At 62.1% G+C, this 45403-nt stretch carries 45 protein-coding genes (1 of these 45 running past the window's edge); 23 read left to right on the plus strand and 22 right to left on the minus strand.

All coding sequences use genetic code 11. The annotated features are described in order from the left end of the window. Positions 1-544, plus strand: partial view of a DUF2231 domain-containing protein gene (locus QM609_RS22275; RefSeq protein ID WP_064114015.1) — the 3' portion only. 26 nt of this gene lie to the left of the window's left edge; only the last 544 of its 570 coding nucleotides appear in the window; its start codon lies off the left edge, out of view; its stop codon occupies positions 542-544. 22 nt (positions 545-566) lie between these two features. Here the strand turns inward: QM609_RS22275 and QM609_RS22280 are convergent, their stop codons facing one another. Next, on the minus strand, positions 567-980 hold the full coding sequence (locus QM609_RS22280; protein WP_003941464.1) for a DUF6292 family protein: 414 nt from the start codon (positions 978-980) through the stop codon (positions 567-569). 120 nt (positions 981-1100) lie between these two features. Here QM609_RS22280 and QM609_RS22285 point away from each other — a divergent pair, with 120 nt between their 5' ends. Then, positions 1101-2369, plus strand: a complete 1269-nt coding sequence (locus QM609_RS22285) for a glycosyltransferase (RefSeq protein WP_076949140.1) — start codon at positions 1101-1103, stop codon at positions 2367-2369. 68 nt (positions 2370-2437) lie between these two features. On the opposite strand, the gene QM609_RS22290 is transcribed toward QM609_RS22285, so the two are convergent. After that, entirely contained in the window at positions 2438-2881 is a 444-nt protein-coding gene (locus QM609_RS22290) for an STAS domain-containing protein (protein WP_007735372.1), read from the minus strand. 391 nt (positions 2882-3272) lie between these two features. On the opposite strand from QM609_RS22290, the gene QM609_RS22295 reads away from it, so the two are divergent. After that, on the plus strand, positions 3273-3704 hold the full coding sequence (locus QM609_RS22295) for an ATP-binding protein (protein WP_003941553.1): 432 nt from the start codon (positions 3273-3275) through the stop codon (positions 3702-3704). After that, complete coding sequence (locus tag QM609_RS22300) at positions 3701-4495, plus strand: RNA polymerase sigma factor SigF (protein WP_003941515.1); 795 nt, start codon at positions 3701-3703, stop codon at positions 4493-4495. Before QM609_RS22295 ends, QM609_RS22300 begins: the two co-directional genes overlap by 4 nt. Positions 4496-4532: 37 nt before the next feature. Here QM609_RS22300 and QM609_RS22305 read toward each other — a convergent pair whose 3' ends face one another. The 4 genes from QM609_RS22305 to aceA all read right to left on the minus strand — a co-directional run bounded on the left by QM609_RS22305 (position 4533) and on the right by aceA (position 10414). Then, a complete protein-coding gene (locus QM609_RS22305; RefSeq protein ID WP_042452947.1) occupies positions 4533-5573 on the minus strand; it encodes an NAD(P)-dependent alcohol dehydrogenase in 1041 nt (346 codons plus the stop codon). Between the two features lie 72 nt (positions 5574-5645). Then, positions 5646-7952 (minus strand): 5-methyltetrahydropteroyltriglutamate--homocysteine S-methyltransferase, encoded by a 2307-nt coding sequence (gene metE, locus QM609_RS22310; protein WP_003941510.1) that lies wholly within the window; start codon positions 7950-7952, stop codon positions 5646-5648. A gap of 91 nt (positions 7953-8043) precedes the next feature. Next, positions 8044-8940, minus strand: a complete 897-nt coding sequence (locus QM609_RS22315) for a 3-hydroxybutyryl-CoA dehydrogenase (RefSeq protein WP_003941541.1) — start codon at positions 8938-8940, stop codon at positions 8044-8046. A 184-nt stretch (positions 8941-9124) separates the two neighbouring features. Further along, positions 9125-10414 (minus strand): isocitrate lyase, encoded by a 1290-nt coding sequence (gene aceA / locus QM609_RS22320; protein WP_003941533.1) that lies wholly within the window; start codon positions 10412-10414, stop codon positions 9125-9127. Positions 10415-10918: 504 nt separating this feature from the next. Here aceA and QM609_RS22325 point away from each other — a divergent pair. The 4 genes from QM609_RS22325 to ramB all read left to right on the plus strand — a co-directional run bounded on the left by QM609_RS22325 (position 10919) and on the right by ramB (position 14801). Next, the gene (locus QM609_RS22325) at positions 10919-11542 is read left to right on the plus strand and encodes a serine/threonine protein kinase (protein ID WP_223304378.1); all 624 of its coding nucleotides are present in this window, start codon (positions 10919-10921) and stop codon (positions 11540-11542) included. A 79-nt stretch (positions 11543-11621) separates the two neighbouring features. After that, positions 11622-11909: an FmdB family zinc ribbon protein gene (locus QM609_RS22330; protein ID WP_037129638.1), complete on the plus strand. Its 288-nt coding sequence runs from the start codon at positions 11622-11624 to the stop codon at positions 11907-11909. Between the two features lie 94 nt (positions 11910-12003). Beyond that, positions 12004-13263 (plus strand): formamidase, encoded by a 1260-nt coding sequence (gene fmdA / locus QM609_RS22335; protein ID WP_042923284.1) that lies wholly within the window; start codon positions 12004-12006, stop codon positions 13261-13263. A gap of 125 nt (positions 13264-13388) precedes the next feature. Beyond that, on the plus strand, positions 13389-14801 hold the full coding sequence (ramB, locus tag QM609_RS22340; RefSeq protein ID WP_003941547.1) for an acetate metabolism transcriptional regulator RamB: 1413 nt from the start codon (positions 13389-13391) through the stop codon (positions 14799-14801). Between the two features lie 5 nt (positions 14802-14806). Here ramB and QM609_RS22345 read toward each other — a convergent pair whose 3' ends face one another. From QM609_RS22345 to QM609_RS22385, 9 genes are all read right to left on the minus strand, one after another. Next, the gene (locus QM609_RS22345; RefSeq protein WP_054186879.1) at positions 14807-15829 is read right to left on the minus strand and encodes an alpha/beta hydrolase; all 1023 of its coding nucleotides are present in this window, start codon (positions 15827-15829) and stop codon (positions 14807-14809) included. Positions 15830-15960: 131 nt separating this feature from the next. Then, on the minus strand, positions 15961-16980 hold the full coding sequence (locus tag QM609_RS22350; protein WP_042923295.1) for an alpha/beta hydrolase: 1020 nt from the start codon (positions 16978-16980) through the stop codon (positions 15961-15963). 68 nt (positions 16981-17048) lie between these two features. After that, positions 17049-18689 carry a class I adenylate-forming enzyme family protein gene (locus QM609_RS22355; protein WP_054186878.1) on the minus strand — a complete coding sequence of 547 codons (1641 nt, stop codon included), beginning with the start codon at positions 18687-18689 and terminating at the stop codon, positions 17049-17051. A gap of 9 nt (positions 18690-18698) precedes the next feature. Beyond that, on the minus strand, positions 18699-19403 hold the full coding sequence (locus tag QM609_RS22360; RefSeq protein ID WP_020906733.1) for an ABC transporter ATP-binding protein: 705 nt from the start codon (positions 19401-19403) through the stop codon (positions 18699-18701). Position 19404: 1 nt separating this feature from the next. Then, on the minus strand, positions 19405-20178 hold the full coding sequence (locus QM609_RS22365; RefSeq protein WP_007735383.1) for an ABC transporter ATP-binding protein: 774 nt from the start codon (positions 20176-20178) through the stop codon (positions 19405-19407). Then, positions 20175-21134 (minus strand): branched-chain amino acid ABC transporter permease, encoded by a 960-nt coding sequence (locus tag QM609_RS22370; protein WP_228232622.1) that lies wholly within the window; start codon positions 21132-21134, stop codon positions 20175-20177. Before QM609_RS22370 ends, QM609_RS22365 begins: the two co-directional genes overlap by 4 nt. A gap of 68 nt (positions 21135-21202) precedes the next feature. Continuing rightward, positions 21203-22078 carry a branched-chain amino acid ABC transporter permease gene (locus QM609_RS22375; RefSeq protein ID WP_054186876.1) on the minus strand — a complete coding sequence of 292 codons (876 nt, stop codon included), beginning with the start codon at positions 22076-22078 and terminating at the stop codon, positions 21203-21205. Between the two features lie 15 nt (positions 22079-22093). Then, a complete protein-coding gene (locus QM609_RS22380; protein WP_042452925.1) occupies positions 22094-23278 on the minus strand; it encodes an ABC transporter substrate-binding protein in 1185 nt (394 codons plus the stop codon). A 126-nt stretch (positions 23279-23404) separates the two neighbouring features. Further along, positions 23405-24145 (minus strand): TetR/AcrR family transcriptional regulator, encoded by a 741-nt coding sequence (locus QM609_RS22385; RefSeq protein ID WP_076949138.1) that lies wholly within the window; start codon positions 24143-24145, stop codon positions 23405-23407. Positions 24146-24412: 267 nt separating this feature from the next. Here QM609_RS22385 and urtA point away from each other — a divergent pair, with 267 nt between their 5' ends. The 7 genes from urtA (at position 24413) to QM609_RS22420 (ending at position 30652) form a co-directional block, all read left to right on the plus strand. Continuing rightward, positions 24413-25669: an urea ABC transporter substrate-binding protein gene (gene urtA / locus QM609_RS22390; protein WP_007735391.1), complete on the plus strand. Its 1257-nt coding sequence runs from the start codon at positions 24413-24415 to the stop codon at positions 25667-25669. Positions 25670-25723: 54 nt separating this feature from the next. Further along, positions 25724-26608 carry an urea ABC transporter permease subunit UrtB gene (gene urtB, locus QM609_RS22395; protein WP_003941514.1) on the plus strand — a complete coding sequence of 295 codons (885 nt, stop codon included), beginning with the start codon at positions 25724-25726 and terminating at the stop codon, positions 26606-26608. Beyond that, a complete protein-coding gene (gene urtC, locus QM609_RS22400) occupies positions 26605-27711 on the plus strand; it encodes an urea ABC transporter permease subunit UrtC (RefSeq protein ID WP_007735392.1) in 1107 nt (368 codons plus the stop codon). Before urtB ends, urtC begins: the two co-directional genes overlap by 4 nt. Further along, positions 27708-28544 (plus strand): urea ABC transporter ATP-binding protein UrtD, encoded by an 837-nt coding sequence (urtD, locus tag QM609_RS22405; protein WP_003941545.1) that lies wholly within the window; start codon positions 27708-27710, stop codon positions 28542-28544. Before urtC ends, urtD begins: the two co-directional genes overlap by 4 nt. A 3-nt stretch (positions 28545-28547) precedes the next feature. Next, a complete protein-coding gene (urtE, locus tag QM609_RS22410; RefSeq protein WP_003941544.1) occupies positions 28548-29240 on the plus strand; it encodes an urea ABC transporter ATP-binding subunit UrtE in 693 nt (230 codons plus the stop codon). Between the two features lies 1 nt (position 29241). Further along, positions 29242-29931, plus strand: coding sequence for a GntR family transcriptional regulator (locus tag QM609_RS22415; RefSeq protein WP_076949136.1), 690 nt, complete (start codon positions 29242-29244; stop codon positions 29929-29931). A 190-nt stretch (positions 29932-30121) separates the two neighbouring features. Further along, positions 30122-30652 (plus strand): hypothetical protein, encoded by a 531-nt coding sequence (locus QM609_RS22420; protein ID WP_076949135.1) that lies wholly within the window; start codon positions 30122-30124, stop codon positions 30650-30652. Between the two features lie 688 nt (positions 30653-31340). On the opposite strand, the gene QM609_RS22425 is transcribed toward QM609_RS22420, so the two are convergent. From QM609_RS22425 to QM609_RS22435, 3 genes are read right to left on the minus strand one after another with little or no spacing between them, the layout of a single operon-like run. Continuing rightward, positions 31341-31949, minus strand: coding sequence for a signal peptidase I (locus tag QM609_RS22425; protein WP_076949134.1), 609 nt, complete (start codon positions 31947-31949; stop codon positions 31341-31343). A gap of 10 nt (positions 31950-31959) precedes the next feature. Continuing rightward, positions 31960-32577: a hypothetical protein gene (locus QM609_RS22430; protein WP_228232510.1), complete on the minus strand. Its 618-nt coding sequence runs from the start codon at positions 32575-32577 to the stop codon at positions 31960-31962. 7 nt (positions 32578-32584) lie between these two features. Continuing rightward, positions 32585-33214 carry a SipW-dependent-type signal peptide-containing protein gene (locus tag QM609_RS22435; protein WP_007735401.1) on the minus strand — a complete coding sequence of 210 codons (630 nt, stop codon included), beginning with the start codon at positions 33212-33214 and terminating at the stop codon, positions 32585-32587. Between the two features lie 227 nt (positions 33215-33441). Here QM609_RS22435 and QM609_RS22440 point away from each other — a divergent pair, with 227 nt between their 5' ends. From QM609_RS22440 to atzF, 6 genes are all read left to right on the plus strand, one after another. Then, positions 33442-34431: an LLM class flavin-dependent oxidoreductase gene (locus tag QM609_RS22440; RefSeq protein ID WP_076949133.1), complete on the plus strand. Its 990-nt coding sequence runs from the start codon at positions 33442-33444 to the stop codon at positions 34429-34431. A 9-nt stretch (positions 34432-34440) separates the two neighbouring features. Further along, positions 34441-35661 carry an MFS transporter gene (locus QM609_RS22445; protein WP_065455940.1) on the plus strand — a complete coding sequence of 407 codons (1221 nt, stop codon included), beginning with the start codon at positions 34441-34443 and terminating at the stop codon, positions 35659-35661. 96 nt (positions 35662-35757) lie between these two features. After that, positions 35758-36564 (plus strand): SDR family NAD(P)-dependent oxidoreductase, encoded by an 807-nt coding sequence (locus QM609_RS22450; RefSeq protein WP_058038498.1) that lies wholly within the window; start codon positions 35758-35760, stop codon positions 36562-36564. Then, positions 36561-37094 (plus strand): carboxymuconolactone decarboxylase family protein, encoded by a 534-nt coding sequence (locus QM609_RS22455; RefSeq protein ID WP_003941526.1) that lies wholly within the window; start codon positions 36561-36563, stop codon positions 37092-37094. The genes QM609_RS22450 and QM609_RS22455 overlap by 4 nt, the downstream gene beginning before the upstream one ends. A 76-nt stretch (positions 37095-37170) precedes the next feature. Beyond that, complete coding sequence (locus QM609_RS22460; RefSeq protein ID WP_019744458.1) at positions 37171-37872, plus strand: GntR family transcriptional regulator; 702 nt, start codon at positions 37171-37173, stop codon at positions 37870-37872. 17 nt (positions 37873-37889) lie between these two features. After that, positions 37890-39599, plus strand: a complete 1710-nt coding sequence (gene atzF / locus QM609_RS22465; protein WP_076949132.1) for an allophanate hydrolase — start codon at positions 37890-37892, stop codon at positions 39597-39599. A gap of 3 nt (positions 39600-39602) precedes the next feature. Here the strand turns inward: atzF and QM609_RS22470 are convergent, their stop codons facing one another. Next, positions 39603-40178, minus strand: coding sequence for a TetR family transcriptional regulator (locus QM609_RS22470; RefSeq protein WP_003941498.1), 576 nt, complete (start codon positions 40176-40178; stop codon positions 39603-39605). Between the two features lie 68 nt (positions 40179-40246). Here QM609_RS22470 and QM609_RS22475 point away from each other — a divergent pair, with 68 nt between their 5' ends. Further along, complete coding sequence (locus tag QM609_RS22475) at positions 40247-41848, plus strand: MFS transporter (protein WP_054186869.1); 1602 nt, start codon at positions 40247-40249, stop codon at positions 41846-41848. A 52-nt stretch (positions 41849-41900) separates the two neighbouring features. Here QM609_RS22475 and QM609_RS22480 read toward each other — a convergent pair whose 3' ends face one another. After that, on the minus strand, positions 41901-42752 hold the full coding sequence (locus QM609_RS22480; RefSeq protein WP_054186868.1) for an SDR family oxidoreductase: 852 nt from the start codon (positions 42750-42752) through the stop codon (positions 41901-41903). Between the two features lie 118 nt (positions 42753-42870). Between QM609_RS22480 and QM609_RS22485 the strand changes: the two genes are divergently transcribed. Beyond that, on the plus strand, positions 42871-43320 hold the full coding sequence (locus QM609_RS22485) for a winged helix-turn-helix transcriptional regulator (RefSeq protein WP_007735410.1): 450 nt from the start codon (positions 42871-42873) through the stop codon (positions 43318-43320). Here the strand turns inward: QM609_RS22485 and QM609_RS22490 are convergent. Both QM609_RS22490 and QM609_RS22495 read right to left on the minus strand, forming a co-directional pair. Next, positions 43296-44288 (minus strand): iron-siderophore ABC transporter substrate-binding protein, encoded by a 993-nt coding sequence (locus tag QM609_RS22490; protein ID WP_007735411.1) that lies wholly within the window; start codon positions 44286-44288, stop codon positions 43296-43298. The genes QM609_RS22485 and QM609_RS22490 overlap by 25 nt on opposite strands. Before the next feature lie 183 nt (positions 44289-44471). Then, positions 44472-45403 (minus strand): FAD-dependent oxidoreductase (locus QM609_RS22495; RefSeq protein ID WP_283337456.1); only part of this gene is annotated, 932 nt, incomplete at its 5' end.

A 45403-nucleotide genomic window follows, 5' to 3' on the forward strand; every position in this document is an offset into this window, starting at 1 on the left:
AATCGAATCCGCTCGCGGACTGGACGGTCCGTCCACTGGCCTCAGGCGCAGAATCCTCGAGATCACGGAGCGATCCGACCGATCGCGCACTGTCGCCGCACTTCTGCGCGGCGCCGCCGTCGGGCATCCCATCCATCCTGCCCTCGTGACCATTCCCGCGGGCGCGTGGACGGCTTCGTTGGTCTTCGATGTTCTAGGCGATCCGCAGACTGCACGACGGCTGATCGGGCTCGGATTGGTTTCGACTCCGCCGGCTTTGCTGACGGGATGGCTGGACTGGTCCGAACGTGGCGACGTCGCGCGCCGAGTGGGGCTGGTGCACGCGGCGTCGAATGCAGTGGGGATCTGGTCTTTTGCGGCGTCGTACAGGCTACGCGGAAAGGACTCACTCGCGCTGGCGCGAGTGCTGTCGGTGCTGGCGCTCACCGCGGTCGGTGTCGGTGGCGCGCTCGGTGGTCACATCGTTTTCAAGCTCATGGACGATCCGGCCGTCGAGGCTGCAGCGACTCCGGTTCTCGATCCCATCCTGGATGTAGTCAACTGAGCCGATCGGACCTCGATACTGTTCAGGCGTAAGCACTTCCGGAGTAGCTCCGCAGTTCTCGCGCGGTCTCGTCCGAATCCGCCAATGGTCTGTTCATGACCCAGTGTGGGCTGCGCGTACCCAGTGTCGCGGCAAAATCGGCGACGGCGTCCGGGGTCGGCACTGCGTGTTCGCCCAGATATCCGAGAACGATGAGGTCCTCCCCTGATCTGGTCTCCACGGCCAGGGCCCAACCGCACGTCTCCTCCCACAGCAAAGCCACCTCGCGCCCGGGGAAACGCGGCACAGTTCGGTCCAATGCGATGTAAGCCTCCAGAGGGTGCTCGCGCCTGCAACACCACTGCTCGATGCCGGCCCCCACACCGACCGCCACCCGTTGTACGTACCGCTCGAACCCGAGTCCGACGGTTGCGTCGACCAGCATTTGTTCTGTCATCGAACCTCACTCCTCGCCATCGTGTTTGGAATGTGCCCAGCGCTGACCGCGTCGAAACCCGGTTCAGATCACGGACTCCGGGTATCCCCAGACGAACCGATCAAGTGGAGAGGGGACCCGATGAAGTACTCGCCCGCTATGGCTCCCGGACGAATGCTGAAGATCTCCATGGTGTCGGTGAACGCCGATCCACTCGCACCGGTGGGCTGCTCGGCTGCCGGTGCACAGAACCTGCACGTCGACGAACTGTCTGCCGCCTTGGTTCGTGCCGGACACGACGTCACCGTCTCCACCAGGCGTGCCCACGTCGGTGGGCCGGACCGCGTTCGCGCCCGCGCCGGGTACTCCGTCGACTATCTCGAGGCCGGCCCGACGCAGGCTCTCCCGGATGCCGACATCCTCCCTCACCTGGGAACCTTTGCCAGCATTCTGCGCGCTCAGTGGAGTACCGACCGACCCGATGTGGTGCACTCGCACTTCTGGATGTCCGGTGTGGCAACGGAACTCGCGACCCGATCGCTCGGCATCCCCGTACTTCAGACATTCCATTCCCTGGGATCTGCGGCGCACCGCCACCTCGGAGCAGCCGACGACAGCCCCTCGGAGCGGACTCACCTGGAACCGTTGATCGCCAGGGGCGCAACCCATGTCATCGCGACCAGTTCGGACGAAATCTTCGATCTGGTCCGGCAGGGATCACCACGATCACGGACCACGATGGTGCCCTCGGGCGTGGACACCGAAGCATTCACCCCGGAGGGACCCGCCGCGAAGAAAACCGCACCGCATCGATTGATCTGCGTCGGAAGACTGGTGGAGCAGAAGGGCTTCGATGTTGCCGTCGCCGCGCTGGCTTCGCTGCCGGATACGGAGTTGGTGGTGATCGGCGGGCCACCCGTCGCGCAACTGAGCACCGACGAAGTGGCGATCCGCTTGGTCAAGCTCGCCGAGCGCCTCGGCGTCGCAGATCGCGTCCAATTGTTGGGACGGGTTCCGCACCGCCAACTACCGAAACTGATGCGATCGGCCGACGCCCTCGTGTGCACCCCTCGATACGAACCGTTCGGAATCGCGGCACTGGAAGCAATGGCGTGCGGAGTTCCCGTAGTCGCGACTCCTGTTGGCGGACTGCGGGATACGGTGATCGACGGACTCACCGGGCGTCGGGTCCCGGTCAACAACCCGGTGGAAACCGCTCGCGCAGTCCGCCATCTTCTCGACGACGAGGACGAAGGCGCGGCGTTTGCACGGCAGAGCCGGGCCCGAGCGTGCGAATCGTATTCGTGGGATCACGTCGCCACCGAAGTGGTCCGCACCTACGGCCGCTGCGTCACAGCACCGCCGAGAGCCCGCCAACACAAGGGCACTCACCGAAGTGAAGTGCACTGACGCTGACGGGCTCTACGAAACTGAATTCACGAAGGTGATTTCACGAAGCTTGGACTGAAACTGCGTGATCAAGCGGGAAAACGTCGGGTCTCTTCGAGTCCGATTGCATGATCGAGCGACTCGTAGCAGGCAAACATCGACTCCTGACCAGCTGCTTTGAGCAACCTTTGCACCGGGCGGGCGCAGACGAGCGCGAGTGTGCCGCCCACGTCGCGTGATCGCGTCGACAGGACCGACAGCACGGACAAGCCGCACGTCCCCATGAATTCGAGTTCGGATAGATCGACGACCAGCGTCCGGTCCGCGGCCACGTGGTACGTCAAGAAGTCACGAAAAGCATTGGCGCTCATCAGATCGATCTCACCACGAACTTTGATCACAGCGGTGTGTGCACTGATGCGGTGCGCGTGAAACGATGCGGTCGCTGTCCCGGTCGCGGGAGGTCCGTAGTCTACCGATCCCTTCGCCGCGTTCGTAAAGCCTGAAATAGATGATCCTGGAACAACAGTCATGGTTCTCCCATCCCGCAACGGTTTACACTCTGCAAAAGAGAAGGGACCTCCGAAGGAGACGCACGATGAACGGGTCTCCAGAAATACGGATAAATCCCTCATCGGCTGTGTGCTCAACCTCGGTTTGAAACAGTACGCCAGCATGACGGACGTCACAAGTGCGTTGCGACCATTCGTTTCGGTGTTCCGAACAAAAATGTGGTTTGGTCTGCGGTTCCGCGAGGTAATCCGATGTTGCGATCGCCAACGGTCGTGAGCAGAATCGTGTCGTTTACCCCGGCACCACCATCGACCAAATTTCGTGTTCGGGGGTCACTGTGAAGGTCGGGATGGGTATCGTTCTCGGCACCAGACTTCACCGCGACCCCTGGTACGACGATCCGGAGAACTTATGGCACACCTCAGCGCACTCGAGCCCGATCAGGATCAGACTCAGCCAGTTGTGGAGTTGAGGATTCAAGCGACTCTCGATCAGCTGTCGATTTTGCGTGCACTGGCCGCCACCGTTGCCATTCAGGAAAACTTCGACCTCGACGCCATCGCCGACATCAAACTGGCCATGGACGAAATCTGTACGCATCTGATCGTTCGCGCTGCGCCTGATTCGGTTCTGGTGTGTCGGTTCGTCTTCACGCCCCCGCAATTGCACGTGTCCGTGTCCACGACGACCACGGAGTACGAGGACAGCAGTCAGCGTTCGTTCGGGTGGCACATCCTCACCGAACTCACCGATTCGATTTCGCTCGACCAGGAAGAGAACCTCGGCGGCGTCGGCTACATCACCACCATGAAGTTCACCAAGGCCCTCAGCGGGCGCCTGTGACCGCTTCCGCAGACGGCCCGTCACGCCCGCGTCGGCGGTCCACCGACGAATATCGGGACGTAATACCAGTTTTCGAGGAACTGCGGACCCTCGAGCCCCACAGCCCGGAGTACGAACGAGTGCGCACTGCACTCATCACCAGATGCCTACCGTTGGCCGAGCACATCGCCAGACGATTCGACGGTCGTGGCGAGGCACACGACGATCTGGTTCAGGTGGCGCGTCTCGGTCTGGTCAACGCCGTCGACCGTTTCGATTCCACGCGCGGATCCGATTTCGTCTCGTTCGCAGTTCCCACCGTCATGGGCGAGGTTCGACGACACTTCCGCGACACCGGTTGGGCATTGCGGGTTCCCCGCCGGATGAAGGAGTTGCACTTCCAACTCGGGCAGGCCATCAGCGAGCTGTCACAACAGCTCGGACACGCGCCGACCGTCGACGAGTTGGCCGAGACGTTGGGGATCGAACGCGAAGAAGTTGCCCAGGCCTTGATCGCCGGCAACGCGTATCAGACGGTCTCGGTCGACGGTGCCGCGTCCAATCACACCGACGATCTCCCGCTCGTGGAAACACTCGGTGACTACGACGCAGCACTCGAGAACGTCGAGAATCACGAGGCGTTGCGTCCGCTTCTCGACAAGCTGCCCGAGCGAGAGCGGACGGTGTTGATGCTCAGATTCTTCGGAAATCTGACGCAGACACAGATCGCCGAGAAAGTCGGTGTGTCCCAGATGCACGTGTCGAGGTTGCTCGCGAAGACATTGAGTAATCTTCGCGAGCAACTCGACTGAGCTCCGCGAACAATTCGACTGAGCAGGACCGGGCGGGTCAGATCGTTGCGGTGTCGATCACGAATCGGTATCGGACGTCGCTCTTGATCACGCGCTCGTAAGCGTCGTTGATGTCGCTCGCCGGGATCAGTTCGATTTCTGCGCCGATGCCGTGCTCGGCGCAGAAGTCGAGCATCTCCTGTGTCTGCGGGATACCGCCGACCATGGAGCCGGCGAGGCTACGACGGTTTGCGGCGAGCGAGAATGCTCGAACTTCGATCGGCTTCTCGGGCAGGCCGAGTTCGACGAGAGTGCCGTTGATGGCGAGCAAGGACATGTAGGCGTCGATGTCGAGGTTGACCGAGACCGTGTTGAGGATCAGGTCGAACTCGCCGCGAAGAGCCTTGAACGTCTCACGGTCGTTGGTCGCGTAGTAGTGATCGGCACCGAGACGAAGGCCGTCTTCCTTCTTGCCGAGCGTCTGGCTCAGGACGGTGACTTCCGCGCCGAGCGCCTTGGCGATCTTCACACCGACGTGACCGAGGCCGCCGAACCCGATGATGGCGACCTTCTTGCCGGGGCCGGCATTCCAGTGCCGCAGCGGTGAGTACAAGGTGATGCCCGCGCACAGGAGCGGCGCTGCAACGTCGAGTTCGATGCCCTCCGGGATCGAGAGCACGAAGTGCTCGGTGACGACGATGTGCGTCGAGTAGCCACCCTGAGTGCGCTCGCCGTCGCGGCCGGTGGCGTTGTACGTACCCGTCACACCCTTGCGGCAGTACTGCTCTTCACCGGCGGTGCAGGCGTCGCACTCCCCGCACGAGTCGACGAAGCAGCCGACGCCCACGCGGTCGCCGACCTTGTGCTTGGTGACATCGGACCCCACGGCGGCGACGACGCCGGCGATTTCGTGTCCGGGGACGATCGGGTACTTGGCTCCGCCCCACTCGTTGCGAGCGGTGTGGATGTCGGAATGGCAGATGCCGGCAAATTTGATGTCGATGAGAATGTCCAGTGGACCGAGCTCGCGGCGTTCGACAGTGGTCTTCTCGAGGGGACCGTCAGCGGACGTCGCGGCATAAGCAGCAGCAGTAACCATGCACACATGCCTACCCGTGCATGGAGGGACCTGCAACTCGCAGGCCCCTCCATGACTTGTTCTTTACGTGACTTACCCGGCGTCGCGCTCGGCTTGCTCCGCCCGACGACGCAGGCGCCTCGCGGCCGCAACCATATTGCGCAGCGAAGGCTCGAGTTGCCACGGATGGCGGGTCTTGAGGCCGCCGTCCGGATTTGCCCACAAGCGATCGAGAGAGATCGATTCGCTTGCCTCGGTGAGCAATTCGTCGAGTTCGTCGATGTCGGGAATCCGAGCCGAGCGAGATTCGTAGACACCGGGGCCGACGCCGTGCGTGAGCGCGCCTTCCTTGAGTGCTTCGAGAACCCACGTGATGGAGCGGGTCGCGACGATAGCCGTCACATCGGCGTCCAACCGTTCGATGGCGTCGACCACCGACGACCGAGCGGAGTACGTCAAATGTGTGTGGATCTGTGTTTCCGGCTTCGCTCCACCCGTTGCCAGACGGAACGCGTCGACGGCCCACTCCAGGTAGGCCTCCCGGCCGTCCTCACGCAGTGGCAGCAGTTCACGAATTGCCGGTTCGTCCACCTGGATGATGGCGATTCCGGCAGCTTCGAGATCCGCGATTTCGTCTCGAATGACAAGTGCCAGTTGCTCTGCCGTTTCGTAGAGCGGCTGATCCTGGCGAACGAACGAACGGGCGATCATGGTGACCGGACCCGTCAGCATGCCCTTGACCGGCTTGTCGGTCAGCGACTGCGCGTACGCAATCCACTCGACCGTCATCGGCTTCGGACGTGCGATGTCGCCGTAGAGGATCGGCGGACGCGTGCAACGAGATCCGTAGGCCTGAACCCAACCGTTGTGCGTGAAGGCATAGCCCTCGAGCAGTTCGGCGAAGTACTGGACCATGTCGTTGCGCTCGTGCTCGCCGTGCACGAAAACATCGAGACCGATGTCCTCTTGCAGACGGATTGTGCGCTCGATCTCTTCCTGGATGCGCTTGTAGTAGTCGTCCCACTCCAAACGCCCCTGGCCGAGTTCGTAACGAGCCTGGCGAATCGCGTCGGTCTGCGGGAACGAACCCAGTGTCTGGGCCGGCACCAAGGGCAGATTCAACCGTTCCTGCTGAGCCTTACGACGCTCCTCGTACGGTGCACGCACACGATCTTCGGGCTTGATCGCGTTCACCCGAGCACGGACAGCGTGCTTGAGCTTGAAGTGCACCTTCGTCGGACGCTTACGCCACTTGTCCGAAGGACCTTCGGTGAGCGCCTTCGCCAGTGAGACGACTTCGCCGACCTTCTGCTTCGCAAAAGCCAGACGGTCTGCGACGTCTCCCGGAATGTCGTACTCGGAGAGCACGTCGTACGGCACGTGCAGCAGCGACGACGACGTGGAGACGACGAGGTCAGGCACAACGTCTTTGAGTTCGTTCAGGTACGTCAAGGTGTTGAACCTGTCGACGCGCCAGACGTTGCGACCGTCGACGACGCCCGCGTAGATGCGCTTGCGCTTGATGTTCGGCACCGCGGCCAGTTCCTCGGCCGTGATCTTGCCGTGCACCAGGTCCAGACCGAAGGCTTCGATCTTGGTGGGCGCCAAGATGTTGAGGGCTTCGCCGAACTTGCCGTACGGACCCGTCACCAACAGGCGCGGGCGCAGCGGGGCCGTCGAAAGCTTCTCGTACGCACGTCCCAGAGCGGCTAGCTCCTCGGGGGTGCGGTCCTCGGTGACCGAAGGCTCGTCCAACTGAACACAGGTCGCACCGGCCTTGGCGAGCTGCTCGAAGAGCTTCTCGTACTCGGGCAGGAGCGCGTCCAACAGGTCGAGCGGGGTGAAGTTCGGATCGGACTTCTCGGTGGCAGGTCCGACCTTCGAAAGCAGAAGCAGCGAGACGGGCCCCATGATGACGGGGCGCAATTCGATGCCGCGCGCCTTCGCACGTTCGAACTCGTCGAGAAGTGCATCCGAGTTGAGCGAGAACACTGTGTTCGCGTCGATCTCGGGCTGACGGTAGTAGTAGTTCGTACCGAAGAAGCGCACCAGCTCGAGAGGCGGGAAGTCCGGGCGGCCGCGGGCCATCGTGAAGTAGAAATCGAGCGGCTCGAGGGCGCCCTCGAGCGGCTTGAACCGCTCCGGCACTGCGCCGAAGAGCAGCGCATTGTCGAGCACGTGATCGTAGAAGGAGAAGGTGTTGCCGGGAACCTGGCTCAATCCCGTCGCAGCCAATTCGCTCCAGGTCGATTCCTGGAGTTCCTTGGCGACCGCGAGAAGTGCGTCCTTGTCCGAAGTGCCGTGCCAGTAGGACTCGAGGGCGCGCTTGAGCTCACGGCGCGGCCCGATGCGCGGATACCCCAGGACGCTGGAGCCGAATGCTGCAGTGCTGCTGGACATGCGGTCGACCTTTCTAACCGAGGGGCGCGAGCGCCCTGTGCGCCTTTGTGGTAGCCGGAACTACCAGAAAGGCGCACAGGGGCGTTGGGCCTTAGCTTGCCTGCTTGGTGGAGCGACCGTTGTCGGCGTATTCGTAGAAGCCCGCGCCGGACTTCTTGCCGGTCAAGCCGGCTTCGACCATACGCAGGAGCAACGGCGGAGCGGAGTACAGCGGCTCCTTGAACTCTTCGTACATGGAGTCGGCGATGGACTTGACGGTGTCGAGTCCGACCAGGTCCGTGAGAGCCAGCGGACCCATGGGGTGCGCGAGGCCGAGAACCGTTGCCTTGTCGATGTCTTCCTTGGTCGCGAAGCCCGACTCGACCATGCGGATCGCCGAGAGCAGGTACGGCACCAGGAGTGCGTTGACGACGAAGCCGGAGCGGTCGGCACTGCGGACGACCTGCTTGCCGAGGATGTCGCTGGCAAAAGCCTCGGCGCGCTGCGAGACGGAGGCACTGGTCTTGAGCGTCGTCACCAACTCGACGAGCGGCAGAACCGGAACCGGGTTGAAGAAGTGCATGCCGATGACTCGCTCGGGACGCTTGGTCGAGATGCCGAGCTTCATGATCGGGATCGACGACGTGTTGGACGCGAGAACCGCATCCGGGTCCGTCACGACCGCGTCGAGCTCGGCGAAGATTTCGCTCTTGATCTTCTCGTCTTCGACGACGGCCTCCACGACGAGCTGGCGGTCCGCGAAATCTCCCAGATCGGAGGTGAAACGCAGACGCCATGCGGCCTGCTCACGCTCACGTTCTGTGATCTTTCCGCTGCTCACGCCGCGGTCGAGCGAACGCAGGATGCGTGAACGCCCGGCTGCTGCAAGCTCGCGAGTCTGCTCGAAGACCAGAACATCGACATGTGCGCGGGCGCACACCTCGGCGATTCCGGCACCCATGATTCCGGCGCCGATAACGCCGACGCGCTGAATTTTTTCGCTGGTCACGTCAGCTCCTTGTTTGTCTCGTGGAGTTTGTCTGGTGAAGGTGTTGCAAAACAAGCACTTCGAACTGCGTCGACGCTGGTGGCCGACGCAATCGGAACTGCCTTGAAGACGAGAGAAAGTAGTGCGGTGATACAAGCAGGGGAGAGACCCGAAGCCGAGCCTCTCCCCCACCCGAAGTCAGTTCTTAGTGGAACTGTCCCTCTTCGGTGGAGCCCTTGAGAGCTGCCGTCGAGGTGTTGGGGTCAACGGTGGTGGCGATGGTGTCGAAGTAGCCGGCGCCAACCTCACGCTGGTGCTTGATGGCGGTGAAGCCACGCTCTTCGGCAGCCTTGAACTCGCGCTCCTGCAGGTCGACGAATGCCGTCATGCCTTCGCGGGCGTAGCCGTAGGCAAGGTCGAACATGCCGTAGTTGAGCGAGTGGAAGCCGGCCAGCGTGATGAACTGGAACTTGAAGCCCATTGCGCCGAGCTCCTTCTGGAACTTCGCGATGGTCGCGTCGTCCAGGTGCGCCTTCCAGTTGAAGGAAGGGGAGCAGTTGTAGGCCAGGAGCTGGTCCGGGAATTCGCTGCGAACGGACTCGGCGAACTTCTTTGCAACCTCGAGATCCGGCACGCCGGTCTCCATCCAGATGAGGTCTGCGTACGGTGCGTAAGCCTTGGCGCGAGCGATGCAGGGCTCGATGCCGTTCTTGACGCCGTAGAAGCCTTCAGCCGTGCGGGTTCCGTCGAGGAACGGGCGGTCACGCTCGTCCACGTCGGAGGTGATGAGGGTTGCGGCCTCAGCGTCGGTGCGGGCGATGATGACGGACGGAACGTCCGCAACGTCGGAAGCCAGGCGAGCCGAGGTCAGGGTGCGGATGTGCTGCTGCGTGGGGATGAGCACCTTGCCACCGAGGTGGCCGCACTTCTTCTCCGAAGCGAGCTGATCCTCCCAGTGGACACCGGCAGCGCCGGCGCCGATCATGGCCTTCTGCAGCTCGTAAGCGTTGAGAGCGCCACCGAAGCCGGCTTCGGCGTCGGCAACGATCGGAGCGAGCCAGTTGCTGACGGAGGTGTCACCCTCGGTCTTGGCGATCTCGTCGGCGCGCAGCAGTGCGTTGTTGATGCGACGAACGACGGTCGGAACCGAGTTGGCCGGGTAGAGGCTCTGGTCCGGGTACGTGTGGCCCGAGAGGTTAGCGTCGCCGGCAACCTGCCAACCGGAGAGGTAGATGGCCTTCAGGCCGGCGCGAACCTGCTGCACAGCCATGTTGCCGGTAAGTGCACCGAGGGAGTTGATGTAGTCCTCGTTGTTCACGAGATCCCACAGGATCTCGGATCCGCGACGAGCGAGGGTCTGCTCCTCGACGACGGTGCCCTGGAGCTTGACGACCTGATCGGCCGTGTAGTTACGAGTAACGCCCTTCCAGCGAGGGTTGGTGTCCCAATCCTGCTGGAGCTCAGCTGCGGTCTTCGGGGTGCCGGTGGTCGACATCAAGACTCCATCTCTTTGATCTGCTGGTCCGGCCTGTTGTGAGCAGTACGTGCGTACTACTTCACATACTTGCCAGGCCCTTCTTGTGTACTTACCGAGAATGGCACATCGAAAAAGTGCCGTCTACCTGTTGCTAATGCCAATCTTCGCTACCTTTTCAACACACTTTGCTAAGTCTGTGAAGATTCCTACGCGGCTGGTACTACCCAATCGGACAGGTTCCGTACTGGCGAGTAGGAAAGAAACCGCAGGCTGTGAACGAAATGCACTCAACTCTGCCGCTTGCGAATTCCGGCAGTTCGCACGCCACTCGGAACAGGCCCGTCCGCTACTTCGGAGCCAACTTCACTACCCGCGAGTGGCCGCAATCACTCCTCGGCAACAGCCTTCGCTCGGGCGATTCCAGGGATCTACCCGTCAGAAAACCACAGACAACCCATTCGCCGGCCATATGCTGTCGAACCATGACTTGTCGTTCGACGCCCCCGACCGGGCGATAAAGCGGTGCCGGACAACTATCAGCGGCCACCGAACAACCAGGCATGGTCGCAATCCGGTCCACAGCCGCCGCAGTTGGGCTACCGAGCCGCGCCGCAGTCGTATCCCCCGCCCCAGGGATTCCCGCCTGCACCGCCACGTGGAAATCCGCCGCCGCGTCGGCCCGGCTGGGTGATTCCGGTATCCGTAATCGGAGTCATCACTGTGTTGGCTCTCTTCGGCGGGCTTGCCTGGGTCCTCTGGCCGAAGGACGTCCCCAACTCGGCCGCCGGTGGCGCCGCCCACACCACCATCAGCGCCGCGAACACACCCGGCACCACGACAACCGCTCCCAGCACGACATCCCCGACGACCACACGCGCCGCGAACTTTCCGGCCGGTGCGTCCGCCTGCCCCGGCGGGCAGCCGGCCGGAAGTTACAAGGAGTCCGCGACAAGTGGGGGCAAAACTTCATGTGAGTTTGCCGAGGCGGTTCGGATCGCCTACGGGAACTCCGGTGCAACCGGTGCATCCAGCACCGTGTCCGCACGTAGTCCGGTGACCGGCAAGGAGTACACGATGGCATGCAAGGTGACCTCCGGCATCGTCACCTGTACCGGCGGAGACAACGCGGTTGTGTACTTGCGCTGACGGGCGCAATTGCGGCATCGGCAACCCGGTGCGTGTCGTTCCAGTGTCGCACTTACGGATCCTCCGATAGCGTGACCGCATGCCTCTGTACGAGTTTCGCTGTACCGGCTGCGGCCCGCTCGAGCGGTCGTTCGCGATGGCCGAAGTGCCCCAGTCGATTACTTGCCCCCAGTGCAGTCTCGAGTCCAAGCGGGTGGTCTCGTCTCCCCGGTTGAGTCACGCGTCGTCGGCCGCGATGGGTCTACTGGACAGCACTGCTCGATCGGCTCACGAGCCTGCCGTGGTCAGTGGGTCGCTACCCGGCCGCGGCCGGCAATCTGCCCCGACGACGTCCAATCCGTTGCACCGCAAGCTACCTCGCCCCTGAGCGTCCTCACCGCGCGTCCTCGCCATGAGGCCCGATCCGACACGAAAGTCCTGCCGCCACGAGTTTTCCGTTTCTTCGAGAATGAGGAGTGCATATGCCTGAACTGCTGTTTCCACTCGATTCCGCCAAGAAATTCACCGACCAGGCAATCGTCGGCCACAATCGGTGGCACCCGGACATCCCAGCGGCGGTGACAGTGAAACCCGGTGATGCGTTTCGTGTCCATTGCCGCGAATGGTTCGACGGCGCAATACACAACGACGACTCAGCCGACGACATTCTCAATGCACCACTGACCACGGTCCACACGCTGTCCGGCCCCTTTGCCGTCGAAGGCGCGAAGCCCGGCGACCTCTTGATCGTCGACATCTTGGATATCGGGCCTATCCCCCAAGAAGATTCGGGTCCGTTGGCCGGCCAAGGCTGGGGGTACACGGGCATCTTCCCTCGGAACAACGGCGGCGGCTTCCTCACCGAACAGTTCCCCGATGCGTACAAAGCCGTCTGGGATTTCTCCGGCCAAACGGCGACGTCGCGTCACATTCCGCACGTCTCGTTCACGGGCATCGTCCACCCGGGACTCATGGGCACGGCTCCGTCGGCAGCCTTGCTCGCCAAGTGGAATGCCCGCGAGGGCGCCCTCATTGCCACCGATCCCAATCGGGTTCCCCCGCTTGCACTTCCGCCCGAGCCCCGCGATGCAGTACTGGGAACCTTGACCGGTGACGAGTACACACGCGTGGCCGGCGAGGCGGCTCGTACCGCTCCCCCGCGTGAGAACGGCGGAAACCAGGACATCAAGAACCTCACCAAGGGCAGCCGAATCTTCTATCCGGTGTTCGTGGACGGTGCGAATCTGTCGGTCGGCGATCTTCACTTCTCCCAGGGCGACGGTGAGATCACTTTCTGCGGTGCCATCGAGATGGGCGGCTTCATCGATCTTCGTGTGGACATCATCAAGGGCGGAATGGATACCTACGGTGTTTCCGAGAACGCCATCTTCATGCCGGGCAACACGGATCCGCAGTATTCCGAGTGGCTTGCGTTCTCGGGCACTTCCGTCACGTTGGACGGCGAACAGAAGTACCTGGATTCACATCTGTCCTACCAGCGTGCGTGCCTGCATGCGATCGAGTATCTGACCAAGTTCGGGTACGCGCCAGAGCAGGCGTACCTGCTACTCGGCGCGGCGCCGATCGAGGGCCGCCTGTCGGGTGTCGTGGATATCCCCAACTCGTGTTCGACGGTCTATCTCCCGACTGCGATCTTCGACTTCCCCCTTGCACCCTCGTCGAGCGGGCCGTTCCAGATCGATCCCGGAATCGGCGCCCCTCGATCGGAGAACAGGGTCTAGGCCTCCGGCCCCGTGAGTGGTTAGGGAGTGCCGAGGCTCGTCAACCACTCACGGGGGCGGAGCCCCCGTGCGAAGACTGCGAACCCACCTTTGCGAAGCCGGACTGTCACTCGTATCCTGGGAAAATGTCGAAAACCTTTGTCGGTGTCCGGCTCCGCCAACTGCGGACCGAGCGCGGGTTGAGTCAGGCTTCACTGGCCAAGACGCTCGAGATCTCGGCAAGCTATCTCAATCAGATCGAGCACGACGTCCGGCCACTCACCGTGCCGGTGCTCCTGCGAATCAGTGAAGTCTTCGGTGTCGACACCACGTTCTTCTCCCCGCAGGACGACACGCGCCTGATCGCGGAAATGCGTGAAGTTGCCCTCGATCAGGAGATGGGTATCGACGCCGACGCCCACGAAATCGCGGAGATGGTCTCCACCCACCCCGGCCTCGCCAAGGCGATGGTGAACATGCATCGCCGCTTCCGCAACACGACGGCCCAGCTCGCCGCAGCCACGGAGGACCGTTTCTCGGACGGCAGCGGCAGCGGTTCGATCACCATGCCGCACGAGGAAGTGCGCGACTACTTCTATCAGCGACAGAACTACATCCACGATCTCGACACCGCAGCCGAAGAACTCACTGCCCGGATGCGCTTTCACCGTGGCGACGTCGCCGGCGAGATCGCCAGACGCCTCGAGTCCGTCCATGACGTGCAGATCGTTCGACGAGTCGACTTGGGCGAGAACATACTTCACCGTTACGACCCGGACACCAGGGTCCTGGAAATTTCCGCAAGGCTCTCCGGCGGGCAACAGGTCTTCAAGTTCGCGACAGAACTCGCATACCTCGAGCATGGCGACCTGCTCGACTCGTTGGTGGCCGAGGGCAACTTCACCAGCGAAGCGTCGGTCTCCCTGGCGAAGCTTGGTTTGGCCAACTATTTCGCCGCGGCCACCGTGCTGCCCTACAGCCAGTTTCACGAGGTTGCCGAGGACTTCCGGTACGACATCGAGCGCATGTCCGCCTTCTATTCCGCGAGCTACGAGACGATCTGCCACCGCCTCTCGACCCTGCAGCGCCCCAAACTTCGCGGGGTTCCGTTCATGTTCGTGCGTGTCGATCGTGCCGGAAACATGTCGAAGCGTCAGTCCGCCACCGGATTCCACTTCTCCACCAGCGGCGGTACGTGCCCGCTGTGGAACGTCTACGAGACGTTCTCGTATCCGGGCAAGATCATGCCTCAGATCGCGCAGATGCCCGACGGTCGTCGATACCTCTGGGTTGCGCGCACGGTCGAACGTCGAGCGGCTCGATACGGACAGCCCGCAAAGATCTTCGCCATCGGATTGGGATGCGAGATTCGACACGCCCACCGACTCGTCTACAGCGACGGTCTGGATCTGGACGAGTCGAATCCGGGAACGCCGATCGGCTCGGGCTGCCGTGTCTGCGAACGCCTCAATTGTCCGCAGCGTGCCTTCCCTCCGTTGGGTAAAGACCTCGACATCAGCGAGCACCGGAGTTCGATTTCGCCGTACGTGATTCGCTGACCGCGCTAACGCACGTGGTCGCGTAGGAACGCGACTGTGCGATCGAACGCGACCATCCCGTCCACGGTGTCGAGGTCGAACTGATATTCGTGGTCGAGTGCAGGCTCGTGATCGTCCGGGTAGAACAGTGCATCGACCTCGACGCCCAGATCGGCGAGCCGTTCTGCCATGGGTTTCGACTGGCTGGCGGTCAGTGGGTCGACATTTCCGCCGGTGATGAACGTCGCTGGAAAGTCCGAGGTCACATGACCCAGTGTCGACATCTGACCCACTGCAGTCGACCCGTCGAAGTCCCTCGTTCCGAGGTACCCCCACAGCGATTGCTTGTCGACGCCCCAACCGAAGTACTTCCCCTGTGACAGCAGCGGTTTCAGATCGAAGACCCCACAGTCGAGGACAACTCCGCGTATCTGCTCGGGACGTAATGCCGGCTCCACACCCATTTCCGACGCGTAGTCAGGGCTGGTCATGACGGTCGCCAACTGACTGGACAACTGCGCGCCTGCCGAATCTCCGGCAAGAAAGAGGTTGTTCGAATCGACATGCAACCTGTCCGCATTGCTCACGATGAATCGATACGCGTCGTTAAGTTGATTCACTGCGGTGGGGTAATACGCGTCCGGCCCCAGTGAATAGTCCACCGAAATCACAGTGAAGCCTTGATTTGCCAACAGTTTGTAGTAACCGTCGGCATCAGTTCTCGATCCTGATATCCAGCCACCGCCGTGCACCCAGACCACCGTGGGTAGCGCCGAAGTGGACTCCGACGGGTAGTACGCGTCCAGTTGTGCATCGTCGTCGCCGTCGCGGTACGACTGATCGAGAATCGAGACGATTCCTGACGGTGCATGCCTGTCGAGTTGTGCGTGAGTCGCTTCGGAGCCACCCGCTGACATCCACCGTACGACGAGAACTCCTGGCCACGGACTGACGAGTGCCGCGGTTACCCCGGACAGCAGAATGACGACGAATACCGCCGCGGTTCCGACAATGCGCCTTCGCCGTCTGTCGGGGGAAGACGCGCGCACAACAACTCCTGGGGTCGGATCGGATTCACCCAGGCTAGACCAAAAGGACTAGTTGAGAATTCCCTGGCAACGCACCCGCGGAGCTTTGTCCAAAATGACCATTTTCGCAGTGGTTCACCACAATCCGACATTTAGCCGGTATGAGCCTCGAGAAACTGAACCGTGCGATCGAGTGCAGTGAGACCGTCGGCATTGTCCAGATCGAACTGATACTCGTGACCGAGCGCCGGAACGTGATCGGCCGGATAGAACAGTGTGTCGACCGCAACTCCCAACCCGGTCAATTTGTCAGCCATCGGTTTCGACTGAGAATCCGTCAACGGATCGGCGTTGCCGCCGCTGATGTAGGCAGGCGGAAATCGATCGGTGACGTGGTTCAAGGTCGACATCTGATCCGCTGCGTCGGTACTCATGAAGTCACGCACGCCGGTATACGCCCAGAGGGACCGATCAACTCCCCAACCGATGATGCCGGGTCCGCCGACCATGTTCCCGACGTCGTAGATTCCACAGTTCAGGATTACTCCACGTAACTGATCCGGCCGCAGCGACGGGACCACGCCCACACGGTTCGCATAGGCGGGATCAGTGATGAGAGTGGCGAGCTGACTCGAGAGTTGCGCTCCCGCAGAATCACCGGCCAGAACGACCGTCGTCGGATCAACATGCAGCCGTTCCGCATTCGCGACGACGTACGCGTGAGCGTCGTTGAGCTGCCGCACTGCCGTCGGATAGTGGTGCTCAGGTCCGAGTGAGTAGTCCAGGGACACAACTGTGTAGCCACGCGAGGCCAGCAACTCGTAGTACGGCGCGTAGTTGGACTTGCTTCCCGAGATCCAGGCACCGCCATGAGTCCAGATCACCGTAGGCAATGCGGTCGTCGTCGCTGCGGGAAAGTAGACATCCAGGTATGCGTCGTCGTCATCGGCGCGGTACTGCTGGTCCTTGATCGAGTCGACGCCTTCGGGCGCGTGCTTCTCGAGCGCCTCGGTGACTTTCACCGCATCACGATCGAAGACCCATCGCACGGTGAGTGCGCCAGGTCTCGGGCTCAGAACGAAGGCCAGAACCACGGCTCCGACCAGAACGAACACAATTGCCAGAGCCCACAGCAAGCGCCTGCGCCACCGATGCGGTGAAGGGTTCGTCATCGGGTTTCCTTCACTCTCGGCACAATGTCCGGATCAGCGTAACGCGAAGCCGGTACCGCCAAGTGCGATCAGCCGAGTTCAGCGATCCGCCTCTGCGCGAGTGCCTTGACTTCACCCTTGGCTACTTTGCCGCCTGCCGCCATCGGCAATTCGGCGACCGTCATCACGTACTCGGGTATGTACTCGCGGGTCACTCCTCGGCTCTGCAGCCAGGCGGTCAGATCCTCCGAACTCAGATCGTCATCGGCGGACACGACGACCGCACAGACCTTCTCACCGAACAGCGGATCGTCGACCCCGACCACGGCGACCAACTCCACCGAAGGGTGCGCGCGCACGTACTCCTCGACTTCGACCGCGGAGATGTTCTTGCCGCCACGAATGATGATGTCGGCTTTGCGCCCGACCACACGCACCCGTCCTGTCTCGTCGATCTCGACGATGTCGCCGAGAAGCATCCAACCGTCATCGGTGTACAACTCGTCGTTCGCATCGGTGTCCCCCCAATAGCCCTGACACATCAGCGGTCCGTTCACCCCAGGCTGACCGCGGCGGACGGAGCCGGTCATTTCCTTTGCCGCATCGTCGAATACACGAACTCGCATGCGATCGATGACGTGGCCGCACGTCTTCAGTCGGGTGTCGGAATCGTCCGAAACCGTCGTCACCGAGACGGCGCCGGTTTCGTTCGATCCGTAGAACTGCAGGACAGCCGCTCCGGTACGTTGTTCGAATGCCAGCGCCTCCGAATAGGGCACGGCTTCACCACCGGTGAACATGAAACGAAGTGACGAGAGATCGGCCGATTCCGCGGCCTCCGAACGCAACAGCATCTTGAATTGTGTACTCACACAATTCAAAGCAGTCACCCGTTCGCGCTCGATCAACTCGATCATCACCGAAACGTCGAAGCGTTCCATGACGACATTGCGAGCACCGAGTAGTGCCGGCAGGAAATGCGAAGTCCAGAGGCCGAATCCGAAAGGTGCTGGAACCGCGCCGAGGAACACCTCATCCGAACCGATCGCCGCCGCCTCGGCGGCAATCTCGGAGAAACCAACCCAACGATCCTCGGTTTGTGTGACCAGTTTGGGTAGGCCCGTTGTGCCGGAGGTCGAGTTCAGCATCGAAACGGCTGACGTGACAAAACACGGACTGGTTGCGGGGAACTGCTTTAGCTCGACCGGCAACGAGGTGAGTTCGCCGTTTGCGCTCACGCGTTCGAAACTCACGTCGGCGCGTTCGTCGGCGAAGACGACGTCCAGTCCGGGATGCTCTGCCCGCAGACTCGCCACGAGTTCGGCGGTATCGACGCCGCGCAGCGTGCGAGTGGTGACGAGTACGGAGGCTTCCGAGCGGGCGATCAGATGAGAGATCTCGCGAATGCCCGAGCGCGAACCGATTCCGACGGCGACGCGGCCGGTACGAAATGCTGCGCAGAGAGCCGCATGAAATACAGCGGTGTCGGGGAGCAACACGGCTACATGTCCGTATCCCTCACCAGCTAGATCCAGCGCCGACGCGATCGCATCGGCAGCCGCGTCGTACTGCTTCCACGACACCCTCGATTCCGGAGTGACAAAGGCGGTTTCGTCCGGGATGGTCTCAGACCAATGCCTGACCATTTCGCTGATGCTGACGCCGGCGAAGCGGTCCGGATTCGTGGCGAATTCACCGACGGTGAAGTCGAGTGTCTTCGTTTCAAGCATGATCGTCGATCATCTCCCGTCGGCGCTGAGGACGCCCATCGATTGTTTGTACGCGTTGTCCAGTGTCGCTGCGGAATCGCATTCGCGGACGAGTTCGCCGCGCTGCATGACATATCCGCGGTCGACAACCGATTTCAGTGCAGTAAGTGCCGGTTCCGTCACGATGACGGTCACACCCTCGGCGGCCAGACCCCCGACCAATGCTCGCAGCTCCGCGACGATTTTCGGTGCCAGTCCTGTCATCATCTCGTCGAGGAGCAACACCTTCGGGGTTTCCAGAAGGGCCCGCCCCAGAACCAACATCTGCTGCTCACCACCGCTGAGGACCCCGGCATAACTCTCCGAGCGTTCACGCAGGATCGGGAACCTCTCGAAAGCTGTTTCCACGGCTTCGGCTTTCAATCCCAGCAGGTCTGCGCCGACGCGTAGGTTCTCGCGAACGGACATTCGCATGAACAGTTGCCTGCCTTGGGGAACGTAGGCAAATCCGCTGCGGACACGATCCAGTGCCGATAATTTCTGGATCTCTCGACCATCGAATTTGATTGTCCCGGTGGCGGGAACCGAGCCGTAGATGGATCCCGCCAAGCTGGTCTTGCCCGCACCGTTCGGCCCGACGATCGCTGTCACTTCACCGGCGGGGGCGACAAGGGAGACTTCCCGGACGGCGACAGCGGATCCGTATCGAACTGTGACTCTGTCGAGTTCGAGCATGTCAGGCGCCTTCCTCGTATTCGGAACCGAAATAGACTTCTCGCATCGCGTCGCTGGCCAAGCACTCCTGCGGTGGTCCGTAGAACGCCACTGATCCGAAATTGAGCAGCACGATCTTGGTGGCGAGCGCCGCGATGAGATCGACGTTGTGATCGACCAGGACTACTCCCTTGCCCTGCGCGGCAATCGATCGCACGGCACCGGAGATGGCAGCGATGCCGTCGTGATCCGCACCGGCAAACGGTTCGTCCAACAGGAGGACTTCGGGTTCGGTCGCCATCGCCCGCGCCACCTCGACCAGACGCTGCGCGCCCAAACTGAGATCCCCGCAAGCACTCTCGACGTCGGTGACCGAGTATCGCGCAGCAATCTCCCGGGCCCGCTGTGCTGTCCGGTCCCAGTTCTCGAAAGGTCCTTTGATCGCCCACCACAGCGAGTGCAGCGGTGAGGTGATCTTGTGCCCGTACAGTCCCGGGATGATGTTGTCGACGGCGTCGAGTTCCGCCGCGAGCTGCGGATGTTGAAACGTGCGCGAGAGCCCTTGCCGTGCACGGCGCTCCGACGGCCCGGTCAAGGGAGCACCGGCGAGCGCGACGGTTCCGGAGTCTGCTTGCTGTGTGCCGAAGATGCAGTCCACCAGTGTGGTCTTGCCTGCCCCGTTCGGGCCGACAAGGCCGATCACCTCTCCCGGTCCGACGCTGAACGAGACATCGTCGACAGCGCGGACGCCGCCGTAGGACTTGTGGAGCCCGCTCACTTCGAGTAGCCGAGTCATCGATTGCCACGCTCCTTGTACAGACGGTTCATTCGACCCAGAACGTTCTGACTCCACCCGATCACCCCACCAGGCGCGACGATGAGGATCACCAGGACGGCTCCGGCAAGCAGGAGTTCGCCACTTCCCTGGTACCCGGGCATGTTCAGCGTCACGATCACCACGATCAATGCACCGAGCGGAGCACCCCACGCCGAACTGCGACCGCCGATGATCGGCATGAAGATCGCAAGGAAAACAATACTGAGAGTGAAGGTTTCAGGAGTGACAGCTTGCACCGACACGGTGAACAGCGATCCGCCGGTCGACGCGATCGCGGCACCGATCGCCAGCGCCACAACGGTCAGGTGCGCAGGATTGACGCCGGAAGACCGTGCGACATTACGATTGTCGCGGGCAGCTTGCAACATCAGCCCCCACACCGATTTCCGAAGTCGATCGACAGTGACCGCGATCAGACACACGAACAAGATCGCGAACACGACCAATGCGTAGCGCGGTGGCTCCCAGCCGAACATCGTCACAGTCTCGACGCCCGAGATCCCGGCCGACCCGCCGGTGAAACTCGGCCCGTCGATCAACCAGTGCTCGAAAGCGATACCGAACAACAAGGTCACCGCGGCAAGGTAGAAGCCGGAGAGTTTCTGTGTTGCCAAGCTGAGGAGTACTGCAACCGCTGCAGCGGCGAGGGCGCCGAGAATCCATCCCCACCACATCGACAACCCGGTCCGAACCGAGATCAGCGCAACGGCATACGCGCCGATCGCCGCATACGCGCTGTACGCCATCGACAGTGATCCCGCGAGCACGAATGGCACGTACATGCCGAGGGCGATCAGCGAATACGTCGCAGCGAGGAACACCAGATCCTGCCGGTACAGACTCGGCCCCATCCACAGCAGCACGGCAGCAACCACGGCCACGGTGATCAGCGCTTCTCGTGACACGGCGAGCATCCTCGTCCGGGAACTGCCGGCCGGAGTGGGCGGACTTGACGTCGGCGGACTGGTAGAAAGCGAGGCCATCAGACGCGAACCTTCCTCGAGAGCAAGCCTTCCGGACGGAAAGCGAAGAACACCAGGGCAATCAAGAGAATCGCGGTTTGAGCAGCACTCGCACCGAAGTAGTACGGGGCGAATACCTGGACGACGCCCAACACCATTCCGCCGATCAGCGGAGCCCAACTCCTGCCGGTACCACCGATGACGAGTGCGATGAATGCCGTCAGCGTCCATGACAGACCGCTCGTGAACTGAACACCGGCCTTGGGAGCGAACAGAAGTCCGGCGACCGCGGCGATCACACCCGCGAGGGTGAACGCGATGAGGCGTACCCGATCCACCGGCAAGCCCAGGACGCGGGCGGCATCCGGACTGTCGCCGACGGCGCGGAGCAGACGGCCCGACGTGGACCGGTTCAGCCACAGTCCGATACCGACGAAGATCAGAGCAGTTCCGACGACGAGCACAACGGTCGAACTGTCGACGGTCGCACCGAGTACCGATATCGGATCGAAGTCGAAGATCTTCTGCCCGGGAAGTGGTGTGCGGCCGAAGACAGTGCCGGCGAGCTGCTGGATCCCGAACAGTACTGCGGTCACCGCCACCAACGCCGGTAGTTCCCCACGACCCGAACGCTTCTGAACCTGTTTGACCACAAGCTTTTCCGTCAAGATCGACAGCGCCACCGCTACCGCGATCCCCAGCGGCATGGCAATCCAGAGAGCGAGCCCGTAATTGATCGCGACCCAACTCGACGCCATTGCCGCAGCCATAGCGTACGGGCCCATCGCAAAGTTGAAGAAGTCGGCGCCGACCACCACGAGATACATTCCGAGGGCTATCAGAGAGAAGAAGGCACCGATCTCGATGGCTGCGAGCCACAGTTGTGCGTCTGTCATGTCAAAGCTCCTCGGTTATCCGCACGGGGGTTGGTAGGAATCCCACGGATGGGCCGGTTTGTTGTCCTCACCGAATTCGACGAGCACCAGTCCGCAGAGGCTGTCCGGAGCAAGGTGATCCTGCGAGGAGAACGACAGTGTCAGTCCGTCCTGGCCGAAGCTGGCGGGAAGTGCCGAAACCTGTTGAAGAGCATCACGAACGGCCGTCCGATCTCGGTGATCGCCGGCAATCTCGATGGCCTCGGCCAACATCATGACGGCGTCGTACGCCTGTGCGTCGTAGGCGGTCAGTTGATAATCGGGCCCCTTGACCGCCTGCACCTTGCGACGCAGTTCGGCGGTTCTCGGGTTGTTCTCACTGAGCGAGCCCATGTACACCATGCCGCTCAACGCCTTCGGGTCCGCCAAAGCCCAAGATGCGGGCTGGTTTCCGATGGAAGCGAGTGAGAAGCGTTGCGTCTGCGGGGTGACCTTCGACAAGGTGTTGTGCGCGAGGATTTCGAAGTGCCCGCCGATACTGGCGACCAGAATCGCGTCCGGTTCGGTTTCCGCGAGACGTGAGACCTGTGCGGTGATGTCCGCGGCATCGACCGGCGCCTTTTCGACGCCCGTCACTCTCGCGCACTTCTCGAGCGCCGGCCGCAGGGTCTTGATGATTCCGTCGATGGACGCACTCGCGTCACCGAGAATTCCCAGGGACTTGTACCCCATCTTCTCGAAAGCCCCGCAGTACACCTGGGCGTACTGCTTCAACGAGTTCGGAATCATGAACGAGAAGTCGTTGTCGGGCGCCGAGGCAAAGGCGTCGCTGAGAACGACCGGAGCTATCGCAGGAATCTTCGACTGCTGGAGAATCGACTTGGCCTGCAGCACCGACCCGCTGCCCGTGGCGAGGATGACCGCACTTGATCCGTGATCGACCAACTTCCGAATGATCGACGGGGTCTTGGTGGGACTGCTCTCGTCGTTCTCGACAACCAATTCGACTTGCTTACCGTTGATTCCGCCCGCCTGGTTGATCAGGTCGACGGTCATCCGCACGGTCTTGCCGGCGATCGTGCTGTATGACGCACCGGGCCCGGTGGAGTCCTCGTCCAAACCGATGACGATGGTGTCTTCGGGAATGACACCGGCAGATGCGCACGCGCTCGCCCCGAGGACCACTGCCGCGCAGACGGCGATCGCCTTTCCGAGTCTCACATCGAACTCCCGTCCAAACTCTGCTTGGTAAATCAAACAAGCGCTTGATTTACGAGTGTGGACAGAAGTATGCACTGGGTCACACCGATAGTCAAAACTCGAACTACACGCGCAGGAACTGCGGTGTTACGGCTTCTGCAGATGCCGGATCGAGGAGCTGAGTTCGCGAATGACGGACTTCAATTCGTCGACATCAGAGCGGAGTTCGGCAAGTTCCGAGTCGGGAGATTCGGTCTGCGCTTCCTTCTTCGCCGTGCGCCGCGCAATGCGTGCCACCGGCTCGCCGTCGACGGAACGTGCGGCAAAGCCGTCCAGGAAAACCGAAATCAGATTGCGCTGCAGATCTTCGGCCAATTCGGAAAGCTGCGGGCGATACTGCGCGACGGTGGACCAGACGGATTCACGCAGGAGACGGTGAAACTGTTCGGGATCGATGTCTTCCCGAAACTCCGCGTCGGCAATTCCGCGAGTGATAGCCGATCGCCAGTAGCTGTGTGCCTTCTGAACCAGGATGGTGATGGGCGCGTCCGCCGGTTGCGACGAAAGTATGGCTTCTCCCTGATAGACCTCCGTGGCATACGGGTGATCCACCGCCGAGGCAAAAGAGACCGACACCATCGTGGCCAGGCGATTTCGAGCCGAACCTTCCGGTTCGATCGAGTCCTCGTACCGGACGTTGAGATCTTCGAGGAACCGGACGACGATCTCGTTGGCTATCGCATCCTTGGAGTCGAAGTAGTGATAGAGGCTGCCGGAGAGGATCCCGACTTCGTCGGCGATGTCTCGCACCGTCGTCGCGGCGATTCCCCGCTCACTGAACAGCTTGGCCGCATGAGCGAGTATTTCGTCCCGTCGGGTCGAGCGCACGAGAAGATCCTTCCGACGTTCCGATCGTCAAGCGAGTGCTTGATCAATTTCTCGTCGATGCTAACACCGCACCCTCGCTGACCTGCGGTGTGAGGTCCTGGACACCCAATCGAAACACCGGACACACACTTGTCACCGACAGTCATTCCACCGCAACAACTTCCACCTACTCTGTGCACTCGACGAATACAGCGTTGTATACGCACTCCGGATACAGATCTGTCAGAGCCATTGTCTGCCAGAGCCATCGACACGAAAGGCCCGTACATGCGAACCTTCTCGAAGCGCACCCTTGCCGCGCCGGCCGCTCTCGCCGCGCTGGGCTTGGTTCTCACCGGCTGCGGAAGCAAGGCAACAGACACCGCATCGGGAGATTCGACGGCTACGTCGTGCGTCGACACCTCGGGGGACACGATCAAGGTCGGTTCCCTGAATTCACTCTCGGGCACCATGGCCATCAGTGAAGTGACGGTCCGCGACTCCATCTCGTTGGCGGTGCAGGAGATCAACGATTCCGGCGGTGTGCTGGGCAAGAAGATCCAGATCGTGGCAGAGGACGGCGCGTCGGAGCCGACAGTGTTCGCCGAGAAGGCCGAGAAACTGATCAGCAGCGATTGCGTCGCAGCAGTTTTCGGTGGCTGGACCTCCTCGAGCCGCAAGGCCATGCTGCCCGTGTTCGAGGACAACAACTCTTTGCTCTACTACCCGGTCCAGTACGAGGGACTGGAAGATTCGAAGAACATCTTCTACACGGGTGCAACGACCAACCAGCAGATCATCCCGGCTCTGGATTACCTGAAGGAGAAGGGTGTCAAGTCGCTGTATCTGGTCGGCAGCGACTACGTGTTCCCGCAGACCGCCAACCGCATCATCAAGGCGTACGCGGCAGCGAACGGCATCGAGATCAAGGGCGAGGATTACACGCCTCTGGGTTCGACCGACTTCTCCACCATCGTGAACAAGGTCCGCACAGCCGACGCCGATGCCGTGTTCAACACACTCAACGGCGATTCCAACGTCGCATTCTTCCGTGAATACTCGAATGTCGGCCTGAAGCCCGCCGACATGCCCGTCGTCTCCGTCTCTATTGCGGAGGAAGAGGTCGGTGGTATCGGAGTCCAGAACGTCGAAGGCCAGCTGACGGCGTGGAACTACTACCAGACCATCGACTCCCCCGAGAACAAGAAGTTCGTCGCGGCGTACAAGGCAAAGTTCGGCCAGGACAAGCCCACGTCCGATCCGATGGAAGCGGCATACACCTCCGTCTACCTCTGGAAGAACACCGTCGAGAAGGCCAACTCGTTTGCGGTCAAGGATATTCAGGACAACGCCGACGGTGTGACCTTCCAAGCGCCCGAAGGACTCGTCACCATCGACGGCGACAACCACCACATCACCAAGACTGCCCGGATCGGCGAAATCCGTTCCGACGGACTGATCTACACGGTCTGGGATTCGGGACAGCCGATCGAGCCGGATCCGTACCTGAAGAACTACCCCTGGGCTGAGGGGCTCGGTAGCTGATCGACAAAAGGCGGAATTGACGGAATCGACGAGTAGAGAGGTGGAGCGTCTGTCATGGATGTTGTGATCGGGCAGTTGTTCACGGGTTTGAGTATCGGATCGATTCTCCTGTTGGCAGCGTTGGGGTTGTCTCTCACGTTCGGGCAGATGGGTGTCATCAACATGGCACACGGCGAGTTCATCATGGCCGGCTCGTACACCGCATACGTAGTGCAGCAGGTGATCTCGAATGCAACGGGATCGTTGATCATTTCTCTGCTCGTCGGTTTCGTCGTCGGCGGACTGATGGGTGTTGTGCTCGAAGTGGTCCTGGTATCGCGGATGTACCACCGACCCCTCGACACCCTGTTGGTGACATTCGGCGTCGGATTGATCCTTCAGCAGTTGGCGCGCGACATCTTCGGCGCGCCGGCAGTCAATGTTTCGGCGCCGAGCTGGCTTTCGGGCGGGGTCGATATTTTCGGCGCCGTGGTACCGAAAACCCGCATCTTCATTCTGGTATTGGCGATCGCAGCGGTGATCGCGCTTTCGGTCGCACTGAAGCAGTCGTCGATGGGTCGACGCATCCGGGCCGTCGTCCAGAATCGCGATCTGGCCGAGACGAGCGGAATCTCCTCTCGTCGTACGGACATCACGACCTTCTTCCTCGGTTCCGGGCTCGCCGGCGTCGCGGGTGTCGCGTTGACGCTCATCGGTTCCACCAGCCCGACCATCGGCCAGTCCTATCTGATCGACGCCTTCCTGGTTGTTGTCGTCGGCGGTCTCGGTCAGATGAAGGGAGCCGTGATCGCAGCCTTCGCCCTCGGCATCTTGAACTCGTTCATCGAGTACTCGACGACAGCGTCGATCGCGAAGGTGATCGTGTTCGTCATCATCGTCGTCTTCCTTCAAGTTCGGCCGCAGGGCCTGTTCGCAGTCAAGACGAGGAGCCTCGTATGAGCATCCTGAACAATTCCCGAATTCGGGTGTGGGGCGGTTTTGCACTCGCCGCCATCGTGCTGTTCGCCGTCGCTCCGGCTGTGCTCTCGGACTTCAGGCTGTCACTGTTGGCCAAGTTCCTGTGCTTCGCCATAGTCGCTGTCGGTATCGGTTTGGCTTGGGGCAGAGGCGGAATGCTCACGCTCGGCCAGGGGGTGTTCTTCGGGATCGGCGCATACGTGATGGCGATGCACCTCAAGATCGCCGATGCCGAACTCAAGGGCGACGCGGTCCCGGACTTCATGTCCATCGCCGGCAAGACCGAACTGCCGGGATACTGGCAACCGTTCGCCTCGCCATTCGTGGCGATCTTCGCCATCCTTTTCCTGCCGGCCGCTGTTGCCTTTCTCCTCGGACTCGGTGTGTTCAAGCGGAGAGTCAAGGGCGCGTACTTCGCGATCCTCTCGCAAGCACTCGCCGCGGCTTTCGCGATCCTCTTGATCGGCCAGCAGTCGATCGGTGGCAGCAACGGCCTCAACCGCTTTCGCACGTTCTTCGGTTTCAACCTCAACGATCCGGCGAACAAGCAGATGTTGTTCTTCATCGCCGCCGGAGTTCTTCTCGCATCGGTCGCTCTGATTCGCCAGCTGATGAACTCCCGATACGGCGAACTCCTCGTCGCCGTCCGCGATCAAGAGGAGCGCGTACGTTTCCTCGGATACGATCCGGCGAACATCAAACTGGTCGCCTACGTGACCGCGGCGTTCCTCGCCGGTATCGCCGGTGCGCTGTTCGTTCCGATCGTGGGCATCATCTCCCCCGCCGACGTCGGGATCGTTCCGTCAATCGCCTTTCTCATCGGGGTCGCGATCGGTGGCCGCGCAACGCTTCTGGGTCCGGTACTCGGTGCGATCGGCGTCGCGTGGGCGCAGTCGACATTCTCGGAGAAACTCCCTTCGGGATGGATCTACGCACAAGGGTTGATGTTCATCGTCGTGGTCGGGTTCTTCCCGGCAGGTGTGGCCGGATTGTTCGCCCTGATGCGCCACCGCAAGAAGCGTGAGACCCCGGCCGACCCGCCGGTCAAGGTCTCCCAACCCGAACCAGTGGAGGTGTCGTCATGACCAACACAACCGCCACCAGCGAACCCACACCGGCACTGGGTGGCAACGCCGGAATGTCGTCCGAGTACCTCGAAGTACGAAATCTTTCGGTCAGCTTCGACGGTTTCAAGGCCGTCGACGGCGTCGACTTGACCCTCATGCAGGGCGACCTGAGGTTTCTCATCGGCCCGAACGGGGCTGGAAAGACAACGTTGGTCGACGCCATCACCGGACTCGTTCCCGCGACGGGTTCCATCACGAAGTCCGGCGAGCAACTGCTCGGCAAGAAGGTTCACAAGATCGCCCGCCTCGGCGTCGGGCGAACCTTCCAGACGGCAAGCGTCTTCGAAGAGCTCTCGGTGCTGCAGAATCTCGACATCGCGGCCGGAGCCGGCCGATCACCGTGGAACCTGCTCAGAAAACGCAAAGGTGTGCTTCCCGAGATCGAAGAGGCGCTGGAGACAACCGGGTTGGAGCACCTCAGGGACACCGCCGCAGGCATTCTGGCGCACGGACAGAAGCAGTGGCTCGAAATCGGAATGTTGTTGGTACAGAACTGTTCCGTGCTCCTGCTCGACGAGCCCGTCGCAGGCATGAGCCTCGAGGAGCGCGAGGAGACCGGGAACCTTCTGCGGCGCATCGGCGGTGCGCGAACCGTCGTCGTAGTCGAGCACGACATGGACTTCATGCGATCCTTCGCCACGTCCGTCACAGTGCTCGCCGCTGGGAAAGTGCTTGCCGAAGGAACTGTGGCGGAGGTCCAAGCCGACCCCAAGGTGCAAGAGGTCTACCTCGGCACAGCCGCTGCCGGAACCGATCTCGGCGCCGACACCGAACCGACCCCGGAGGACTGAATCATGCTCGAGCTCGTCGACATCCGCGCCGGCTACGGACGCACCGAAGTGATCCACGGCGTATCCCTGCTGGTTCCCAGCGACGGAGTTGCGGCAGTCATGGGTCACAACGGTGCGGGTAAAACCACCTTGCTGCGCGCCGCCGTCGGTCTGATCAAACCTACACGGGGAAAGGTACTTCTGAACGGTGAGGACATCACCGGTCTACGGCCGAGCGCCCGCGTCGCTCGCGGACTTGCCTACGTACCCCAGGGTCAGCAGTCGTTCGGACAACTGACAACTGCCGAGAATCTTCGGGTGGTCGCCGACGGGCGCAAACGCGGAAAGGCACTCATCGCAGAGGCATTGGATCTGTTTCCCGCACTCACCACGCTCCTCGACCGTCGCGCGGGACTTCTCTCCGGTGGACAGCGACAACAGCTTGCCATCGCTCGCGCCCTGATCACCGAGCCCAAGATCCTCATTCTGGACGAGCCGACCGAGGGCATTCAACCCAACGTGGTCGCCGAAATCGAAAGGACCGTCATGGAACTCACCGAACGCGGCGATCTCGGTGTCCTCCTCGTAGAGCAGCACATCGGTTTCGCGCTCCAATCTGCTCAGCATTACAGCATTCTCGCGGCCGGACACGTGACCTCGACCGGTGAGGGCGGCACCACGTCCACCGAGGCGGTTCGTCGAGCGATGGCAATCTGACATGAGTGTGCGGCCGCCGCTGCGCGAACAGGTTTACCGGTCGATCCGAAACGATCTGATGTCGGGTCAGATCGCGCCATCCGAACGACTCGGCGAAGAACGGTTGGCTCATCTCTACGGTGTCTCGCGAACACCGGTGCGCGAAGCGCTCGCGAAGTTGGAATCCGACGGGCTGGTCGAGCGCGACGAACACGGCCTCTTTCCGTACCGACCGCACCTCGACGAGTTGGGTGGCCTCTACGAGCTGCGCATACTCCTCGAGGTACACGGACTTCGGCGGGTACTCGACGGTGAGGCCCCCGCTCATGATCGAGACGCGCTCGGTTCCGAACTCGACAAGTGGTACGCATTTCTCAAACAGATGCCGGTACCGGACGCCGGTTTCGTGACGCTCGACGAGGAGTTCCACATCGCGCTCCTCGCCTCGTCCGGAAACCATGCGTTGGTCGACGCCTTGCAGGCCGTCAACTCGAAGCTGCGCCCCGTGCGGATGTTCGACTACCTGACTCCCGACCGTATAAAGGCCACCGTGGAGGAACATATCGCCGTCGTCGAGCTGGTTCTGGACGGCAAGATTCCGCAAGCGCACGAGGCACTGGTGTCGCACATCGACATCTCTCGTGCGGTTGTCCTCGACCGCGCTCGGCAGGCCCTCTCGTTGGCCGCCATGGCCAACGCTGTGCGGAACTGATCAGCGTCGTGTCGCTGACTTCAGGGTGAAGACTTCGGTGACGTGGTCTCTCGTCAGGGGGACCAGCAGATACTCCCCCGGTACGGTTGGCTTCGGGCCGAGTACAGAACCGGGCACCGTACCCGTTGTGCCGTCCGAGCATTCGACTGCAACTTCGCTCGTGTAGTCCGCATCAGGAGCAACGTCGCAGGTGAGTCCGTCTTCCGTGGTGAAGGCGGAGATACTCGAATCGGCGGGGCCGTGGATCGCTGTCCCGATTGGATCCGCCGGAGCCGGTGTGCTCGTAGTTGGTGCGGCTGTCGTTGTCGGGGTTGCTGTCGATGTCGGGGTTGCTGTCGATGTCGGGGTTGCTGTCGGTGTCGGCACAGACGCGGTGGTCGTCATCCCTGCCGTGTTCTCAGCTGCCGTGTTCTCAGCTGCCGTGGTCTCAGCTGCCGTGGTCGAAGAAGTCGTCGATGACGGGGGTTCGCTCACCGAAGTAGACGTCGGGCTGACCGCACGCGCAGCAAATCCGGTTGGGAGGCTCAGCGGCGTGACCGGGTATGTCGCGCTGCCAATTCCGCATTGGGCCGTTACAAGATTGAATGTCACGTTTGTGGTGCCCAGTATCTGCGCCCCCAGAATCGCAAAAGCTGCCATCGAAAGACTCACGCTCAGCGTCGATTGCGCCGTTGTTGCCGTGGACGTTCGCGTGCTCACGAGCTTGATGTTCGTGTATTGAATCGTCGCCAAGCCAGCGGCGTTCACAGTGGCGTCCGCCCCTGTTACCGTCACCGATGCGTTCTCGGCAGGCTGTGGAATCGTGAGGACGCGAGATCCCACCGTCACCTGATTCGTGGGGCTACTCGCCGATACCGATGCCCTGTTCGAGGTATCGCACGCAGCCCCTGCCGTAATCGGCGATGCCACAGTGACTATCGGCGCACTGACCAGATCAACCCCCAGTAGAGACAGCAAGTTCACTGTCACGGTCATCGAGGTGAGTGTCGACGTCGCATCGGTATCCGAAACAATTGCCGACTGGCAGCGGCCGCTCGCTGGCTGCCCGACCGAGTAGGCAGCGCACGACGAGATCGATCCGGTCCGGGACAACGAGTTGACGCCCAGTAGCTTTGCAACCACCAGATTGGTTGTGTCCAGGTCCTTTCCAATCGTGTTCTGTTGTGAGACACCTTCGAACATCGAACTGCCGAAAAGATCTATCACGATTCCGCCACTGGACAACCCGAGCCCGCCGGCGCCTCTGCCGTACCCACTCGTCGTCCATGAACCGGTGGAAATCGGGCCGGTAACGTACTCGGAGTCTGTCCACGCCGCTTCTGTCTCTCCGAGGAGTGGGTGAGACGAGAAACCAGAGCCCAAAACAACCGCAACTGCCAATACGATGACTGAAAACAGGTGGCGACGCTTCATTGTCTACCGCCGTCTGGCGGTAGAAGAACCTGGATGGGTTCGGTTTTCGGGTCGGCCGAGTCGGCATCATCGTCGTCATCGGTATTGCGCGGCCAGAATACCGCGACCACCAAAGCGGCCATGGTCAGCGTGATCGCCCCCAGAACAAGAGGATTCGAGAAGTAGACGATCACCCGCGCCAATCCCGGAACGTGCCAGAGCACCTTTCGGACCGTGGTGACCTCGTATACCGCGGGATCAGCCGAAGCGTTGGCATCACCCTTGAGATCGAGAATCGTGATGCCGTTGTCCTGGGTACGAGCGGAGACGACCCGGTGGGTCACCGGCAGTTCGGACACTCCCCGATCGACGGTGACGACGTCGCCCACCTCGACGGAATCTGCCGTTACTTCCCGCACAACTGCCAGAGATCCGGTCGGAATGGTCGGCGACATCGATCCGGTCTTGAACAAGATCAGTGTGATGTCGAAAACGAAGGCACAGATCACCAAAGCGATACAAACAACCCCACCGGCAGCGAGAACCTGAAGGATGCAGTCCCCGATGATCGTGGGGATCGAACGCTTCTTCGTCCGGGCATGTGTTGCCCGGGCATGTGTTGGCATTGCAGCTCCTTCAGGGTGTTGCACTGAACTGCCAAGTGGGAGTTGCCGTTTTACCGGTCAGCGCCGAGTTGCTCCAATTAGCCGAGGTTGCGGGCAGCGAAATCTCGAAGCACAGCGCCACCGCGGCGCCCGGGGACGCTCCACCGGTGGGTAGCGCGATGGCCCCGACTGCGGAACCAGTTGAGAGCGACGGAAACACCGTCGCACTTCCCACCACGAATTGTGGTGTTCCCGTGGCGAAGGCTGACGCATCACAGGTCGTCGACTTGACCACCCGATACCGCAGCGCCGACGCCAGAGTGGAGTCGCCGGCAACCGTGGCCGCCTGCAGAGTGACGGATGCTGCCGGCGAGACCGGCACTGTTCGAAGAGATATCGGGCCGTACGAGAACGCACCGGGGCGAATCAGGAGCGCCGAGGGCGTGTACGTGAAAACGCCAGGGGCACTGGATGAATGCGACGACCATCCACCGCCGACGTTCGACTCGATTCCGAATGTTCCGGTGCGAAACGATGCATCGCCCATCGTGCTGTCCACCCAACTGGCGGCCACGGTGGTTGCACCGATACCCAGGACGAGTCCCGAGGCCGCCAGTGCGTACACCTGACGCATTCGCCGTGTGACCACGCAGGCGTCAGGGGGTGGACTGGCCGGTGAACTGCCAGAGCAAGCGCCCGGTGTTCTTGCCCGACACGATCGAAGGGTCGACTCCGGCAGGCAGCGTGACCGCGAAGCACAGTTCCACCGGCACGCCCGTGCCTAGCAAGGTGACATCCGAACCCGAACCTGCCGTCAAGGCCACCGGACTGGCTGTCGTGCCTACCCATGCTGTTCCTGCTCCAATTCCCGCTGCCGTGCAGGTCGTGGAGGGGACACCTCGATACACCGAGTACCGCAGGGCGGGTTTGAGGTCGGTATCACCGCCCGTTGCACCGAGTAGTTGTACCGTCGCGCCGGAAGTGCTGGCCGTGGGACCGATCCGAAGCGCTACCGGCGCGTATACCGTCGTTCCGGGTGAGAGTGCGTCGAATCCCGTGCTGAATTGGAAGTGGCCGGCGGAAGCGTCCACTTGATACTCACCCCAGGTCGTCAGTCCGTCGAAGCTGCCCTGGAGATTCCAACTTCCCGTCTTGAACTGCGCGTCGCCGAAAACGTTGTCTGTCCACGCCGCCAAGGTGACAGCGGCGCCGATACCGAGGACAAGTCCTCCGGCAAGTAATGCACGTACTTTGCGCTTGTTTACAGCCTTCCGATCAGTGGCCATGCTGGTCTCGATTCACTTGGAATGCGAAAGAACCTCCGATTCGGGAAATCTAGCCCCCAATTTCATCCGAAATATCCGAAATGACCGAAATCGAGACAAGAACTTCACGCCTTGTCCGCCTCGCCACCATCCGTGGGCGCTGACCAGGCGGAAATAGGAAAGCCGGCCAGATGGTTGCACCTTCCAACGACGTTTGCGTTCTATTCGCTGAGAAAGGCACCACATTCATGGCCGTCCCACTTTCCATCCTCGATCTCGCCCACATCGGCGACAACGAAACCGCCAAAAACAGCTTCGACGCCAGCGTGACCTTGGCGCAGCGTGCCGAGGAGTGGGGTTACAAGCGAATCTGGTATGCCGAGCACCACAACATGGGTTCCATCGCGTCTTCGGCCACCAGCGTTCTGATCAGCCACGTCGCCGCGCACACCAGCAAAATCCGCCTCGGCGCCGGTGGAATCATGCTGCCCAACCACGCGCCGCTGACGATCGCCGAGCAGTTCGGCACCCTCGAGACTCTGCACCCGGGTCGCATCGATCTCGGTCTCGGTCGCGCGCCCGGTAGTGATCAGAAGACCATGCAGGCTTTGCGACGCGACCCGAGTTCTTCGGACAGCTTCCCGCAGGACGTACTCGAGCTTCAGGGCTACCTCGGCGACACTTCGCGCGTCCCCGGAATCAATGCCGTTCCCGGTAAGGGCACTCACGTTCCGCTCTACATTCTCGGATCGTCACTGTTCGGAGCCAAGCTTGCCGCGATGCTCGGCCTGCCGTATGCATTTGCCTCGCACTTCGCCCCCAACGCCCTGCGCGACGCCGTCGCGATCTATCGACGCGAGTTCAAGCCGTCGGAGCAGTTGGCGGAGCCGTACGTCATCGCGGGCGTCAATGTCATCGCCGCCGACACCCATGAGCAGGCTCAGCAGGACTTCCTCGCGGCCAAGCGTTCGCGCGTCAGCCTTCTTCTCGGACGCGGACGCAAGTTCACGGACGACGAAGCGGACATGCTGCTCGACTCCCCCGCGGGTCAGCAGGTTCTGCAGATGACCAAGTACAGCGCCATCGGCACGCCCACGGAGGTCCGCGCCTACCTCGACGAGTTCACCGAGCATGCACAGGCCGACGAGCTGATCACGGTGTCGACCGGTACCAACCGCGAGGCCTGGTTACGCACGTTCGAACTCCTCGCCGACGTGAGCGATCTGGTACCCGCCTAAGCTGCCGGTATGGGCGATCCATCCCGTCGCGGGTTCATCTCGGTACTGGCAGTTCTACTTTCGACGGGTTGGGCCGCCAACCACTTTGCTTCGCTCATCCCGGTTCTCCGGGTGGACGAGGGCCTTTCGCATACCGTGCTCGACGGTGTTTTCGGTATCTACGCGCTCGGACTCCTACCCGGCCTGTTGACCGGTGGAGCACTGTCGGATCGCGTCGGCCGAGCTGTAGTCGTCCTGCCCGGAGCGCTCATAGCCTCGCTCGGAACCTTGATTCTTCTTCTCTGGCACGACGCGCCCGGGCTCATGGTCGGGCGCCTCGTTGTCGGTATCGGTGCCGGTCTGGCAATCGGCGCCGGCACCGCGTGGGCGGCTGACCTTCGCGGCAAGTCCGGAACCGTGCTGGCGGGCGTAGTACTCACCTCGGGTTTTGCACTGGGACCACTGTTTTCGGGTCTGTTGGCACAATTTGCCGCCTTCCCACTCGCTACGCCCTTTGTCGTCTCGGCCGTCTTGTCGGTGGGTTCGGTTACCGCGGCAGCTGTGTGGAGTCGTACACCTGTTCCCGTAGAAGCCGCGACCATCACACCCGTCCCAGACGGCGCGGAGCGCTCCGTCGCAAATGCGCCAGACGGCGCGGAGCGCTCCGTCGCAAATGCGCTGCTCTGGGCACTTCCGTTGGCGCCGTGGGTGTTCGCCAGCGCAACAGTCTCTTTCGTGACCATGACGGCCAGGCTCGGGGACCGCTACTCAGGTCCTCTCCTTCCGGGTTTCGCGGCGGCGCTGACTCTGGGTGCTGGAATCCTGGTTCAAACCGCTGCGCGCCATCGCAATTGGGGTCCTCAGGCCGGCACGGTCGGCGCCGCACTGGCGGCGCTCGGATACTGCCTGGTCGCCGTCGGCGGCGCGCACCCCGCGCTCGGGTTGTTCATCGTCTGCGCGCTCGTCCTCGGTACGGCCTACGGACTGTGTCTACGCGAGGGACTGCTCGACCTCGAGTCGCTGGCTCCCCCCGCCTCACGGGGCGCCCTGACCGGGATCTTCTACGTCGGCACCTATCTCGGATTCGGACTGCCGGTGCTACTGGTTGTCATCGAACCCACGATGGGTCCGTCGCTGCCGTTGGTGATCCTCGCCGCTGTTGCCGCCGTCGTTGCCGTGGTCCGATTCCGTCGATTGCGGTCGACCCAGGCTTCCTCGTCACATCCGCGTCTCGAAGCCGCATCGGTCTGAACACCCGTTCGGACGGAGTTGGCGGTACTTGCAGTCGCAGCTACCCGGCGGTGTTAGCGTCGGAGGACCAGAAGGTCACTGCGTAGGGACACAGCAATGGGCAAGAGCGAGGCGGGCAAGGCCGAATCGGCCAAGAGTAGTGCGGACGACCTGACGGGTCGGCGCATCCTGATCACCGGCGCTGCCCGCAATATCGGTTCTTCGCTGGCCAGACGCCTGTACGACCGTGGTGCGTCCGTGGGACTGCTCGGCCTCGAGCCTGAACTTCTCGAACAAGTCGCCACTTCCTGCGGCCGCGCGCCGTGGCAGTTGTGCGACGTCGCCGACCTCGAGCAGGTATCTCGCGGCGTCGACTACATCGCTGAGAAGCTGGGAGGCATCGACGTCGTCGTCGCCAATGCCGGGGTCGAGGCGAACTCGTCGATCCTCGGCGGCGACCCTGCGGACATGCGCCGCGCCGTCGAAGTCAATCTCATGGGCACGTACTACACCCTGCGCGCAGCCGGTCCGCACATCAGTCACGAAAACGGTTACGCCCTGGTGGTCGCCTCGGCTCACGGCGCCGCCAAGCATCCGTTTCGCGGACCGTTCGGTGCTTCGCGCGCCGGCGTCGAAGCCTTGGGTGACGCGTTGCGCTTGGAAATGAAACACCTCGGCACCAAGGTGGGCGTCGCGTATATCGGCGACATCGACACCGATACCACCGCACTGTCGTTCGACGGAGCACGCGGAACCCTCGCCAGCGTCGGCACCACGACCGTCGCTGACGCCGTCGACGCGTTCGAGCGCGGTATCGTCGGCCGGAAGTCACGCGTACACGCGCCCCGCCGCAGCGCCGCGGTTCGCCACATCGCGCAACGAGCTATCGACCTCCGTCCCTCTCACATCCGTGGAGTCGCATGAACCCCCGCATCCCGCCCGGCCGATTCAAGGACCTCGGTCCGATCAACTGGGGAATCTGGCGTGTCCTGTCGAAGGCTGCCGGAGCACCCGATGCGCATCTGTTCAGCACCTTGGGGCGCACGGGTGGACTCTTCCGCGGTTGGCTGCACTACTCCGGCTCACTCATGCCCGGCGGCAAGATCTCTCGCCACGACACCGAACTGATCATCCTGCGGGTCGCGCACCTGCGGGACTGCGGTTACGAGATGGATCACCACATCAGGCTCGGCCGCAAAGCCGGAATCGACGCAGAAGAACTGGCCCGAATCATCGAGGGCCCTGGCGCTTCCGAGTTGAGTCCGCGTCACCGTGCGATCTTGACTGCGGTCGACGAGTTGGTCACCACCAAGGACGTCACCGACGACACGTGGGGAACGCTCTCGCAGCATCTCGACGATCGTCGGTTGATCGAATTCACCTTGTTGGTCACTCAGTACGACGGCCTGGCCACCACGATCGGAACCTTGCGGGTTCAGCGCGACTTCTCCTGAAGTTCCGCGGCGGCCGTAACTCAGCTCTAACCCGAAGACATCTGGACGAAACACCTGATCAATAGCGTATACAGGTATGTCGACAGGGATGAATACGGCGCCGGAGCCACTGCGTGAGGTGGTCTACCGGGAACTACGCACCGAACTGGTCAACGGGACTATCGGGTTCGATCAGCGCCTGACGGAACCGAAACTCTCCACGCGTTTCGGCATTTCTCGCACACCAGTACGGGAAGCGTTGACGATGCTGTGCGCCGATGGACTCCTGCGCCGGGAAGAGTACGGGTTCTCCGCCGTGCGCCCGAGTATCCCGCGGATCCGAGATCTGTATGAACTCCGAATCACTCTGGAACTACAAGGAATTACCCGGGCGATCGCAGATCCGACGATCCGGCACGACCGAACAATCCTCGACGACGAATTGGTGCGGTGGCGTGCCCTGGCTCTCGATCCGCCCGCTCAGGAACCGGGGTTCGTCGAACTGGACGAGGAATTCCACGTCGCCGTACTGAGGGCGTCGGGAAACAATGAACTGGTCGCGTCGCTGCTGTCGGTGAATTCCCGTATCCGGCACGTTCGGATGTACGACTTCATGGTCAACGGCCGCATCGACACCTCGATCGCGGAGCACATTCGAATCCTCGAAGAACTACGTGCCGGCAATCTGCCCGAGGCCCGCACGCTTTTGCACCAGCACATCGGCGAGTCTCTCGACGTCGTCCTCGACCGGGTGACCCGCGCGATCACCGCGCTCTCACTCGCCAACATCACGGACTGATCGGAGCAGTACACACCATGACCATCGCAGCAGAAGTTTTCACCCCGACAGCCCGGGTCGAGCAGGCATTCCAGCGGATCGAGGAAGTAGATCGCCCCGAAGTCTGGATCACGTTGCGCCGCAAGGAAGATGTGCTTGCCGATGCCGCTTCGGTCGAAGCCAGAATCGCCGCGGGCGAGCATCTTCCTCTGGCTGGGCGTCTGGTCGCCGTCAAGGACAACGTCGACGTCGCCGGTCTGCCGACCACAGCGGCGTGCCCCGAATTCGCGTATTCGCCGGACGAAACCGCCAGTGCCGTTGCGCGGTTGATCGAGCACGGGGCTGTTGTTCTGGGGAAGACCAATCTGGACCAGTTCGCCACCGGACTGGTCGGAACGCGCAGTCCGTACGGAGCCGTTCGCTGCGCCTGGGACGAAGAGTTGATCTCGGGCGGTAGTAGCTCCGGATCCGCCGTCGCTGTCGCGCTGGGAATTGCAGACATCGGAATCGGCACCGACACTGCCGGTTCGGGCCGGGTGCCGGCAGCGTTCCACGGGATCTACGGACTCAAGCTCTCGCTCGGCGTCATCCCCGCCCACGGAGTAGTGCCCGCCTGCGTGGACTACGACGCTCTGACGGTATTTGCCGACGACCTCGAATCGGCAACCGCGGCAGCGGCAATCATGATCGGCCACGAACCTCGGGATCCCCGCAGCCGCGTCTGGCCTTCCGACGTTCGTCTCGCGGCGGCGCCGAATCCCCGCGTCGCGGTCCCCCGAATCGAGGATCTCGCTCAACTTAGCCCGTCGTATCTGGCAGCATTTCAGGACACTGTGACAGCTCTGGTAGCCGGCGGCGCCGAGACCGAGACCGTCGACATCTCCGGGCTGCTCGACGCGGCCCGATTGCTCTACGACGGCGCCGTGGTGGCGCAGCGGTACGCCGCTGCCGGCGAGTTCCTCGAAGCTCGTCCTGCCGGAGCAGATCCCGCGGTGTCCGACATCGTGCTCGGCGCGAAGCACCCCACCGGATACCAGCTAGTCGACGATCTCGACGCTCTCACCCACGCCAAGGCTGCCGCCCGGGAACTCCTCGCCGGGTTCGACGCCCTACTGCTTCCCACCACCACCGAACATCCGACCATCGCTGCCGTGACCGAGGATCCATTCGGAATCAACCGCCGGATGGGAACTTTCACCAACTTCTGCAACCTGCTCGACATGGCGGCCGTCGCGGCGCCCGGACACCGCACTGCCGAAGATCACCCGTTCGGCGTCATGTTCGTCGTACCCGCTTTCGACGACCAGATCGCCATCGACCTCGCTGCGCGACTCGGCGGTGTGCCTTCACCTACCCTCGTCGATACCGGAATCGACCTCGCAGTATTCGGCGCTCACCTGCGCGGGCAACCCCTCAACACACAGTTGGTCGACCTCGGCGCGCGGTACGTCGAAACCGTCACGACCTCGGATGCCTACCGGCTCTTCGCTCTCGACACGACGCCACCGAAGCCCGGCCTGGTACGCCGTGGACCCGGCCTCGGGGCACCGGTCGTCGGCGAGATCTTCCGGATCTCACCGGCCGGGCTGGGAACGTTCCTCGCCGCCTTGCCTGCACCGATGGCGCTCACGAGCGTCGAGTTATCCGACGGCAGAACGACAGTCGGTTTCAGCTGCACTCATGACGCCGTAAACGGCGCAGCTGACATCACCGACTACGGCGGTTGGGCCGCGTACCTCTCTCGCTGACAGTCACGGCTTGCAGATTCGAGTGACGGCCTCGCGCACCACTTCACGGCGGCGCGCGATCTCGTCGGCGTCGACGTTCTGGTTGTCGGCCACACCGGGGGCCACCACCCAGCCGAACACGAGGCCGAACAGCATCGTGATCAGGTCCTGGGGGTCCCAGTGCTTCGAGATGAGGCCGTCTTCTTGAGCCTTGCGGATCGTGGCCATTCGCGGAACCCAGCTGGAATGTTCCTCGGCCAGCTTCTTCATCCGTGGTGCCTCACCCTGCAATTGACCCCAGATCATCATCCGTTGAATCTGTGGTTTGCCGAGCATTGCGTCGAACAGTTCGACGGCATGCGCGGGCATGTCTTCACCGGTGAACTCGACGGATTCCATCGCCTGCTCGAAGTCGACGTCGAGCACCGCGTGGAACAACGCGACCTTGTCACCGAAATAGGCGTAGAGGCGCTCCTTACTGGCGTTTCCGTTCTTCGCAATCCGATCGATGCGCGCACCGGCAAGCCCGTAGGTGCCGAATTCTTCTTGCGCAGCGTCGAGGATTCGCTGTTTCGTCGCGGTCACGTCAGTGGGAGCCATAGTGATGATGGTAACCGAACGAACTATTTCGTTTGACTCACCCGAGAAGGCTGGAATACCTTTTTCCAATGACCACCACGTCCCACGTCGACGGCGGCACTCTGCCACCGATCCCGGCTGTCTCCGAGAATCCGAATCATCAACGTCGCTGGCTGGTGCTCTGCATCGTCGCGTTCGCTCAACTCATGGTGGTGCTCGACGGCACCATCGTTTCCATCGCCCTACCGGCAGCCCAAGAAGAACTGGGCATCAGCGACCTTGACCGCGCGTGGGTGGTCACGTCGTACGCCTTGGCGTTCGGTGCGCTGCTGCTCCTCGGCGGACGTATCGCCGACTACTGGGGCCGAAAGCGATCCTTCATCGTCGGCATGGCGGGCTTCGCGGTTGCCTCCGGCATCGGCGGCATCGCGCAGAGCGGTATCGAACTGTTCATCGCTCGCGCCGGCCAGGGCGTCTTCGCAGCATTGCTCGCGCCCGCTGCGCTGTCGATGCTCACCACCACCTTCATCGGAGAGAAGGAGCGCGCCAAGGCTTTTGCCGTCTACGGCGCGATCTCCGGCGGTGGCGCTGCCATCGGCCTGCTCCTCGGTGGAGTGCTGACGCAGTACGTCGACTGGCGCTGGTGCCTGCTCGTCAACATCCCGATCGCGCTGATCGCCATCGCTGCAGCTGTCCCGATCGTCAAGGAAACCAAAGCGCACGGCGACACGAGCTACGACCTTCCCGGCGCTGTCCTCATCGCCCTGGGGCTCGGCTCACTGGTCTACGGATTCACACGCGCCGAGCACGGCTGGGGTCAGGCGGACACTTTGCTGTTCATCGCACTGGGTCTGGTCTTCCTCGCGATCTTCGTGGTCGTCGAGAGCCGCAGCAAGAATCCGCTTCTACCGCTGAGCGTTCCGTGGCATCGCGATCGCGGCGCTGCTCTGATCGGCTCCATGCTGGTGGGCGCCGCCCTGCTCGGCGGCACGTTGTACCTGACGTTCTACCTGCAGATCGTGCTCGGATTCAGCCCGGTCATGGCCGGCGTCGGATCGCTGCCGATGGCGTTCTTCATCGTCTTGGCGTCGACCATCGCAGCGCAGTTGTCCACCAGGATCGGCCCCAAGCCGCTCATGGTCGCCGGCCCGCTGGTGGCAGCAGTAGGACTGCTCATGCTGACCCAGATCGAGGTACACAGCTCCTACTGGACGCACGTGTTCCCCGGCCTCGCCATCTTCGGCTTCGGACTCGGTCTGCTGATGGTGCCGATGCAGAACCTCGCACTGATCGGTGTCCCCGACCACGACGCCGGCGCTGCCAGTGCCCTGGTCAACGCCACCCTGCAGATCGGCGGCGCACTCGGAACCGCACTGTTCACCACGATCTACGCTTCGGCAAAGTCGGCCTTCACCGCCGACAACGCGGCGCCGATCCCGCCGGAAGGCATTCCTGTCGACATGTCGAACGCGACCATCCCGACTGGTGACCAATTGGCGCTACTCCCCCAGCCGGTGCAGGACTTCGTCGCCTCGATGACGGACTACTTCTTCGGCGCCGAGGTATCCGGATACTCGGCCGCATTCGGTTGGGCGGCAATCCTGTTGGCGATCATCGCACCGGTAGTGCTGGTTCTGGTCCGCGCCAAGAAGGGTGATCTGCCCGCCGAGGGTGCAGTCCACATGGGGTAGCCCCCTGTGCGCCTTTATTAACCGCCCGCGGTTAATAAAGGCGCACAGCAGGTCAGGCCTTCCTCAACACCTCAGTCACCGGAGTGCTGCTGCGGCCGATCAACTTCTGCAGGTCACCCGACTCGGTGTCCAATGCCCCCTTGGCAATTGCAGCATCGGAATCGGCGAGGATCTGCGCAACCGGTGCAGGCAGTCCGACGCTCTCGAGAATGCCTTCGTATGCCTGCTCGTCCACGAACTGGTACGCGACGGGCTTGCCGGCAAACTCGCTGATCTTCTCGGCCAATTCGGCATAGGTGAGCCTCTCGTCACCGCCCAACTCGTACACTGCACCTTCGTGACCATCGGTGGTCGCGACTACTGCTGCGGCGTCGGCGTAATCCGCACGCGCCGCAGCCGCGATCTTGCCTTCCGCTCCCGCACCGACCAGTGCGCCGCGTTCGATCACACCGGCAAGGTCGTTGGTGAAGTTCTCCCAGTACCAACCGTTGCGCAACAGCGCGAACGGAATACCGCTCCGAGTGAGCACGTCCTCGGTCGCCTTGTGCTCGGCAGCAAGCTTCATCGGCGTGTCCTGAGCATTCAAGATGCTCGTGTAGGCGATGAATCCGACGCCGGCAGCCTTCGCCGCGTCGATGATGTTGGTGTGTTGCGCGAGCCGTGACCCCACTTCACTTCCCGAGATCAGCACCAGCTTGTCGACGCCCGCCAATGCGGTTTCCAACGCCGAGGCATCGGCATAGTCCGCTTGACGTACAACTACTCCGCGGGCGGCGAGGCTTTCCGCCTTCTGTGGATTGCGGACCACTGCGACGATGTCGGACGCGGCGGTTCCCCGCTCGATCAACGACTCGACTACCAGTTGTCCGAGGTTTCCGGTTGCGCCGGTGACTGCAATGCTCATGCGAACTCCCGATCCAGGTTGAAGCGTAAATGCGTTCTCCAACCATCATGCACTTATTTTTCGTAAGTGCAACACGTCGAGTTAGCGCTATGGGATCGTGCAGTAGTAGCCTGGGTTCATGACCAGCACCGACTCACCTTCACGTGCTGCCCAGACCCCTGATCCGAATGCCGACGTCGTGGACCCAACGCTCGAGGCTGACGTCTTCGCTCGCGGGTGCAACTCTCGGGCGGCATTGCAGAATGCAACCGGACGCTGGGGCGCACTCGCGCTGGCGGCATTGAACGAGGGCCCGTACCGGTTCAGTGCACTGCGCCGACGCGTCGACGGAGTCAGCGAGCGCATGCTCTCACAGACCCTGCAAACACTCGAGCGGGATGGCCTCGTGCACCGTGAGGTACTCGAAACCATCCCGCCCAAAGTGGAATACAGCCTGACCGAACTCGGCGCCGACGTCGCCGCAAAGATCACGGCCCTGATCGAACTACTCGAATCGCAGGTGCCGAAAATCGTTGCGTCACAAGCGTCGTACGACGCCCGGAATCAGCTCAACTTGTCCGAGAGCTGAGCGATGAACTCGTCGAATGCGTAGGGAACGCTCAGCACCGTCGGAGCGGACGTAGCCATCGCGTAGTCCATTCCGACCAGACGAACCAGACGGCCGTTCGACACCGAGGTCATGTTCGCGAACGGACCGAAGGACATGAGCTTGTCCAGGTTGGTGCCGTCGGCGTCGACGAGAATGAAGACGTCGGCGTCGAGTGTGTCGATGGATTCCATGCCCACGGACACCGAACTGTCGCCGGAAGTGCACACTGCGTCGACACCGGGCGTGGTCTTCACCCCGAGCTGGCCGAGAAGACGGATCCGCGGGTCGGTGCCGCAGAAGACGATCAGGCCCTCGTCGGTGCGCATTGCATACGTTGCGGTTTTGCCCTGGAACTGTGGGTGATCAGCGGCCTGCTTCTCGAAGTACGCCCCGGTCTCGTCGATCAGCGTCTGAGCCTGCTCCGGCTGTCCGAGCGCTGCACCGATCATGCTCATCTGCTTGTCCCACGCCGTATCCCACGGCTGGTCGGGGAACGCGACGGTCGGCGCGATGTCACTGAGACGCTTGTACTCGCCCTCGTCGATGCCGGAGTAGACGGCGAGGATCACGTCGGGATCGAGCCCGAGGATCTGCTCGAACGGGATATCGGGATTGGTCGTCATGAGAACGGGCTTGGCACCGTTCAGACGCGAAGCGTCCCAGGGCAGGATGTTGTTCTCGATGCCGTCGCCGGAGAAGCTCTCCATGGCGACCGGAACCTTGTTCAGTGCGATCACCGCATCCTGGCCACTCCATCCGATGGTCACGATGCGCATAGGCTCCGCGTCGATCGTCGTCGAACCGTAGGCGTGGTCGACGGTCACGGGGAACGCCCCCGCCTCGGCGGCACCCGAAGCTTCGGCGTCCGATCCGGAGTCACCTGAGGTTCCACAGGCGGAGAGCGTCAGCGCGACGCAAGCCGCGAGCAGTACGGAACGAGTTTTCATGAGTGGTCCTTCGAAAGCCGAATGGTCGACTCGGGACGCTAATGCGTTGCGCGCCTACACCCCGACTCGAAGGCCTCAGATGGCGGTTTCGCAACACAACTCGACACAAAAGACGAAAAACCCCGTGTGCCTTTCCGGTAGTGCGAACTACCGAAAAGGCGCACGGGGCCGAAGGCCCTGCCGTCAGAAGTTGATCATGTGGCCTGCGAGGCCGTGGATCGCTTCCTGCAGTGCCTCACTGAGTGTGGGGTGGGTGTGGACGTTGCGTGCCAACTCGTTGACCGTGAGGTCCCACTTCTGGGCCAAGGTCAGCTCGGGCAGCAGTTCCGAAACGTCCGGTCCGATGAGGTGCCCGCCGAGCAGTTCGCCGTACTTCTTGTCGGCGATCAGCTTGACGAAACCGGTCGGGTCACCGAGACCGTGTGCCTTGCCGTTGGCAGCGAACGGGAAGTTCGCGACCTTGACGTCGTAGCCCTCGGCCTTGGCCTGCTCCTCGGTCAAACCGAACGAGGCGACCTGCGGCTGGCAGAACGTCGCACGCGGCATCATCCGGTAGTCACCGAGTGTCTGCGTCTCCGCGCCGCCGATGGTCTCGGCAGCGACGACAGCCTGAGCTTCTGCGACGTGCGCGAGCTGCAGTTTGGCGGTGACGTCACCGATGGCGAAGATGTGCGGGACGTTGGTGCGCATGTAGTCGTCGATCGCGATGGCGCCGCGATCGGTCAACGCGACACCGGTGTTCTCGAGACCGAAGCCCTCCACGCGCGGTGCGAAGCCGACGGACTGCAGAACCTTGTCGACGACCACGGTCTCGATCTCGCCGGACTTGTTGTCCTTGATCGAGACGGTGACCTTGCTGCCGTCGTCGCTGATGGACTGCACAGCGGCACCGGTCTTGATGGTGACGCCGAGCTTCTTGTACTGCTTGGCGATTTCCTTCGAGACGTCGGCGTCCTCGTTGGGCAGTGCCCGATCGAGGAACTCGACGATCGTGACGTCGACGCCGTAGTTCTTGAGGACGTAACCGAACTCCATGCCGATCGCGCCGGCACCGACGATCAGGATCGAACCCGGAAGGTCACGGGTGAGGATCTGCTCTTCGTAGGTCACGACGT

The sequence above is a fragment of the Rhodococcus sp. IEGM 1302 genome (assembly GCF_030056935.1).
GTDB classification, from domain to species: Bacteria; Actinomycetota; Actinomycetes; order Mycobacteriales; family Mycobacteriaceae; genus Rhodococcus_F; species Rhodococcus_F qingshengii.

Coding starts and splice junctions, on each gene's coding strand:
- QM609_RS22280 (WP_003941464.1), bottom strand. CDS start 980: ATGACAGAACAAATGCTGGTCGACGCAACCGTCGGACTCGGGTTCGAG.
- QM609_RS22285 (WP_076949140.1), top strand. CDS start 1,101: ATGAAGTACTCGCCCGCTATGGCTCCCGGACGAATGCTGAAGATCTCC.
- QM609_RS22290 (WP_007735372.1), bottom strand. CDS start 2,881: ATGACTGTTGTTCCAGGATCATCTATTTCAGGCTTTACGAACGCGGCG.
- QM609_RS22295 (WP_003941553.1), top strand. CDS start 3,273: ATGGCACACCTCAGCGCACTCGAGCCCGATCAGGATCAGACTCAGCCA.
- QM609_RS22305 (WP_042452947.1), bottom strand. CDS start 5,573: ATGGTTACTGCTGCTGCTTATGCCGCGACGTCCGCTGACGGTCCCCTC.
- metE (WP_003941510.1), bottom strand. CDS start 7,952: ATGTCCAGCAGCACTGCAGCATTCGGCTCCAGCGTCCTGGGGTATCCG.
- aceA (WP_003941533.1), bottom strand. CDS start 10,414: ATGTCGACCACCGGCACCCCGAAGACCGCAGCTGAGCTCCAGCAGGAT.
- QM609_RS22330 (WP_037129638.1), top strand. CDS start 11,622: ATGCCTCTGTACGAGTTTCGCTGTACCGGCTGCGGCCCGCTCGAGCGG.
- fmdA (WP_042923284.1), top strand. CDS start 12,004: ATGCCTGAACTGCTGTTTCCACTCGATTCCGCCAAGAAATTCACCGAC.
- ramB (WP_003941547.1), top strand. CDS start 13,389: ATGTCGAAAACCTTTGTCGGTGTCCGGCTCCGCCAACTGCGGACCGAG.
- QM609_RS22350 (WP_042923295.1), bottom strand. CDS start 16,980: ATGACGAACCCTTCACCGCATCGGTGGCGCAGGCGCTTGCTGTGGGCT.
- QM609_RS22355 (WP_054186878.1), bottom strand. CDS start 18,689: ATGCTTGAAACGAAGACACTCGACTTCACCGTCGGTGAATTCGCCACG.
- QM609_RS22360 (WP_020906733.1), bottom strand. CDS start 19,403: ATGCTCGAACTCGACAGAGTCACAGTTCGATACGGATCCGCTGTCGCC.
- QM609_RS22365 (WP_007735383.1), bottom strand. CDS start 20,178: ATGACTCGGCTACTCGAAGTGAGCGGGCTCCACAAGTCCTACGGCGGC.
- QM609_RS22370 (WP_228232622.1), bottom strand. CDS start 21,134: ATGCTCGCCGTGTCACGAGAAGCGCTGATCACCGTGGCCGTGGTTGCT.
- QM609_RS22375 (WP_054186876.1), bottom strand. CDS start 22,078: ATGACAGACGCACAACTGTGGCTCGCAGCCATCGAGATCGGTGCCTTC.
- urtA (WP_007735391.1), top strand. CDS start 24,413: ATGCGAACCTTCTCGAAGCGCACCCTTGCCGCGCCGGCCGCTCTCGCC.
- urtB (WP_003941514.1), top strand. CDS start 25,724: ATGGATGTTGTGATCGGGCAGTTGTTCACGGGTTTGAGTATCGGATCG.
- urtC (WP_007735392.1), top strand. CDS start 26,605: ATGAGCATCCTGAACAATTCCCGAATTCGGGTGTGGGGCGGTTTTGCA.
- urtD (WP_003941545.1), top strand. CDS start 27,708: ATGACCAACACAACCGCCACCAGCGAACCCACACCGGCACTGGGTGGC.
- urtE (WP_003941544.1), top strand. CDS start 28,548: ATGCTCGAGCTCGTCGACATCCGCGCCGGCTACGGACGCACCGAAGTG.
- QM609_RS22415 (WP_076949136.1), top strand. CDS start 29,242: ATGAGTGTGCGGCCGCCGCTGCGCGAACAGGTTTACCGGTCGATCCGA.
- QM609_RS22425 (WP_076949134.1), bottom strand. CDS start 31,949: ATGCCAACACATGCCCGGGCAACACATGCCCGGACGAAGAAGCGTTCG.
- QM609_RS22435 (WP_007735401.1), bottom strand. CDS start 33,214: ATGGCCACTGATCGGAAGGCTGTAAACAAGCGCAAAGTACGTGCATTA.
- QM609_RS22440 (WP_076949133.1), top strand. CDS start 33,442: ATGGCCGTCCCACTTTCCATCCTCGATCTCGCCCACATCGGCGACAAC.
- QM609_RS22445 (WP_065455940.1), top strand. CDS start 34,441: ATGGGCGATCCATCCCGTCGCGGGTTCATCTCGGTACTGGCAGTTCTA.
- QM609_RS22450 (WP_058038498.1), top strand. CDS start 35,758: ATGGGCAAGAGCGAGGCGGGCAAGGCCGAATCGGCCAAGAGTAGTGCG.
- QM609_RS22455 (WP_003941526.1), top strand. CDS start 36,561: ATGAACCCCCGCATCCCGCCCGGCCGATTCAAGGACCTCGGTCCGATC.
- QM609_RS22460 (WP_019744458.1), top strand. CDS start 37,171: ATGTCGACAGGGATGAATACGGCGCCGGAGCCACTGCGTGAGGTGGTC.
- atzF (WP_076949132.1), top strand. CDS start 37,890: ATGACCATCGCAGCAGAAGTTTTCACCCCGACAGCCCGGGTCGAGCAG.
- QM609_RS22470 (WP_003941498.1), bottom strand. CDS start 40,178: ATGGCTCCCACTGACGTGACCGCGACGAAACAGCGAATCCTCGACGCT.
- QM609_RS22475 (WP_054186869.1), top strand. CDS start 40,247: ATGACCACCACGTCCCACGTCGACGGCGGCACTCTGCCACCGATCCCG.
- QM609_RS22480 (WP_054186868.1), bottom strand. CDS start 42,752: ATGAGCATTGCAGTCACCGGCGCAACCGGAAACCTCGGACAACTGGTA.
- QM609_RS22485 (WP_007735410.1), top strand. CDS start 42,871: ATGACCAGCACCGACTCACCTTCACGTGCTGCCCAGACCCCTGATCCG.
- QM609_RS22490 (WP_007735411.1), bottom strand. CDS start 44,288: ATGAAAACTCGTTCCGTACTGCTCGCGGCTTGCGTCGCGCTGACGCTC.